This is a genomic window from Paenibacillus litoralis (genome assembly GCF_046244365.1).
Lineage (GTDB): Bacteria > Bacillota > Bacilli > Paenibacillales > NBRC-103111 > Paenibacillus_V.
Genome location: NZ_CP176395.1, coordinates 1,037,711 through 1,095,381 on the forward strand (window position 1 = coordinate 1,037,711; position 57,671 = coordinate 1,095,381).

49 protein-coding genes and 1 riboswitch (2 of these 50 running past the window's edge) are annotated in these 57,671 nt (G+C 55.5%); of the genes, 30 read left to right on the top strand and 19 right to left on the bottom strand.

What is annotated here, in order from left to right; all coding sequences use genetic code 11:
• On the bottom strand, positions 1 to 1,605 hold the 5' portion of the coding sequence (locus ACKGJP_RS04385; protein ID WP_409344470.1) for a beta-galactosidase trimerization domain-containing protein. The gene continues 369 nt to the left of window position 1, outside the view; only the first 1,605 of its 1,974 coding nucleotides appear in the window; the start codon lies at positions 1,603 to 1,605; the stop codon falls past the left edge of the window.
• Between the two features lie 240 nt (positions 1,606 to 1,845).
• Between ACKGJP_RS04385 and ACKGJP_RS04390 the strand changes: the two genes are divergently transcribed.
• Positions 1,846 to 2,712 carry an AraC family transcriptional regulator gene (locus ACKGJP_RS04390; protein WP_409344471.1) on the top strand — a complete coding sequence of 289 codons (867 nt, stop codon included), beginning with the start codon at positions 1,846 to 1,848 and terminating at the stop codon, positions 2,710 to 2,712.
• A gap of 97 nt (positions 2,713 to 2,809) precedes the next feature.
• On the opposite strand, the gene ACKGJP_RS04395 is transcribed toward ACKGJP_RS04390, so the two are convergent.
• Genes ACKGJP_RS04395 through ACKGJP_RS04405 form a run of 3 tightly spaced genes read right to left on the bottom strand, consistent with a single transcriptional unit; the run spans position 2,810 to position 7,671 of the window.
• Complete coding sequence (locus ACKGJP_RS04395) at positions 2,810 to 5,662, bottom strand: ATP-binding protein (RefSeq protein ID WP_409344472.1); 2,853 nt, start codon at positions 5,660 to 5,662, stop codon at positions 2,810 to 2,812.
• Positions 5,655 to 6,020, bottom strand: a complete 366-nt coding sequence (locus tag ACKGJP_RS04400; RefSeq protein WP_409344473.1) for a response regulator transcription factor — start codon at positions 6,018 to 6,020, stop codon at positions 5,655 to 5,657. Before ACKGJP_RS04400 ends, ACKGJP_RS04395 begins: the two co-directional genes overlap by 8 nt.
• A 22-nt stretch (positions 6,021 to 6,042) precedes the next feature.
• Complete coding sequence (locus tag ACKGJP_RS04405; RefSeq protein WP_409344474.1) at positions 6,043 to 7,671, bottom strand: diguanylate cyclase; 1,629 nt, start codon at positions 7,669 to 7,671, stop codon at positions 6,043 to 6,045.
• A 272-nt stretch (positions 7,672 to 7,943) separates the two neighbouring features.
• Here ACKGJP_RS04405 and ACKGJP_RS04410 point away from each other — a divergent pair, with 272 nt between their 5' ends.
• Positions 7,944 to 9,140, top strand: a complete 1,197-nt coding sequence (locus ACKGJP_RS04410; protein WP_409344475.1) for an MFS transporter — start codon at positions 7,944 to 7,946, stop codon at positions 9,138 to 9,140.
• 51 nt (positions 9,141 to 9,191) lie between these two features.
• Here the strand turns inward: ACKGJP_RS04410 and ACKGJP_RS04415 are convergent, their stop codons facing one another.
• The 3 genes from ACKGJP_RS04415 to ACKGJP_RS04425 form a co-directional block, all read right to left on the bottom strand.
• On the bottom strand, positions 9,192 to 10,067 hold the full coding sequence (locus ACKGJP_RS04415) for an SMP-30/gluconolactonase/LRE family protein (RefSeq protein WP_409344476.1): 876 nt from the start codon (positions 10,065 to 10,067) through the stop codon (positions 9,192 to 9,194).
• Positions 10,068 to 10,178: 111 nt separating this feature from the next.
• A complete protein-coding gene (locus ACKGJP_RS04420; RefSeq protein ID WP_409347071.1) occupies positions 10,179 to 10,889 on the bottom strand; it encodes a polysaccharide deacetylase family protein in 711 nt (236 codons plus the stop codon).
• Between the two features lie 78 nt (positions 10,890 to 10,967).
• Positions 10,968 to 12,113 carry a polysaccharide deacetylase family protein gene (locus tag ACKGJP_RS04425; RefSeq protein WP_409344477.1) on the bottom strand — a complete coding sequence of 382 codons (1,146 nt, stop codon included), beginning with the start codon at positions 12,111 to 12,113 and terminating at the stop codon, positions 10,968 to 10,970.
• Between the two features lie 253 nt (positions 12,114 to 12,366).
• On the opposite strand from ACKGJP_RS04425, the gene ACKGJP_RS04430 reads away from it, so the two are divergent.
• The 3 genes from ACKGJP_RS04430 to ACKGJP_RS04440 all read left to right on the top strand — a co-directional run bounded on the left by ACKGJP_RS04430 (position 12,367) and on the right by ACKGJP_RS04440 (position 17,928).
• Positions 12,367 to 13,992, top strand: coding sequence for a glycosyl hydrolase family 18 protein (locus ACKGJP_RS04430; protein WP_409344478.1), 1,626 nt, complete (start codon positions 12,367 to 12,369; stop codon positions 13,990 to 13,992).
• Positions 13,993 to 14,054: 62 nt separating this feature from the next.
• Positions 14,055 to 14,255: riboswitch (cobalamin riboswitch) on the top strand.
• Between the two features lie 248 nt (positions 14,256 to 14,503).
• Positions 14,504 to 17,221, top strand: a complete 2,718-nt coding sequence (locus tag ACKGJP_RS04435) for an S-layer homology domain-containing protein (protein WP_409344479.1) — start codon at positions 14,504 to 14,506, stop codon at positions 17,219 to 17,221.
• 155 nt (positions 17,222 to 17,376) lie between these two features.
• Positions 17,377 to 17,928, top strand: a complete 552-nt coding sequence (locus tag ACKGJP_RS04440; RefSeq protein ID WP_409344480.1) for a superoxide dismutase family protein — start codon at positions 17,377 to 17,379, stop codon at positions 17,926 to 17,928.
• A gap of 43 nt (positions 17,929 to 17,971) precedes the next feature.
• Here the strand turns inward: ACKGJP_RS04440 and ACKGJP_RS04445 are convergent, their stop codons facing one another.
• The 3 genes from ACKGJP_RS04445 to ACKGJP_RS04455 form a co-directional block, all read right to left on the bottom strand.
• Positions 17,972 to 18,346 (bottom strand): hypothetical protein, encoded by a 375-nt coding sequence (locus tag ACKGJP_RS04445; protein ID WP_409344481.1) that lies wholly within the window; start codon positions 18,344 to 18,346, stop codon positions 17,972 to 17,974.
• Between the two features lie 116 nt (positions 18,347 to 18,462).
• The gene (locus tag ACKGJP_RS04450) at positions 18,463 to 18,840 is read right to left on the bottom strand and encodes a PspC domain-containing protein (protein WP_409344482.1); all 378 of its coding nucleotides are present in this window, start codon (positions 18,838 to 18,840) and stop codon (positions 18,463 to 18,465) included.
• A 215-nt stretch (positions 18,841 to 19,055) separates the two neighbouring features.
• Positions 19,056 to 19,472 carry a DUF2621 family protein gene (locus tag ACKGJP_RS04455; protein WP_409347072.1) on the bottom strand — a complete coding sequence of 139 codons (417 nt, stop codon included), beginning with the start codon at positions 19,470 to 19,472 and terminating at the stop codon, positions 19,056 to 19,058.
• A gap of 262 nt (positions 19,473 to 19,734) precedes the next feature.
• On the opposite strand from ACKGJP_RS04455, the gene ACKGJP_RS04460 reads away from it, so the two are divergent.
• Together ACKGJP_RS04460 and purU are read left to right on the top strand one after the other, a co-directional pair.
• Complete coding sequence (locus tag ACKGJP_RS04460) at positions 19,735 to 20,862, top strand: deoxyribonuclease IV (protein WP_409344483.1); 1,128 nt, start codon at positions 19,735 to 19,737, stop codon at positions 20,860 to 20,862.
• 90 nt (positions 20,863 to 20,952) lie between these two features.
• Positions 20,953 to 21,843 (top strand): formyltetrahydrofolate deformylase, encoded by an 891-nt coding sequence (purU, locus tag ACKGJP_RS04465; RefSeq protein ID WP_409344484.1) that lies wholly within the window; start codon positions 20,953 to 20,955, stop codon positions 21,841 to 21,843.
• 154 nt (positions 21,844 to 21,997) lie between these two features.
• Here purU and ACKGJP_RS04470 read toward each other — a convergent pair whose 3' ends face one another.
• A complete protein-coding gene (locus tag ACKGJP_RS04470; RefSeq protein ID WP_409344485.1) occupies positions 21,998 to 22,492 on the bottom strand; it encodes a hypothetical protein in 495 nt (164 codons plus the stop codon).
• A gap of 226 nt (positions 22,493 to 22,718) precedes the next feature.
• Between ACKGJP_RS04470 and tkt the strand changes: the two genes are divergently transcribed.
• Together tkt and ACKGJP_RS04480 are read left to right on the top strand one after the other, a co-directional pair.
• A complete protein-coding gene (gene tkt / locus ACKGJP_RS04475; protein WP_409344486.1) occupies positions 22,719 to 24,740 on the top strand; it encodes a transketolase in 2,022 nt (673 codons plus the stop codon).
• Positions 24,741 to 24,753: 13 nt separating this feature from the next.
• Positions 24,754 to 25,071, top strand: coding sequence for a pyrimidine/purine nucleoside phosphorylase (locus ACKGJP_RS04480; protein ID WP_409344487.1), 318 nt, complete (start codon positions 24,754 to 24,756; stop codon positions 25,069 to 25,071).
• Positions 25,072 to 25,186: 115 nt separating this feature from the next.
• Here the strand turns inward: ACKGJP_RS04480 and ACKGJP_RS04485 are convergent, their stop codons facing one another.
• Entirely contained in the window at positions 25,187 to 26,014 is an 828-nt protein-coding gene (locus ACKGJP_RS04485) for a helix-turn-helix domain-containing protein (RefSeq protein ID WP_409344488.1), read from the bottom strand.
• Positions 26,015 to 26,203: 189 nt separating this feature from the next.
• Between ACKGJP_RS04485 and ACKGJP_RS04490 the strand changes: the two genes are divergently transcribed.
• Positions 26,204 to 27,490, top strand: a complete 1,287-nt coding sequence (locus ACKGJP_RS04490) for a Gfo/Idh/MocA family protein (RefSeq protein WP_409344489.1) — start codon at positions 26,204 to 26,206, stop codon at positions 27,488 to 27,490.
• 99 nt (positions 27,491 to 27,589) lie between these two features.
• Here ACKGJP_RS04490 and ACKGJP_RS04495 read toward each other — a convergent pair whose 3' ends face one another.
• Positions 27,590 to 28,132: a DUF1697 domain-containing protein gene (locus ACKGJP_RS04495; RefSeq protein WP_409344490.1), complete on the bottom strand. Its 543-nt coding sequence runs from the start codon at positions 28,130 to 28,132 to the stop codon at positions 27,590 to 27,592.
• A gap of 171 nt (positions 28,133 to 28,303) precedes the next feature.
• Between ACKGJP_RS04495 and ACKGJP_RS04500 the strand changes: the two genes are divergently transcribed.
• Positions 28,304 to 28,765 carry a GlcG/HbpS family heme-binding protein gene (locus ACKGJP_RS04500; RefSeq protein ID WP_409344491.1) on the top strand — a complete coding sequence of 154 codons (462 nt, stop codon included), beginning with the start codon at positions 28,304 to 28,306 and terminating at the stop codon, positions 28,763 to 28,765.
• A 126-nt stretch (positions 28,766 to 28,891) separates the two neighbouring features.
• Here the strand turns inward: ACKGJP_RS04500 and ACKGJP_RS04505 are convergent, their stop codons facing one another.
• Positions 28,892 to 30,184: an NAD(P)-binding domain-containing protein gene (locus ACKGJP_RS04505; protein WP_409344492.1), complete on the bottom strand. Its 1,293-nt coding sequence runs from the start codon at positions 30,182 to 30,184 to the stop codon at positions 28,892 to 28,894.
• A 156-nt stretch (positions 30,185 to 30,340) separates the two neighbouring features.
• On the opposite strand from ACKGJP_RS04505, the gene ACKGJP_RS04510 reads away from it, so the two are divergent.
• The 7 genes from ACKGJP_RS04510 (at position 30,341) to ACKGJP_RS04540 (ending at position 37,552) form a co-directional block, all read left to right on the top strand.
• The gene (locus tag ACKGJP_RS04510; RefSeq protein WP_409344493.1) at positions 30,341 to 31,696 is read left to right on the top strand and encodes a glucose-6-phosphate isomerase; all 1,356 of its coding nucleotides are present in this window, start codon (positions 30,341 to 30,343) and stop codon (positions 31,694 to 31,696) included.
• A gap of 97 nt (positions 31,697 to 31,793) precedes the next feature.
• Positions 31,794 to 32,435: a YigZ family protein gene (locus ACKGJP_RS04515; RefSeq protein ID WP_409344494.1), complete on the top strand. Its 642-nt coding sequence runs from the start codon at positions 31,794 to 31,796 to the stop codon at positions 32,433 to 32,435.
• 123 nt (positions 32,436 to 32,558) lie between these two features.
• Complete coding sequence (locus ACKGJP_RS04520; RefSeq protein ID WP_409344495.1) at positions 32,559 to 33,152, top strand: TetR/AcrR family transcriptional regulator; 594 nt, start codon at positions 32,559 to 32,561, stop codon at positions 33,150 to 33,152.
• Between the two features lie 139 nt (positions 33,153 to 33,291).
• Positions 33,292 to 33,657 (top strand): DUF4383 domain-containing protein, encoded by a 366-nt coding sequence (locus tag ACKGJP_RS04525; protein WP_409344496.1) that lies wholly within the window; start codon positions 33,292 to 33,294, stop codon positions 33,655 to 33,657.
• A 162-nt stretch (positions 33,658 to 33,819) separates the two neighbouring features.
• A complete protein-coding gene (locus ACKGJP_RS04530; protein WP_409344497.1) occupies positions 33,820 to 34,053 on the top strand; it encodes a DUF1128 domain-containing protein in 234 nt (77 codons plus the stop codon).
• 310 nt (positions 34,054 to 34,363) lie between these two features.
• Entirely contained in the window at positions 34,364 to 35,878 is a 1,515-nt protein-coding gene (locus ACKGJP_RS04535; protein WP_409344498.1) for a PP2C family protein-serine/threonine phosphatase, read from the top strand.
• A 45-nt stretch (positions 35,879 to 35,923) separates the two neighbouring features.
• Positions 35,924 to 37,552 (top strand): PP2C family protein-serine/threonine phosphatase, encoded by a 1,629-nt coding sequence (locus ACKGJP_RS04540; RefSeq protein WP_409344499.1) that lies wholly within the window; start codon positions 35,924 to 35,926, stop codon positions 37,550 to 37,552.
• 95 nt (positions 37,553 to 37,647) lie between these two features.
• On the opposite strand, the gene ACKGJP_RS04545 is transcribed toward ACKGJP_RS04540, so the two are convergent.
• Positions 37,648 to 38,229 (bottom strand): YitT family protein, encoded by a 582-nt coding sequence (locus ACKGJP_RS04545; protein WP_409344500.1) that lies wholly within the window; start codon positions 38,227 to 38,229, stop codon positions 37,648 to 37,650.
• Positions 38,230 to 38,503: 274 nt separating this feature from the next.
• Between ACKGJP_RS04545 and ACKGJP_RS04550 the strand changes: the two genes are divergently transcribed.
• A complete protein-coding gene (locus ACKGJP_RS04550) occupies positions 38,504 to 39,280 on the top strand; it encodes a dioxygenase (RefSeq protein ID WP_409344501.1) in 777 nt (258 codons plus the stop codon).
• Positions 39,281 to 39,424: 144 nt separating this feature from the next.
• Here the strand turns inward: ACKGJP_RS04550 and ACKGJP_RS04555 are convergent, their stop codons facing one another.
• Together ACKGJP_RS04555 and ACKGJP_RS04560 are read right to left on the bottom strand one after the other, a co-directional pair.
• Positions 39,425 to 40,318: an effector binding domain-containing protein gene (locus tag ACKGJP_RS04555; RefSeq protein WP_409344502.1), complete on the bottom strand. Its 894-nt coding sequence runs from the start codon at positions 40,316 to 40,318 to the stop codon at positions 39,425 to 39,427.
• Between the two features lie 167 nt (positions 40,319 to 40,485).
• Positions 40,486 to 41,064 carry a hypothetical protein gene (locus ACKGJP_RS04560; protein ID WP_409344503.1) on the bottom strand — a complete coding sequence of 193 codons (579 nt, stop codon included), beginning with the start codon at positions 41,062 to 41,064 and terminating at the stop codon, positions 40,486 to 40,488.
• Positions 41,065 to 41,230: 166 nt separating this feature from the next.
• On the opposite strand from ACKGJP_RS04560, the gene ACKGJP_RS04565 reads away from it, so the two are divergent.
• The 8 genes from ACKGJP_RS04565 to ACKGJP_RS04600 all read left to right on the top strand — a co-directional run bounded on the left by ACKGJP_RS04565 (position 41,231) and on the right by ACKGJP_RS04600 (position 51,432).
• Entirely contained in the window at positions 41,231 to 41,557 is a 327-nt protein-coding gene (locus tag ACKGJP_RS04565) for an ArsR/SmtB family transcription factor (RefSeq protein WP_409344504.1), read from the top strand.
• A gap of 173 nt (positions 41,558 to 41,730) precedes the next feature.
• Entirely contained in the window at positions 41,731 to 43,443 is a 1,713-nt protein-coding gene (locus tag ACKGJP_RS04570) for a SulP family inorganic anion transporter (protein ID WP_409344505.1), read from the top strand.
• Positions 43,444 to 43,594: 151 nt separating this feature from the next.
• Entirely contained in the window at positions 43,595 to 44,947 is a 1,353-nt protein-coding gene (locus ACKGJP_RS04575; protein ID WP_409347073.1) for an extracellular solute-binding protein, read from the top strand.
• Positions 44,948 to 45,073: 126 nt separating this feature from the next.
• The gene (locus ACKGJP_RS04580; RefSeq protein ID WP_409344506.1) at positions 45,074 to 45,964 is read left to right on the top strand and encodes a carbohydrate ABC transporter permease; all 891 of its coding nucleotides are present in this window, start codon (positions 45,074 to 45,076) and stop codon (positions 45,962 to 45,964) included.
• A gap of 90 nt (positions 45,965 to 46,054) precedes the next feature.
• Complete coding sequence (locus ACKGJP_RS04585; RefSeq protein WP_409347074.1) at positions 46,055 to 46,870, top strand: carbohydrate ABC transporter permease; 816 nt, start codon at positions 46,055 to 46,057, stop codon at positions 46,868 to 46,870.
• Positions 46,871 to 47,805: 935 nt separating this feature from the next.
• The gene (locus tag ACKGJP_RS04590; protein WP_409344507.1) at positions 47,806 to 48,090 is read left to right on the top strand and encodes a hypothetical protein; all 285 of its coding nucleotides are present in this window, start codon (positions 47,806 to 47,808) and stop codon (positions 48,088 to 48,090) included.
• Positions 48,091 to 48,379: 289 nt separating this feature from the next.
• Entirely contained in the window at positions 48,380 to 50,116 is a 1,737-nt protein-coding gene (locus ACKGJP_RS04595; protein WP_409344508.1) for a sensor histidine kinase, read from the top strand.
• Positions 50,117 to 50,259: 143 nt separating this feature from the next.
• Complete coding sequence (locus tag ACKGJP_RS04600) at positions 50,260 to 51,432, top strand: response regulator (RefSeq protein WP_409344509.1); 1,173 nt, start codon at positions 50,260 to 50,262, stop codon at positions 51,430 to 51,432.
• Positions 51,433 to 51,462: 30 nt separating this feature from the next.
• Here the strand turns inward: ACKGJP_RS04600 and ACKGJP_RS04605 are convergent, their stop codons facing one another.
• Entirely contained in the window at positions 51,463 to 53,889 is a 2,427-nt protein-coding gene (locus ACKGJP_RS04605; RefSeq protein ID WP_409344510.1) for an EAL domain-containing protein, read from the bottom strand.
• Positions 53,890 to 54,384: 495 nt separating this feature from the next.
• Between ACKGJP_RS04605 and csaA the strand changes: the two genes are divergently transcribed.
• Positions 54,385 to 54,714 (top strand): chaperone CsaA, encoded by a 330-nt coding sequence (csaA, locus tag ACKGJP_RS04610; protein WP_409344511.1) that lies wholly within the window; start codon positions 54,385 to 54,387, stop codon positions 54,712 to 54,714.
• Between the two features lie 125 nt (positions 54,715 to 54,839).
• Here csaA and ACKGJP_RS04615 read toward each other — a convergent pair whose 3' ends face one another.
• Positions 54,840 to 55,688 (bottom strand): D-alanyl-D-alanine carboxypeptidase family protein, encoded by an 849-nt coding sequence (locus ACKGJP_RS04615; protein WP_409344512.1) that lies wholly within the window; start codon positions 55,686 to 55,688, stop codon positions 54,840 to 54,842.
• 389 nt (positions 55,689 to 56,077) lie between these two features.
• Between ACKGJP_RS04615 and ACKGJP_RS04620 the strand changes: the two genes are divergently transcribed.
• Together ACKGJP_RS04620 and ACKGJP_RS04625 are read left to right on the top strand one after the other, a co-directional pair.
• Complete coding sequence (locus ACKGJP_RS04620) at positions 56,078 to 56,779, top strand: FadR/GntR family transcriptional regulator (protein ID WP_409344513.1); 702 nt, start codon at positions 56,078 to 56,080, stop codon at positions 56,777 to 56,779.
• Positions 56,780 to 56,858: 79 nt separating this feature from the next.
• Positions 56,859 to 57,671, top strand: the 5' portion of a protein-coding gene (locus ACKGJP_RS04625; protein WP_409344514.1) for an MFS transporter. It continues 450 nt past the right edge of the window; 813 of the gene's 1,263 nt are visible here — the first part of the coding sequence; the start codon lies at positions 56,859 to 56,861; its stop codon lies beyond the right edge, outside the window.

Sequence of the window (57,671 nt, forward strand, 5' to 3'; positions counted from 1 at the left end):
CTTTGCGTAATCGGTAAACAGATCCCACGCGATGTAGATACCGGTTGCGGATTCCACCATGCCGGGACCTCCGCTGCGCGCGCTGTTCGGCGTATGCTGATGCGAGCAGAAGGCGAATGCATCCCGGTTAAAGTACGGATCCTCGCGGTAACCAAGGGCTGTACCGCCCGCAAGCTCGATGCGCTGTCCTTGGCCGTACATGATGAACGCGGCCGAACCGAGTGATGGGAGCGCCTCGTTCGGACGGTAATAGTCCGGTTGATACGGATTGTCCGAAAGCTTCCGCACACCGAGGTCGATCGCGAAGGCATCTCCTTCCGGTGTAAGACCGGAGCGGCCGGTAACCAGCAACTTGCCGCCCTGAGCGCCGAAGCTCACCAGCTTCTGTTTGAGCGCTTCGTCTATGGGAATGGCATCCGGCAGAACGACGACTCTATAGCTACTGAAATCGGCTTCCATATCGACGACGTCGAACAGGATGTTTCCTTCGAGCAGCATCCGAACGGCGCCGGCATCCGCCTCGCCCGTTTTGGCATGACCTTGCGCTTCCGGCAACGCGACCGCTTCGACGGATAGCAGTGCTACATCGGCCAGATTTCGAACGCCGACGCACCATGCCTCTTTCTCCGCAACCTCGCGGTAAGCGGCTCCGATCAGCGCGTAGGTCGCTTCGTCCATCAGCCCTTCCGGGTGAAGCTGATCGCCGATCGAGCAGCAAGCCCCGTTCGCGATGCTGAGCGCCGTTTCGTAACGCAGCGCATTCGGATGCTTGTAGCCGCCGAATTCGCCCCATGTCGTATGAAATTTGCCGGTCATGCCGAGAAAATCCATGCCGAGCGATTGGGCATATCGCGCCGATAGCGGAAAGTGGTCGTAGCCCCAGCCGCCGGTTGGCAGCGATTCGAGCTCGAGATGAGTGTTCATATGCGCAAGATCGCGCCGGCCGCGTCGGATATGTCCGCCGTTGTGGAAGATGGGAAGGCCGGGTTTGATCGCTTCGACCGCCTGCTTTACCCGGTTCGTATAATTCGCATAGGTGCGTTCTCCGAGCGCACGGACCGTTTCCGCATCGCGAGGATCGCCGCCTTCGCTGCGGATTTGGGCGATGCACGTATGACAGTAGCATTCGCGAACTCCGACGATGTCCAGGAAGATGCCGTCCGCGTCGTAGTTTGCGGTTACCTCTTCCACCTGCGCGATCAATTGATCCAAGTATGGCGTATTCAAGCAGAACTGATGATAGCCCGGCGTCAGAAAATCGCCCACCCAGTTCGTGCGGTCTTCTTTGCTGCGCATCAGCCACTCGGGATGCTGAACCGCCGTTTTCTCGTCAAGTCCCGCCGATAGGTATACCGGCGTATTGACGCCGATTTCATGCGCAGCTTCGATCATCGCCCCCAGTAAATCGAACGAAAGGCCGGGATGCATGACGTTCGTTTTCGTCGGATGATACGACCAGCCATGATGGCACTTGGAGAATACGGTAATCGAGTCCACGTAACCTAACTTGAGCATGTCTTGAAATTGCTTTTTGTCGAAGTGCGAGCCGATGCCTGGAATTGCTTCCGATGTATGAAAGTCGAGGTGAACTTGTCTGAAACGCATGCATTACCGCTCCTTTGCTTTTGTCGCTGCTCTGCCATCCCGCCGCCCGGACCTCGCGTTATAGCTCCTAAGCACGGTACGAATATCCTTACGGCAGGTCGAAAGCGCTCTTCTTCAAGATAGCTTTTCGGCAAGGAGACGAACAGGCACGAAAACGATATAAAATAGCACGATATCGACTTCCCACCATGTACAATAGAAGTATCGGAAAACAAGAAATCAATGGAGGTGAAGGGAGGAATGGAGTGCTTAGAGCTGCGCATTCCGCCGCTTCCGCAATTCATCACGGTGGGACATGCCGAATGGAAACCGGGGATGCAACATTTTACGCGAACGTTTGACGTATACGATGTGCTCTTTGTAAAAAGCGGTGCGCTGTATATGACGGAGGAAGGACGCGAATTCGCTGTTCAGGCGGGACATATGCTCGTACTGGAGCCGAACCGAACACATTTCGGGCATTTGCCCTCCACGGAAACGACCGAGGTATATTGGGTTCACTTCGTCCATCCGGCTCCTGTACGAAGGCTGCCCGGAGATCGAATCTCATGGCCGTCCGTTCTTCGGAAAGGGACCGATTTCGACGTTAGTCCTTCGGAACAGTTTATGTATATTCCCAAATTCGCCCGCGTCGAGCTCACCCCGATGACGGCGGTGATAGATAAGCTGATCGAGCTCCATCAGTCCTTTGTGCTCGAGCATGCCCTTCAAGTACATGCTTTGCTGACAGAACTGCTGATCCTGCTGCAGGATGCTGTCCATATGCGAGAGGTATCGCGCCCGGAGGTCGTTTGCAAGCTCGCGATGGATTATTTGCTTCAGCTTGGATCACAGCCTTTTCGCGCGAACGAGATGGAGGAGGCGCTCCATTTTCAATTCGACTATATGACGCGCTGTCTAAAGAAATATACCGGGATGACACCGCTGCAATATGTCCATAGGTTGCGTATCGGCAAGGCCAAGTCGCTGCTTGAAAATACGTCGTTGTCCGTTCAGGAAATCGCCGAGCAAACCGGCTTCGACAGTGCGAATTATTTGATCCGGCTGTTCCGAAGGACGACAGGTATGACGCCGGGAAAATACCGGGAGCGGAGGCACTTGCAGTGACGATGCGTAATGCGCCGAAATGCAAGAAACCGCCATCCGACACCCTGCCCAGGGTATCGTACGGCGGTCATGCGTGGCTGCTTTTAGAAGAAGCCGGTTAAGCTTGCTCCTTTTTCTCCCCGCCTCGTATCGTCTGGAAGATCGCTTCCGACAGCAGGTGGGGGTGGTAAGGTTTGATCAAATAGCCTTCTGCGCCGAACTCGGCGCCTTTTTCCTTTTCCTCGAAGGCGCTGGAGATGAAGATCGGGATGCGGCTGTAACGGTCGTCCCGTTTCATTTCGCTTACGATCGTCCAGCCGTCGATGCTGTTCTTGAGAATGATATCCACCACGACGACGTCAGGCCGAATATGTTCCAAATGCTGAAGCGCCTCATCACCGTTCGCGTAGGAAAAGACGCGGAAGCCTTGCTCGACAAGCTCTACCTGAAGCAGTTCGGACAGATGATAGTCGTCTTCGATAATCAGTACGCGAATATCGTCCGGCCGGCTGTCGTCGGCATGCGAATCGGCCGGCTGCTGTGCGGCGGGGAGAGGGAATCGCAGAGAGAAGGTGCTGCCTTTCCCATACTCGGATGCAACGGCGATTTCGCCTTGATGCGCAAGCATAATTTCCTTGACGATCGCAAGCCCCAGCCCGGTCCCCCCGATCTCGCGGCGGTCGCTGTTGTCTATCCGGTAAAACTTGCTGAAGAGCTTGGACACGGCTTCATCCGGAATCCCGAGCCCTTCGTCCGAGAGGCTGATTACAAGATCGTTGCCGGACTGCTTGCAAACGATTTGGATAAGACCACCGTTCGGCGAGTATTTAACCGCATTCCCGAGCAGATTCATGAATACTTGTTTGATTTTGTCAGGGTCTCCCCATACGACGGAGTGTTCGGCTTGCCATTCGATTGCAAAGCGGTGAAGCGAAGCATCCACATGCTGAAGCTCGATGACGCTTTCGATAATCGGAGGCAGTTCGACCGACTGAAAGGCATAATTTTGCTTGCCTGATTCCATACGCTGCAAATCGAGGAAATCGTTGATGAGTCCGGTTAACCGCTGTGCTTCCTGATGAATGGTCGTCAAATATTTGCGCTGTCTTTCCGGCTTCAGCTCTTTATGCAACAGCAGCTCCGTAAACCCGAGCACGCTGGCGAGCGGCGTCCGCAGCTCATGGCTTACCGTGCTTACGAATTCGGATTTCATCTGATCCACTTCGTACTCGCTTGTAATGTCGCGGTGCACGAACAGCGTGCCGAATCGTTCCGTTCCGCTGTATAGCGGCTCATGGTAGACCCGAATGATTCGGGGAGCCGGCCCCTCTATTTCATAGATCATGCTTTTGGCGGATGAGCTGCCGCGGTCGTGAATCCGGTCCTGGACGAAACGAAGAAGGGCGACGCTGTCCTTTACGCGTTCGGCAAGCTTGGCCTCGACAATTTCGAAAGCGGCTCCGTGCAGCCCGCCGTCGCTTGACAATCCCCAGATGTCGGCCATCATGCGGTTGATTTGCACCGTATTGCCTTGGCGGTCGACCAGATGAACGCCTTCCTGGATCGTGTTCAGCATGTTTTGGTTAAGCAGCCTCTGCTTCTCGGTTTCTTCGAACATGTCCAGCTTTTCGAACGCAAGCGACATTTGTCTTGCCATGCCCGCCATCTCGGCTTCTTCCTGCTTCGTAAAGGCTCTTCCGATGCGCGTCAGCATCATGCAAGCGACAGGGATGTCTTGACCGTTCAATATAGGAACGAGGATGTCGTAAGACCGGCAAGCCTCCGTATGATAGCTCTGCTCGGCGGGAGTGCTGGTACGCGCAAGCACATACGTTTGCTTCGTTTCGAGCACCCGGACGATCGGACCGTCCTCAAGCTGTTCGACGCTCTGCTTCGCCATTCGTTCCGAAATGCCGAACGATGCGAAATCCCGTTCGTTGTTCAGCAGGATGATGAGTCCTTTATCCGCTTCCGCCACTTCCACGGTCGTTCTGATGATGCTGGACAGCAGCTCCTGCTTGTCCAGCGTATTGGAGAGCGAGAGGATAAGCCGGTTTCTGCGCTCCAGATACCGCTCGTTCTCCTCCATTTTGACTATGGCGTGCTGGAGCTCGTCCTGCTGCATTTGAAGCTCCGCCTGCTGGGCTTGCAGCTCCTCGTTTTGCGCCAGCAGCTCCTCTTCCTTGCTGTTGATTTGAACCACCATATATTGAAAAGAGCGGGATAAACGGCCGATTTCGTCTTTGCGGGACAGCGGCTCAATATCGATGAACTCCCCTTGGGCGATCCGGTCTGCGGCATCCGTCAGTTTGCTTAACGGGGTTCCTACGTCCTTGGCCATGCGCTGCAGAGCGGCGAGGGCAATCAGCAGTACGCCGCCGATAAAAGCAAAAAAAACGACGGCCTGCGAGGACAAGCTGCTCATCAACTGCTTGTTTAGCCGTTTATGCGCCGCGTTGCCTTCGAGCCTGTACCGTTCGGCATAATCCAGCATGCGTTCGACTTCGGTGATAACGCCGTTCGACTGATACGTGCGAAGCGCGGCATAATCGTTCTTCTCCGCGAGAGCGGCCGCTCTCGGGAACGATTCGCTGAAATACGTCTGATAGAAACTGGTGATCGAATCGCCCAGTTCCTTTTCCTCGCCGCTCAGCGGGAGCTGCTTGAAGCTTGCCAGCGATTGCTCGAGTAGAAGCTTTTCCTTGAAAAGCTCGTCGTACTCTTTGGAGCTCAGGAATACGTAATAGGCGCGCGCGCGAAAAATAATTTGATTGGCGTGTTTCGCAATCGCATCCACCAGCTCCTGCTTCTGATCGGAGGCCTCGATGTCCGCTTGATACTGGCTGACCGTCCCGTAGAACGACCAGGATACGACTCCGCCTCCGATGAATACAAGGGCAAGAAAAATGAGCATCATGGCCGTAATTCGGCGGTTGAAGCTTTGGCTGATGCGTTTGAATACGCTAAGCATTCAGCAGCTCCCCCACTCTGCGCGCAAGCTCCATGGGGCTGAACGGCTTCGGCATGAAGTCGTCGGCGCCAGCAGCCATGACGCGATCCTGCTCCGCTTGCTGCGTTTTGGCGGAAAGCATCAAGATTTTGGCGTGCTTGCGGTCCGGCATCCCGCGCACATGCGGGATGACTTCGAGTCCGGTCATCTTCGGCATCATGTAGTCGAGGATAAGAAGACGATAGTCGTTCTTCTGAATCAGGGCAAGCGCTTCTTGGCCGTCGCATGCGACGTCGATTTCATAGCCCTCGTCTTCCAGCGTATCGGTAATCAGCATGCGCAGGACGGCTTCGTCCTCCGCCAGTAGTATAGTAGCCATTGTGGTCTCCTCTTGGGTAACGTTAAATCGTTCTTCGTACAAGCCGGTCGATGCGAACCTCAAGCTCGCGGAAGCTGAACGGCTTGGTGACATAATCGTCCGCGCCGAGCTGCAGAGCTTTGGCGACATTCTGCTCGCCCTTGCGGCCCGTCAGCATGATGATCATGTATCTTTCATTGTGCGGAAGAGTCCGGAGCCGCTGCAAGACGTCAATGCCGTCCATCCCGGGCATGATGCCGTCCAGAATGACGAGGACAGGCTCGGCGCAGAGATGCCATTCGTCTTCCAGGAAGGTTTCCCCGTCCCGGAACGTGCGGATATCGACATCGAGCTCCGGCTCGAAGTGCGTGGTCAAATATTCGGCCACCATTTCGCGGACGATCGCGTCGTCGTCGACGACGGCCGCCTTCAATTTCTTCTTGGCGTTCGCTTGCGCCGTTTCGTCGGCAAGCTCGATTCGCGAGCGCCCGTTATGCTTGGCATGGTATAACGCCTGATCAGCCTGCTTGACCCAAGCTTCGAGCGGTTCGTTTCCATGGACGACTTGCACGACCCCGCCGGAGAAGGTAACCGAGAATGAGCCCAGGTGACTGTCGAACCGGTGCTGCGCAAATTGGCTCAGCATGCGTTCCAGCAGCAGCTTCGCGTCTTCGGCGCAGGTGTTCGGCAGCAGCAGCACGAATTCCTCGCCGCCATACCGGACGAGAATATCGGAAGGGCGTTTCTTCCCGCGGATAAATGCGGCAAAGCCGGCGAGTACCGCATCCCCGACCAAGTGCCCGTAGCGGTCGTTTACGTGTTTGAAATAATCGAGATCGAGGACGGCCAGCGAGAAGGAGTCCCGGCCGCGGTTAAGCTCGGACACCAGCCTCCCGAACGCGTCAAGCATATACTTCCGGTTGTATGCGCCGGTCAGCTCGTCTACGAACAATACGTTGTCGAGCCATTTCTTGCGGTCAAGCTGCCTGCGGATTCGAATGACGAGCTCCTCCAGATCGAGCGGCTTGTTCATGAAGTCGTCCGCGCCCATCCGGTACACCTTGAGACGGGTTTCCCGATCGGTATCGACGCTGATCACCGTCGTCGGGATCAGCTGCTTGCGGATTTTTTCCAGCAGCGTTTCGATGATATGAAGTCCGTTCGTCTCCGGAAAATGCAGATCGGTAATGAAGCAGTCGGGAAACTGTTCATGGATATAGGTGACCGCCTTTTTCGGATCGACCGTGGCGAGCACAATCCAACCCTGCTTCTCCAGTTCGTCCTTCAGCAGCATAAGCAGCGTAGGATCGTCGTCCAGAATGACGATAAGCGGACGGATGGCGGAAGCATCGTACTCGGCGGCGGCGGCGGGAGGATCGATATCGGACTGGCCGTGTTCGTCCGGCGCCGGGCTGCTGATCGTCACGGCCAGTTCATAAAGCAGGCCGCGAAGCTCAGTTTTGTCCCAGGCAACCCGTTCGTCCTTCTCCACCAAGTCAAGCAGAATCGCGGAGACCCCGTGAAGCTCGTTCAAGCCGATCGTAGCCGACGTTCCTTTGATCGAATGAACGAAGCGGTACACATGCTCCCGCGGAACGGGTACTTCGCCGTCCAGCCATTCATCCAGTTGGCTGCGAACGGATTGCAGCAGATGCTCTTGATATTTTTTCATTGGTAAGTTCACCTCAAAAACTCGAAAATCGCCTGATTGTGTCGGAAAATGGCAGAATCGTGCAGGATAAGTATCTCACCCGTCCAACAGGCTGTCCATAGCTTTCGAGGAAAATTGCTTCTATTCTTTTTCTTTGCGTAAGAGCGCAAATTCCAAAGCTTCGCATAGACGAAATTCGGGCGTCCGCTTACAATATTTATGGATAAACGCGCAGGGCTAGGCAAGCCGAAGCGCAAAATCGAATGACGCCGTCTAAAAAGGAGTTTGTGCCGGTGAGCGTAACAGCCGATTTTAAAGCTTTCGTTTCCATTAAAGGAGCCTGGGTGCTCGTGCTGACCATGTTCTTGTACGGAATCGGGACGGGCGTTCTGGCGCCGATGAACGCCGTTTATTTGCAGGACGGCATCGGTCTCGGCAAAGGGCAGATCGCCTCGATCTTCGCCGTTTCGCTCCTGCTCAACATGGTGCTGACGATTTCGGTCGGGCTCGTGAGCGACAGGCTGCGGACGAAGAAAACGATTCCGCTCGTCGCAGCCGTCCTCTGCATGGCCGGCCTTCTCCTTTATATGCAGGCGGAGTCATACGTTCAGGCCTTGCTCGGGATGGCGCTGGCGACGGCGCCCTCAGGGATGATCATGGGCCAAATGTTCGCGATGGCGCGGAACCATTTCTCCAAACTGGCTCCGCCGGGAATCGTTGAGATTTCCCAGCTTTGGCTGCGTTCGACGTACAGCGTCGGATTTTTCACGGGGCTTCTGGTAGGCGCGAACCTGTTTCTATGGACGACGTTTAAGGGGGTCTTGTGGGGAAATCTTGCGGGCTACGCGTCACTGTTTCTTTTGCTGCTCGTATACCGCGAATACGCTGCGGAGCCGGGCAAGGCGGCAGCCAAAGGGGGCGAGCCGTTCTCGTTGGCCATGCTGATCGCGCTGCTGCTGCTTGCATGCGCGGATGCGATACGCGGCTTGTATTTGCCCTTGGTCGTGAACGCGCGGTTCGGCAGTCCGGAGCTGATGTCGTACATTTGGAGCACGCAGGCCGTCTTCGAGCTGCTGTTCATGACGATTGCCGGCTATTGGGCCGCCAAATACGGCAGCAAGCGGATCATCCTGCTGGGAAGCGTGTTTGCGCTGGCGACGTATATGGTTTATGCAGCGGGAGGAGGCATCGTTTCTTTTTTTGTCGTCCAGCCGCTCTATTCGTTCTTCGTGTCCATTCTGTACGGGGTTGCCATGGGTTACGTACAGCGGATGTTCCTTCATAAAACGGGATTCGGCGCGAGCCTGTACGTATTCATTTCGCAAACGGCATCACTGATCGGATACGGGCTGCCGCTGCTGATCAAAGGCATAACACCGGACATATTCTATATTCCGTCACTTCTGATCGTCGTCTCGCTGTGCATGATGGTGTGGGTACTCCTGGCCGATGCAAGGCGGGGGGGAAGAGCGGTCGGATTGACGAAATAAGCGTAAAAAAGAGGCATCCTGCGCCTGCTGGCGTTTGGATGCCTCTTGCCGTTAACCGCCGTATGCGTAAGTCGGCGATCCTTGAATATCCGTCTTGACGCGGAAAAGTCCGCCTGCCAGCGGCTGCTTCGCAAGGCCTTCTTCGTCGATGCCGGTACGGGCCGACGTAATGTACAGCTCGTTCAGCTTGTCGCCGGTGAAGACGCAGGAGGTCACCTTTTCAGCCGGAACGTCAATTCTCGCAAGCTGCTCGCCGGTCTCCGGGTTGTAGCGCGATACGCGCCAGCCGCCCCATACCGCTACCCAAAGCATGCCTTCCGAATCGGACGTCATGCCGTCCGGTACGCCGTCTTCGTCCGCAAGCTGAACGACAACGCGAGGATTGCTGATGCCGCCCGTCGCCAAATCGTAATCGTGAGCGACAACCTGCCGCGTCGGCGAGTCGATGTAATACATGACCGTGTTGTCCGGATTCCAGGCGATCCCGTTCGAGCAGGTCACCCCGTCGATTACCTTGCGGATGCTGCCGTCGGTTTCCAGACAGTAGAGCGCACCCTGCTTAGGCGAATCGTTGAGGCTCATCGTACCGGCCCAAAACCGTCCCGCTGCGTCGCATTTGCCGTCGTTGAAACGGGTATGCGCTTTGTCGGCCTCAGGATCGCCGATCGGCGTCAGCTGCTTCGTTTCGAAATCGTATGTATGAAAACCGTTCTGCAGCGCCATCACAACGCCTCCGGACTGGCGAGGCACGACGGCCCCGATCAATTGTCCGACATCGACCGTGTCGTCGCTGCCGGTTGCCGGGTCATAAATATGCAGCTGCCGTCCGAGAATATCCACCCAATACAAACGATTGCTGCCCGGCTCCCAGCTTGGCCCTTCGCCGAGCGTTACTTTTGCGTCCAAAACCACTTGCAACGGCCCCATCGATATTCATTCCCCTTCCCATTTCTGGTTCGCATGTATTCTGCTTGTATTATACAAGAAAATAGGGAATGGGTATATCGGATCTTGCAAGCCGCACCGGGATTCCGGACGTTATCGCAACGGAGCGGAAGCCTTGCGCCGGTATTCCAGCAGCTCGGATACCGTAACGAAGGTGTAGCCCCGTTTTTGAAGCTCCGGCATGATTCGCTCCAGCGCCTCTACCGTCTGCGTCCTGCCTTCGACGAAATCGTGGAAGAGCACGATATCGCCGCTGCGAGCATTGTTCAGCACTTTGTTGACGATTTTGCCGACGCCCGGCCTGTTCCAGTCCACCGTATCCTGATGCCACGACCACAGAACGATCAAATAGCCGAGCTCCTTGGTTGCGTTCACCATCGATTGGCTGTAGTAGCCGCCTGGCGGCCGGAATAAGCGCGGCGTAGCGCCCGTAGCCTTCCAGATCGCATCCTGCGTGGTTTTGATTTCCTTTTGCAGCCTTTCCGCGGATACTTTTCCCTGGAAGTACGGATGAGAGTACGTATGATTGGCCAGCTCGTGTCCTTCGGCCAGCTCTCGGCGCACGATGTCGGGAAACCGGTCGACTCTTTTGCCTACGACGAAGAAGGTGGCTTTCGCGTCGTACCGTTTGAGAATATCGAGAATTTTCGGCGTCTGCTCGGCATCGGGACCGTCATCGAACGTAAGGGCGATCCGTTTATCGGCCCCAGGCACCTCCCAAACGATCTCGCCTCTCGATTCGTAATAGCTTCTTCCGTTCTCCGGCCCTTGCCATAATAAGGAGGAGGCCAAACACCCTACGATAGCGCTCCATTGAAACAATAGCAACCCAAACACCCCCGGTATGGATAAGATGCCGAATGTAAAACGAATCGGCGGCGGTCAATTTTCTTTCGGTATGTCGAGCAGCTCGGGAACGGTGACGAGAGAAAATCCGTACGTGCGGAGCTTCTGGATAATGCCGGGAAGCGCCTTGACCGTGCCGGATAAATCTTGGCCGACCCCTCCGCCGGAATGCTGAAGCACAATCGCGCCGGGCCCGACATGCGTTAAAATGTTCGCGGAAACATGGTCGGCGTCGAGCTGCTTCCAGTCGAGCGAGTCGACGTTCCAGTTGACGATCATCATGTGCCGGGCGGCCGCCCATTCCAGCTGTTCCTGCTTGATTTCCCCGTAAGGGGGACGAATAAGCCGCGGATTATACCCGATGAGCGGCTTTAATATGTTTTGCGTTTGTTCGATTTGCTGCGTGAAGCTTTCCAGCGAGAGCTTGGCGAAGTTCGGGTGGTTGTACGAATGGTTGCCGATCGCATGACCTTCCCGCACCATGCGTCTGACAAGATCCGGGTGCAAATTAGCCCTATGGCCGACAAGGAAAAAAGTCGCCTTCACCTTATGCGCCTTCAGCACGTCCAGTACCTGCGGCGTGTATTTGGCGTCTGGGGCATCGTCGAACGTGAGCGCGATTTCCCGTTTATGGGCGGGACCGTACCGTTTGAACGTGTCCGGATACATCCTCGCAAGCTCGCTCAGCGACAAGCTGCGCGAAGCCGGCCTCGTCGTCGGCGCAGCCTGCTTGGCCGCGGCGGACGGACGCTTGGCCCGTTCCGCCGTTCTGGGCGGTTCCGCCTTGCGCTGAGCCGAAGGCGCGGCTTGCTTGCCGGCGCTTGCGCTCGGCGGCGGTTCGGGCTTCGCGGCTGGAGCGGGCGCAGACGGCGCGGGTGCCGCTTGCTGCGCGCTGCCGCCCGGCGGGGAAGCCTTCGCCGCGTCCCCCGGCGCCGCATCCTCGCGTGCCGGCGTCCTCTGCGCCGGACCCGGTGCAGGCGGGCTTACCCGCAGCCCTTGCTTAGCCGCGCCGCGTTCAGCGGTTACCGGCGGCGGCGATGTTTCAGCCGCTTCGTAACTGCCCGCCCGGTCCGGCGAAGTCTCTTCGGGAAAGCTGCGTCTGCCGTCGTCGTTTGCGCCGCCGCTGCAGCCGCCGGCCGCCAAGAGGGCGATGATCGCCCCTATCGTCATTATTTTGTTCATGCTGCGATATCTCCTTCCGCGGGCCGCCGCCCGTCCGGTGAACCGACAAAACAAAGGCAATTGAACGTTCGTATACGTTTAATATGGAGACGCCGGCAGATTGCTATTCATCAAAAGCCTCCGTTTGGCCAAATTAGCAAATTTTACGCATTGTGTTCGTCCGCTTCCATTCTGCACAATGAAAGGAACGGCTTCCTGCCTGCTGCGCTTGCGAGGGGAAGCCGAACTTTACTTTATTGAAGGGAACGAAACGATGCTTAGACGATTTCAAAAGATGACGGCAGCCGGCCTTGCGGCCGTTTCGCTTCTCGCTGCCGGTACGGCATATGCCGAAGCGGGCAAATTGAACATGTCCTATTTGTATTTTGGGAGCACGCAATCTTACGTACAGTACGTTGACCGGAGCAACGGCGCTCTGCAGACCGTATCTCCGAGCTTTTTCGATTTGACGGACGATGGCCGTTTACAGCTATCCGATAAGCTGGACGCCGGATTCGTGGAACAGATGCATGCGCGCGGCGTGAAGGTCGTTCCGTTTCTAAGCAATCACTGGAACCGGGCCCAAGGGAAGAGCGCTTTGCAGAACCGCGCCGCGCTGGTCGATCAAATCGCAGAGGCGGTCGCCAAGTACGGCTTGGACGGCATTAATGTCGATATCGAGAACGTGACGGAAACGGAACGGGACGCCTATACCGATCTGGTCAAAAGACTGCGCGCCAAGCTTACGGCGGGCAAAGAAGTTTCGGTCGCCGTCGCGGCCAACCCGAAGGGGTGGACGGCGGGCTGGCAGGCTTCGTACGATTATGCGGAACTGGCCGAAGCAAGCGATTACTTAATGATTATGGCGTATGACGAGACATACGAAGGAGTGCCGGAAGCCGGGCCCGTCGCAAGCCTTTCGTTCGTTGAGGAATCCATCCGGTATGCGCTTACCCAGGCTCCGGCGGACAAGCTGGTGCTGGGCATTCCGTTCTACGGACGGTACTGGCTGGCGGGCAGCTCCACGAGCGGAACCGGCATATCGAACGAACAAGTGGAAGAAGCGATCGCCCGGTTCGGCGGGACGACGCATTACGACGAGAAAGCGCAATCTCCATGGGCTGCTTTTACCGTTCCGGCGGGAGATGCTCCCTTCGAGGTCAACTATGCGCCGCTGGCCCCCGGCAGCTATACGGTGTGGTATGAGAATGACCGTTCCATTCAGCAAAAGCTGCGCCTTGTTCAAAAATACGGGCTCAAGGGAGCTGGAAGCTGGAGCCTGCACCAGGAAACGAAGGCGACGTGGGATTACTTCTCGATGTGGTTGAACGGCGTCTATTTTACCGATATGATCGGTCACTGGGCGCAAAAGGATGTCATGGCCATGCTGGATCAAAAGTGGATGGTCGGCGTTGCCGACGACCGTTTTGCGCCGGAAGCGCCGCTCACGCGCGCTCAGGCCGCGGCGATCCTCGTTAGAGCGAAGGGCCTCGCTTCGGCGAAGCCTGCGGCGGCGAACCCGTTTGCGGATGTACCCGCAGGCCACTGGGCGGCCAAAGATATTGCGGTAGCGAAAGAAAACGGGCTGATCGAAGGGACGGGAGCGCGGACGTTTGCGCCGGATCAGCCGATTACGAGAGAAGAGATGGCGGCCATGCTGGCGCGGGTAGCCGGCGTTTCGTCTTCCGCTGCGGCGAAGAGCCGGTTCAGCGACGTTTCCAGCGGGCTATGGTCGTATTCCGCGATTAACGCGATGACGGAGCAGCATATTCTCGAAGGCTTCCCGGACGGCACGTTCCGTCCCAAAGCGCAAATGACGCGCTCGCAAATGGCGGCTCTTATGAACAGGGCGGCCGTCTGGTTTCGGAAACTAGCGGAGGCCCGGTTAAAGGCAATATAGCGGATCCAAAATAGTAATGGACAAATGGCGACAGGAATACTATAGTATTAGCTTGGCAATTAAATACGATGCACGGAAAAGGTGCAAGTCAGTCGAACGACGGGCTTGCTTAATAGGGAAGACCGGTTAAAAGCCGGCGCGGTCCCGCCACTGTAAATGAAGAGCGACTCTTTAACAAGCCACTGGCCTTGAGCAAGGCCGGGAAGGCGAAGAGAAGCGATGACGCATGAGCCAGGAGACCTGCCTTTTTCTGTATGTTTCTAATTCTTCGGGGGGTGGGAATAAGGAAACGATTGCGAGCGTGTGCTGCCAATGCTTTATTTGGCGCTGCATGTCTTCTTTTTCGCGTATGTACGATCTACGGCCACCCTTATGCGAGGGCGGCCTTTTTTGCTGTCTTTTATGCGCTGTCCGCAATGAATGGGCTGAAATTATGGGAATAACGCCTTCAAAGTCCGATAAGCTCATGAAACTATCGTTATGATTCCATTAAGGAAAGAGGATTACATTGATGAGTTATCGTTATGTGCACAAAAAAGCTTTCGCCCTTATGATGTCCTTCCTGCTTGTATTGTCGGTGATCGGCACGTCGCTTGTTCCCGCTGCGAAGGCCGGAGCCGCTCCTGCGGCAGATCCCGTTCCGGCGGTAAGCGTCACTCAGGCTATCTATGAAGCGGCAAACCAGATCGTCAGCGGCGGCGTTGATTCGGATTGGGAAGCGGTTGGACTCGCTAAGGCGGGAAGAACGATTCCCTCCGGTTACATAGCCGACTTGGAGCAGCGGGTAAAGGACATTTATCCGATCGTTACCGAGTACGAAAGGATTTCTTTAGCTATTGCCGCGGTTGGCGGCGATGCGACTTCGTTTGGCGGTACGAATCTCATTGAACACATATACAACGACAGCATGCAGCAGGGCGTGAACGCTTTGCTTTTCGGCTTGCTGGCTTTGGATTCCCGGCAATACGACATTCCGGATGACGCGACTTGGAGCCGGGATAAGCTAGTGAGCGAAATCCTGTCGAAACAGAAAGCGGACGGCGGCTTCGCGTTCTTCGGTTCGACGAGCGATCCCGATCTTACCGCCATGGCGCTTACGGCGCTCGCACCTTATACGAACAAACCCGAGGTAAAGACGGCCGGCGAGAAAATAACCGAGTGGCTTTCCCTTAATCAAGAGCCTCATGGAGGCTATAATTTATGGGGAACGGATAGCAGCGAAAGCGTGGCTCAAGCCATTATCGCGCTTACGGCGAACGGCATCGACCCGACGGGCGAACGGTTTACGAAGCAAGGCGTCGATCTGCTCGATAAGCTGATGACGTTCCGTAACGCGGACGGAGGCTTCTCGCACGCGCTGCCGGGCAGCTCGGACGGCATGGCGACGGAGCAAGCCCTGCAGGCGCTCGTCGCTTACGATACCTTCACGAAGGGCGCCGGGCGTCTTTACAGCTTCGCGCCGTTAACGAACGTAAGCCTTCAGGTAGAAGGACCGCAAAGCGCGATCGCCGAGGGCGACCAAAAAGCGGTTACGGCGCTGCAGGCTTTGGAGAAGCTGGCCAAAGAGCGGAATATTCCGATCGCCGTTACGGATTCCTCGTTCGGTAAATATGTGTCCGCCATCGCCGGCGTAACGGCAGCGACCTACGGCGGCTATGACGGCTGGCTGTACGCCGTTCAGCGCGGCGGCAACTGGGATTATCCGATGGTCGGCATGGCGGATTACGGCTTGAAGCCGTCCGATCGAATCGTCGTCTATTACGGGGACGGCGATACGCAGCTGGTCAAAGCGGTTTCGGTGCAGCCGGAGCAGCCGAAGGCAGGCGATCGGTTTACGGTATCGGTTACGAAAACGTCCTTGGATTGGATGTCCAACCAGGAAGTGGTCGTGCCTGCTGCAGGCGTGCAAGTAGCGATCGGCAGCAAACATGCAACGACGAATGAGCAGGGAATCGCGACGTTCGAGAACGGTGTGCCGGCTGGCGCCTATACGGCTGTCATTACCGGTTACCGCGACAACAAGACACCGCTTATCGTCCGCAGCACACAAGCGCTGACGGTCGCCGTGAAGCCTGTCGATCCCGGCAATAATTCCGGTAGCGGCACGTCTTCTCCAAGCGCTGCGCTTCCGCCTGCAGAAGCCGTCGACGACTTTGCCAAGATCGCTTTGCCGGCGGACAATACGAAGCCGGTCGATCCGGCAGGTATAACGACGTTCATTAAAAACGCTGCCGATAAAATGAGCGCGGAGCAAGCCGAGCAGCTTCGCAAGCTGCTTGCGGACAATAAAGTGCAGCTTAGCCGTGCGGCGGCATCCGATGCCGAAACGGTAATTAGCGACGCCAAGGAAGAAGTGCGGCTTGTCGTGCCTGCCTCCGCTTTGTCTCAAAGCGTAACGATCGGCATTGCAGAACTGCCGTCGGACCGCCCCGAGCTCGTTTCGGGCTTGTACGATTTCACGCCGGACGGTACGACATTCGCCAAGCCGGTCTACCTTTCCATTAAGATTTCTTACCTGACGGATAAGCCGGAAAACTTGGCGTTCGTCTGGCTGGACGAAAAGACGGGACGCTGGATCCCGGTTCCTGCGGTATTCGATGCCAGAACAGGCGTGATTACGGGAAAAACAACGCATTTTACGAAATATGCCGTCATCGATAAAAGCAAACTGGCGAATGTGTCGGTTGCCGAGGAGCGTTTTGCGGACGAAGAGCTGATTTCCTCTTGGGCTTCCGCAGCCGTCCATAAGGCTTACAAGCTGAAGCTGATGACGGGGATGAGCGATACGGAGCTGAGGTTCGCCCCAAATCTGGAGCTTACGAGAGCGCAATTCGCGGCGATTTTGCTGCGTATGCTGAACGAAGCGCCGGCGGCGGACGCGAAGCCTGTGTTCAAGGACGTCGAGGCGGATACCTGGTATTTCGGATATGTGATGAAAGCGAAGGAAAAGGGAATCGTCGACGGCGCCGCACCGGATGCATTCCTGCCGGAGAAAGCCGTTACCCGCGAGGAAATGGCGGTCATGCTTGCAAGGGCGTATGGCCTTACCGCTTCGTCTTCGTCGCAAACGTTTGAGGACCAAGCCGAAATCGCGGACTATGCGCTTCCTTTCGTAAGGGCCGTTTATGAGAGAGGCATAATGGTCGGGGACAACGGTTATTTCCGTCCAGGCTCGAAGGTTACGAGAGAAATGGCTGCCGTAGTGGCGGTGAACGCCGTTCAAGACTAAAAGGATGGAACGAAGAGGGCGGAAGCTCCTTCGTTCCTTTTCTTTTGTGTTGAGGGGAACGGTACTATGCCGAATTTCTCATGTTTACCTTCCCGGTAAATTGCCAATCCTGTAAGAAGTGCGGAGAGGCATTTTTGCATACGGAGGGTGTCTATATGAATAAACGGAATGCGGCGGCCGGTTTTCTGCTGCTTTGCGGAGCTATGTTATCCGGTTGCGGAGCGGCGAAGGAAACGTCCGCCCAGATGGATTCGGGCAACGGCATGGTGCATGTCGGCATCATGAATACGAAAGGCGAGTCGATCGGATCGGCGATGCTGAGCGAGAAAGCGGACGGCGTGCACATCTTAATCGAGGCGTCCAAGCTGAAACCGGGTTTACATGGGTTTCACATTCACGAAACGGGCAAATGCGATCCGCCGGAATTTACAACAGCGGGCGCGCATCTGAATCCGGAGGGCAAGCAGCACGGTTTCGAGAATCCGAAAGGGCCGCATGACGGGGATCTGCTGAATTTGGAAGTAGGGTCGGACGGCACGGTGAAAGCGGAGCTTGTCGACAAGCGCGTGACGCTCGTCAAGGACAAGCCGAACTCGCTGCTGAAAGCTGGAGGCACGTCGCTGATCATCCATGAAGGTCCGGACGATTACAAAACCGATCCGGCAGGGAACTCGGGCGCGCGCGTGGCGTGCGGAGTCATTAAATAGGACAATACGCCAAAAAGGGACGGCGGCAGCCGTCCCTTTTTTCTTACTTTATGCGCCGAAGCTCCGCGATATCGGCTTCTTGAGATACGGAGCGAATGGATAGACGCTCCAAAATTTTTTGCTGCTCCTGCTGGATGGACAGCATGATTCGCTGGCCTTCCTTAAGCTCCGTTATATCGCTCTGCATGGCAAACTGTCCGTCTTTGAGCGAGGTTATGTCGCCATGCATGCGGTGAACATCCATAGCCATCGCATCGAGCTTGGCGTCCGATTCGTCTTGCCGTTCGCGAAGCGCACGGTAGATTTGGTATAGTTCCGACTGCCCGGCTAGCAGGGAGTTAACGTCCGTTTTCAATACTTCTACGTCATTCTGGATGCGGTCGACTTTGTGAAGAATCAGGTCAAGCTTGTCGCCCATTTTGTTTCGCTCCTTAACGTATACTCTCTTTCAAGTATAATACTTTTCGGGTGCGAAACAAAGATAATATTTTCCATATTCCGACAAAAAGATATTTATGAATATCTTTTTGTGTATTATTCAGTCCTTGCGCCGGCGTTTTCGTATTTGGCGAGCTTGGCGCGCATGTGATTGATCTTTGCGCGAACGGCAAGCTGCTCTTCTTCGGTCATCCAAACGTCTTTTGCCGCTTTGACATCGGGTTGACGGTCATAACGGTAAGCATCGGAGGCGAACGCGGCATCGTGCTGCGTGAACCCGGCAGAACTTACCGGCGCCTTAGGAACTAGAACAGCGGCTGCAAGATAGAGGAAAAGGAACCCGCCTCCCGAAAACAATACCGCTGCGACCGTGCCCAGCCTTACCAAAGTAGGATCTACGTTGTAGCGTTCGCCGATTCCTCCGCATACACCCGCTATTTTCACATTGTTATTGGACCGGTAAAGTTTATTCATCGTTTCCATCACCTTTCGTTCTTGTCTATGTTCACATTGTATACGGATTTCGTATCAGGCAAAACGGACCGGCGGCGGTTTCGCGGACTGGACTTTAGTCGTAGACGCATACGGCTTATGGTCGCATTTCTTCCTTGGTTGCCGGCGGATCGGCGCAACAAAAAAAGCCCCTCCTTTGCAGCGGAAGGGCTTGCCGTTAAAGCGTTAAGGGAACCTTATTTTGCTCCCAGCAAATCTTTGAACTGGCTGTAATCGATCTTTTCCTTGTCGAGGAACGACACGAGGCTTTTGTAATCCCGCCGCGGCGTTGCCAAAATATAGCCCTCGACGCAATGATCGCGGGTCACTTCGGGCGCGTTTTTCTCAAGGGCGACCTGCCCGATTCTTGCTGCGATCGAATGCTTGGCGATATCGCGGAACGGTCCGGGCACCGGCGCGACAAGCTGGTCGAGAAACGCTTTGGAGTCGTCCGTCCATAGATGGCGGGACGCTTCCACATAATGATTTTGCCAATCCAGCTTGGATTTGCCGTCCTCTTTCGGCAGCACCTTCATAAACTTGCGGAACATGAAATAGCCGCCGATCGACATAAAGACTAGCAGCACGAATCCCCAAAATACGAGAAGCTGCATAAACGTTGAATTGACTTCGCTGCCTGCTAAATACACGGTGCTTCACCTCGAACTTTTTTGCATGGACCAAAGCTCCCCGGCCGTTATGCGGCCCGGATATGGAAATTATACCGCATTTCTAGATTTAATTCGAGTTTGCGAGTAAAATAAGAAAGAGTGACATCCGGTTTAACCTGCGTAAACACTGGCGGCTGCGATCGTAATTGTTGCAACCGGCTGAGGTAGAATAGGCTTTATTAGTATATAAGGAGGTTATTATTCGATGTTGAAAATAGGTTCGCACGTGTCGTTCTCCGACAAGGGGCTGCTTAACGCAGCGGAAGAAGCCGTAACGTACGGCTCCAGCACGTTCATGATATATACGGGAGCTCCGCAAAATACGCGGCGCAAGCCGATCGAAGACCAGTTCGTCGAAGAAGGCAAAGCGGTGATGGACAAGCACGGAATGGGCGATATCGTCGTGCACGCTCCTTATATCATTAATCTCGGCTCTTATAAGGAAGATACTTTTGAGCTTGCGGTTCGCTTCCTTCAGGAAGAAATTCGGCGGACGAATTATTTGGGCGTCAAAAATATCGTGCTTCACCCGGGCGCTTACACGGATAAGGATGCGGAATACGGCATCGCCCGTATCGCGGAAGGGCTCAATGAAGTGCTGAGCGGCGTGAAAGACACCGACGTGAACATCGCGCTCGAGACGATGGCCGGCAAAGGAACGGAAATCGGCCGCAGCTTCGAGGAAATCGCCGCGATCATGGACAAGGTCGAAGACAATCGCAGGCTGACGGTATGTATGGATACTTGCCATATTCACGACGCCGGCTACGATATCGTGAACGATTTCGACGGCGTGATCGACCAGTTCGACCGGATCGTCGGCCTGGACCGTCTTGCGGTCGTCCACCTGAACGACAGCAAGAACGTCCGCGGCGCCGGCAAGGACCGCCATGCCCCATTAGGAGCGGGATTGATCGGCTTCGACGCGATGAAATATATCGTGCACCACGATAAGATCCGCCACCTGCCGCTTATTCTCGAAACGCCGTGGATCGGTAAAGTAGACGGCAAGGAACGTCCGATGTACGAAACGGAAATCGCTCTGCTTCGCGGGGATGTGGAAAGCCGGCTCGGCAGCGACTTCCTTGACCACGTCGAGCGGCTGGAATTCTTTTTCCGCAAGCGGGAGATCGACCAACGCGGGTTTGTCGTAGGCACGTGGGAGCTGCTCAAGAACGACGCCAAAGCCAAAAAGGCGGACGGCCGCGAGCCGATGGAACGACTGTACGACATGATCGAGGAAGAAAGGCTGTTCGAGGATTTGAGCGAAGAGCAGATCAATCACCGGTTGACCGCCTGGTTCGCCGGCAAGCACGTGCTGCAGTCCGTATAACGGACGCCTTGGGCCGCCGCACGCGGCGGAACCGGGAATCGGCAGCTTACAAAGAGAAGGCATCGCGGGATGAGACGGGGGAGTTGTCAGATGGTTGGGGTTAAACGTAAGCAAGCGGAAGTGAATGAAAAGCGTGCACGCATGCTGATCTCTTGTCCGGATCAGCCGGGGATCGTGGCTGCGGTTTCGCGTTTTTTGCACGAGCATGGCGCGAATATCGTACAGTCGGATCAATATACGATGGATCCGGAAGGCGGCATGTTCTTCATCAGAATCGAATTCGATCTGAACGAGCTGGATCGCCGCCTGGAGCCGCTCGAGCTTGATTTTGCGGAAGTGGTGGCGGACAAATTCAACATGCAGTGGAGTATTTCCCGCGCCGGTTATAAGAAGAAGCTTGCGGTATTCGTGTCGAAGGAAGACCACTGTTTGCTGGAGCTTCTCTGGCAATGGCAGGCGGGCGACCTGAACGCTGATATCGCGATGGTCGTAAGCAATCATAACGATATGCGGGAGACGGTCGAATCGTTCGGTATTCCGTACCATCACATTCCGGTAACGGCCGACACGAAGCAGGAAGCGGAAGCGAAGCAGCTGGAGCTCGTCGACGGCCATGTGGATGCGATCGTGCTTGCGCGTTATATGCAGATCGTATCGCCGAGATTTATCGAGCATTATCCGAACCGCATCATAAACATTCATCATTCGTTCCTTCCGGCCTTCGTCGGCGGAAAGCCTTACGCGCAAGCCTACAGCCGCGGCGTGAAAATCATCGGCGCCACCGCCCATTACGTCACGGAAGAGTTGGACGGCGGCCCGATCATCGAGCAGGACGTGCAGCGGGTAAGCCATCGCGACAACACCGAGGATTTGAAGCGCATCGGCCGCCATATCGAACGGATCGTATTGGCCCGTGCCGTTTCGTGGCATGTCGAGGACCGCATTCTGGTGCATCAGAACAAGACGGTCGTGTTCAACTGATTGCCCGGAAGATTACCGTTCCAAACAAACAAGCCCGCTGCTTCGTGCCGCGGGCTTGTTTGTTTGAACGGCTTGTACGCGAAGGGACATACGGATCTGAGCGTTCATTCGATCCATATCCAGTCCCGAAAGGGGGCGCAGCCTTCTGCCGGGGCTATCCGGGATACGATTTGCCCCAGCGGATGGTCAGTTCCAGCTTGCAGCAATTTCCTTCCTCGTAGGAGGGGATGTCGAAATGAATGCCGTCGGGCGTATAGCCGGTATGAATCGCCGTTTTGACTCCGGTCGTTTTGATCAGTCTGTCGACCTCGGCATGATTGCCGTTCTGGGCTGCCGTCATCAGCTGTTTGGCAAAGGGCGGCGAGGAGGCCACATGGCCGACAAGCTTTCCAGCTTCCCCGAGAAGCCTTTGCGTTACGGCTGCGGACCGCTGAAACTGCGACGGATCGACCGGAGGCAAGGCTGCGGGCCGGTCCCACCAGGGAACGGGCTGCCAGGAGCCGTTTGCCGGCCATTGCCGATACGCGAAAGGGGAAGCGGCGGGGGACGGCCAACCTTCGGAATTTCGATAATAATGCGGTTCGTAGCTGCCTGCCGCAGCTATTGCTGAAGGATCGTACATAGACTGTGCTAGCCGATAGGTGTTCAAACGGAGAAGCCTCCTTGAAATCTGCTCTTGTTATCCTATGTTCGACTGCTTTTCCGAGGTGCCTATGGCGGTTCGGCAGGCATTGCGATATCCAATATGCGGAAGACGGGACGGGCGACTTTTTAGCAAAGCAAAGTGGCAAAGCGCGAAGGCACATGATACAATGGTGAGAATGAAATGTCAGCAGCAATCCGTTAGGCAACGTTAGATTTAGGGGGAATGAACAATGGCAGTATCCAACAAATCCATTGAACAATTAGCGGTCAACACGATCCGTACGCTTTCGATCGACGCGATCGAGAAAGCGAAATCCGGACATCCGGGCATGCCGATGGGAGCGGCTCCGATGGGGTATTCGCTGTTTGCGCAGCAAATGAAGCACAGCCCGTCCAACCCGACTTGGTTCAACCGCGACCGTTTTGTCCTATCCGCAGGGCACGGCTCGATGTTTCTGTACAGCTTGCTGCATCTATGCGGCTACGACCTGCCGCTGGACGAGCTCAAAAATTTCCGTCAATGGGGCAGCAAAACGCCGGGTCATCCGGAAGTCGGCCACACGGCGGGCGTTGACGCCACGACGGGTCCGCTCGGACAAGGATTTGCAATGGCTGTCGGCATGGCCATGGCTGAAGCGCATCTCGGCGCAAGCTACAACAAGGACAATTTCAACGTCGTCGATCATCACACCTACGTCGTTTGCGGCGACGGGGACCTGATGGAAGGCGTTTCCGGCGAAGCGGCTTCGCTGGCCGGCCATCTCAAGCTGGGCAAGCTGGTGGTGCTTTACGATTCGAACGATATTTCGCTTGACGGCGAATTGAACCTCTCTTTCTCGGAAAATATCAAATCGCGCTTTGAAGGCTACGGCTGGCAATACCTGCGCATTGACGATCAGCACGACGTGTCGGCTATTTCCGCCGCGATCGACGAAGCTAAGGCGGATGCGAAGCGTCCGACTCTGATCGAGGTCAAAACGACGATCGGCTTCGGCAGCCCGAACGCGGCAGGCAAAGGCGGCCACGAAGGCGTGCACGGCAGACCGCTCGGCGGCGACGAAACGAAGCTGACGAAGGAAGCCCTTGGCTGGCCGCTTGAGCCCGATTTCTTCATTCCAGAGGAAGTAAAAGCGCATTTTGCGCAAGTGAAGCAGCGCGGCGATCAGGCCGGCGAAGCTTGGAACGCATTGTTCGCGGCCTATAAAGCGGCGCATCCGGAGCTGGCGAAGCAGCTGGAGCAAGCGATTGCCGGCGAGCTGCCGGAAGGCTGGGACGCCGATTTGCCTGTGTACTCCACGAGCGACAAAGCCATTGCAACGCGGAACGCTTCGCAAGCGGCGCTTAATGCGCTCGCTAAACGCGTGCCGGCGATCTTCGGCGGCTCGGCTGACCTGGAGTCGTCGACGATGACGCACATGAAGGGCATCGGCAAGTTCACGCCGAACGACTACAGCGGCCGCAACGTGTACTTCGGCGTTCGCGAGTTCGCCATGGCGGCGGCCGTTAACGGCATGATGCTGCACGGCGGCGTGAAGGCATTCGGCGGCACGTTCTTCGTGTTCTGCGACTACCTGCGTCCGGCCGTGCGCCTCGGATCGATCATGAATGTGCCGTCCGTATTCGTCCTGACGCACGACAGCATCGCGGTCGGCGAAGACGGACCGACGCATGAGCCGATCGAGCAATTGCCGGCTATGCGCGTCATTCCGGGCATTACGGTTCTGCGCCCTGCGGATGCTATCGAAACGAACGAAGCCTGGAAGTTTGCCGTTCAGCACAAGGGTGGACCGGTATGTCTCGTGCTGACGCGGCAAAACCTGCCGATTCTCGAAGGTACGGCCGAGCTGGCGCCAAAATCCTTCAGCCGCGGCGCTTATGTATTGTCCGAGGCTAAGAACGGCAAGCCGCAGGCTCAAATTATTGCGACCGGCTCCGAAGTGCAGCTCGCGGTCGACGCTCAGAAGAAGCTGGCAGAGGAAGGCATCGACGTTCGCGTCATCAGCATGCCGAGCTGGGAGCAGTTCGAGAAGCAATCGCAGGAATACAAGGATTCCGTCATTCTGCCGGACGTTAAAGCCCGTTTGGCCGTGGAAATGGCGTATCCGATGGGCTGGGAGCGTTACGTCGGAAGCGAGGGCGACGTGCTCGGCATCGACCGCTTCGGCGCTTCCGCGCCGGGACCGACCGTTATCCGCGAGTACGGCTTCACGATCGAGAACGTCGTTGCGCGCGTAAAAGCGTTGTTGAAATAGGAGGAGTGTTCCCATGTCCCAGTTCGATCAAGTTAGCGTCGTAAAGAAAGCGAATATTTATTTTGACGGCAAGGTAACGAGCCGCACCGTTCTGTTTGCGGACGGCACCAAAAAAACGCTGGGCATCATGCTGCCTGGCGAATACGAATTCGGCACCGACGTCAAGGAGATCATGGAAATTTTGGCCGGCGATCTGAAGGTGCTGCTTCCCGGAGAAACCGAGTGGAAGCACATTAGCGGAACCGGCGAATTCACCGTGCCTGCAGGCCAGAAGTTCAAGCTCGAGGTAGCTTCGGCTACCGACTACTGCTGCTCGTACATTGCCGAGTAATTGCTGCATCGATAAGGAAGAAGCCCCCTGCAAGCTAGAGCTGCAGAAAGGGCTTCTTTTTTTGGCATCGTTCGAAGGCGAAGGATCGCGCAGGCTAGCAATCACTGGCTAAACGTCATTCCGGTCTCCGGCTTTCTTTTCGAAAGGCCGTCGGCGAACAGCGGGCGATCTGCTTGAACACGCGCCCGAAATGGGCGATGCTGTCGAAGCCGGAGCGCTCCGCAACGCGAATGACGGGCTCGCCGGATTCGCGGAGCAGACGCCGCGCTTCCATGACCCGCACGTTGTTGACGTATTCGATGAACGTAAAGCCGGTTATATCGCGAAACAGCCGGCTGAAATGATAGGGCGAGATGAAGAAGGTTCGGGAGATGTGCTGCAGGCTGAGCGGACGGTCGAAATGGTTATTGATGTACGCGACGATTTCGCCGATCTTCCGTTCCTGCGGACCGGTCCGTTCGACCGACTCGATGCCGGTGGAGGGCATAAGCCTCGCGCAAAAGACGAGCAATTGCGTAAGCAGCGCTTGAACGAACAGCTCGGCTCCCTGCTTGCGGGCCTGCCATTCCTTTTCGATGCCGAGCAGAAGCTCCAGGGCGATTCGCCGGTCCGCCTCTTCAAGGCGAAGCACGTTGCTGGTTCCATGGAAGGGAAGCTGCAGGCTTTTGCTTTCGTGCTCCCAATTCGGCATCAGGAAGCGGTCATGGAAATTGATTAGCAGCCGCTCATGCACGGGCCGGTACGCTTCCGTCGTCTTGTGCAGCTCATTCTTGCCGATGAAGACGATGTCCCCGGCTTTGACGTGGTACGTTCTGTTTTTTATGAAATAGTAGCGTTCGCCCGAACATAAATAATAGACCTCGTAGGTGTCATGAAAATGATTCGCCGTCATGCTGACGGCTTCCGTTACTTTGCGGCGGTCGTAAGCGAAATCGTCGGTCATTGTGCAATCCCCTTTTTTCCGGGCTGTACAACCATTGTAGCAAAATATAGAAAGATGCGGTAGCAAGATATGCAAGGTTCGTGGCGAAAAACGGCAATATTCGTGTAGTTTATATGCCTATATTGCGCTAAGCTGAGGGTACATCCAGGAAGCAACAGCAATTCGAAAAAGCTGGCGGAGGTGCCGAATATGGCTAAGAAAAGATACGCGCTCGTCGGGACGGGCGGACGCTCGCATATGTTCATCAATGCGATTGCGCGCAATTATAAGGAAACGTCGGAGCTGGTCGCGTTCTGCGACGTCAATCAAACGCGTATGGACTACGCGAACAGGCTGCTGGAGAGGGAGCATGGACTCGATCCGATTCCTACCTATAAAGAAGACCGGTTCGATGAAATGATCCGGACGGAAAAGCCCGACGTCGTCATCGTCACAACCGTCGACCGTACGCATCACACATACATTATCCGCGCGATGGAGCTCGGCTGCGACGCGATTTCCGAGAAGCCGATGACGGTCGACGAAGAGAAATGCCAGGCGATTCTGGATACGACGCGCCGGACGGGGCGGAGCTTGCGGGTCACCTTCAATTACCGTTATGCCCCTCACAATACGAAGATCCGCGAGCTGATCATGGATGGGGCGATCGGGGATGTCTTCTCGGTGCATTTCGAGTGGCTGCTCAACACGCGCCACGGGGCGGACTATTTCCGCAGATGGCATCGCGATAAGGCCAACAGCGGCGGGCTGCTCGTACATAAGTCGACGCATCACTTCGATCTCGTCAATTTTTGGCTGGGCTCGCAGCCGAAGTCGGTATTCGCCATGGGCGGGCTTAACTTTTACGGGCGCGAGAATGCGGAGAAGCGCGGGGTCACGCAGTTCTACGAGCGGGCGCACGGAAGCGAGGCGGCTAAAGACGACCATTTTGCCATCCATCTCGAGAAGAACGATAAGCTGAAGGAGCTTTACCTGGACGCGGAGCACGAGGACGGCTATATCCGGGATCAAAGCGTATTCGGCGAAGGCATCACGATCGAGGATACGCTCGGCGTCATGGTTCGTTACCGGAGCAATGCGATATTGACTTACTCGCTTAATGCGTACTTGCCTTGGGAGGGCTACCGCGTCGTGTTTAACGGCAGCAAGGGAAGAATGGAGGTCAACATCGTCGAAGCCTCGCATATCATTGCAGCAGGACGAAGCGAGGACGACGGCAAAGTGAAGGATAAATCGATTACGGTGTATCCGATGTTCGAGGCGCCGTATGAGGTCGACATCCCCGAAGGCGTCGGCGGCCACGGCGGCGGCGACAGGGTAATGCTGAATGATATTTTTGGAGTGCCCGGGGAAGACCGGTTTCATCGCGCCGCATCGCATGTGGACGGGGCGATGTCGATTTTGACGGGCGTGGCCGGCAACATTTCGATACGTACGGGGCAGCCGGTTAACGTTGACGAGCTGGTGAAGTTCTAGCCGGAAGGTAAGCTTGCGCAGAGACGGCATTTCGCCGTCTCTTTTTCTATGCGGGACTTGTGCGGCAACCAACGATCTCTGCGCAGTACCTTCTTCAAGCTAGCCCTCCATCGCTTTAGCCAGTGCGGCCAGCTTGACGATCGTATTCCAGTTGCGCGATGTCGCGGTATCGCCCAGCTTTTGCAAATTGGCCGCCAGCTTGGAATCCAGAACGCTTTGACGGAACAGGAAGTAGATTTCTTGCCCGTGGACATGGTACTCGTCGTGTCCGCGCTCGCTGGTCGAGAGCAGATCAACGGTTTTCTGCGAAGCCGTCTCGGTCATCAGGGTAACGTGGATGCTCTGTCCTTCCGTCAAGGAGTCTGCCGCAAACGGACAGTTTGCGATCAAGCGGTTCAGCTCCTCGGCCGTTCTCAGGATGACGGTAACCGTCATGCCGAAAGCCGTGTGGATTTCCCGCTCGATACGGCGGCGAAGCGGCTCCGCCTCTTCCTCCGATTCAAACAGCGCATTGCCGCTCTGAATATACGTTTGCACCCGTCCCAAGCCCATAGCTTGAAGCGAGCTCTTTAATTCCGCCATCTTGATCTTCTTGTTGCCGCCAACGTTAATGCCGCGTATCAAGGCGATATAAATCGTCATCGTATCCCAGCTTTCCGTCTTGTTCTCCTGAATAACTTCGGTGAAAGCTGCCGATTATCCTTCAGGGTGCATGAATCTAGTCGGGGAACGGTTCAGTAAGGGACTTTCAATCACGAATCTGGGGAGATGACCATACAATACAGAAGCTACAGGGTAAGGAGAGGATAGGTTTTGAACAGAGTGACATTGGACGCAGCCAAAGTGTTGATTGCGGCCGCGGAACGGAAGGGCAAGGAGCTCGGTCTTGCCTGCGATATCGCGATAGTCGACGAAGGGGCGAATCTAGTCGCTTTTCACCGTATGGATAACGCTCGGATCGCCGGGATTGAAATCGCCCAGAACAAAGCATGGACGAGCGTCGCCATGAGAATGCCTACCTCCAACTTGGCGCAGTCCGCTCTTCCCGGCGGGCCGACATTCGGCATCAATACGACGAATAACGGAAGATTGGTGATTCTGGGAGGCGGAATCCCGTTTGTAAGGGACGGCAGGATCGTCGGGGGCATAGGGGTGAGCGGAGGAACGAGCGCTCAAGACATCGAAGTGGCCACAGCGGCCGTTCAAGTGTTTGAAGGCATGCGCGAGCTTGGCGGCGGACAGATCGGAACGGTGCGTATCGGATCGCAGGCTTAGCTCGTACGAAGGGATGAAAGCCCAACAGGCTGCCGGCTTCATGCCGGCAGCCTGTTCGTTTCCCGGAATGCGGGATGCGGACAGCCTGTTTAGGGAAAGGTCTCTAGGGCAGGCTGCCCGTTCGTGCTAGTTCAGTTCCTCCAGGTGCTGGCGGATGTAATCCTCCAGCTTGATCCGGATGTACGGCGGTAAGCCGGACATCATGCAGCCGTAGCGGAATTCGTTGTTCTTGGCTTCGATCCGGATGATTTTGCCGGTGATAGGCGGCAAATCGGCTTCCTTCGGAAAGTGAATGACGATAAACATATCCCGCGCAAGCGGGAACTGGGAGACGATCTGCAGGCCGCTCTCGGACAAATCGATCAGATGGCCTTCGATGTTCTGGCCGGAGAAGGAGCCTTCCTGCTCCCACTGGTAGACGGAAAGCTGCAGCTTGATGTTCATGTTGATCCGCGTACTGCGGCGGCGGTCCTTGGTGTCGGCGGCGGCGGCAGCCAGCTCGTCCTTCGCTTGGGACGATTGCCCGGTGCCTTTAGGTGCGATCTGCTGCTGCATCCAGTCCTCGTAGCACTGCACGACCGAGCACAAATCCTGCGGGCCGAGGCCCTTGGACAATCCCATTTGGAACAAGGACGCGGCGCTGTGCAGCATAGGCGCCGGAAGCTGGAACTGCTGCGTCAATTGCGAAGCAAGCAGCAGGTCTTTCAGCATCAGCTGCAGCGAAAATTGATTGGAGAAGTCGCGGCCGATGATTTTGCCGCCTTTCAATTCCGCCTGCCTGCTGTTTGCGCCGCCCGCGAGCACGATCTCCAAGAACGTTTCGGGATCGAGGCCCGATTTGACCGCGATCGACAAGCCCTCGGCCAATCCGGCCGCGTTGATGCCGACCATCGTATTGTGGGCAAGCTTCGCGGAGGAGCCGGAGCCGGACGGTCCCATGTACAGCATCTTGCTGCCGAGCGTGTCGAACAAGTCGCGGTGCTCCTCGAATACTTCCTCGCTGCCGCCGACCATAAAGACGAGCGTACCGGCTTCCGCAGCCGGCTTGCTGCCGGTAACGGGAGCATCGAGAAAATCTACCAGGTGAGAGGCCAATTCGTCGTGAATGCGTCTGCTTGTTTGGGGGGCGACCGTACTGCAGTCGATGACCGTCAGTCCGGGATGCGTGCCTTCCATGACGCCCGACGCGCCATAAATGACCTCTAGCAAAGCCTGATCGTTGCTTACGTTCGTGAACAGCACTTCCACCGTGCGCGCGAGGGCGGCCGGAGAGGAGGAAGTTTCGGCTCCGAGCAGAGCCAGCTCGTCCATTTTCTCGGGAGAGCGATTGTAGACGGTCACATTGTAACCGTTCTTCAACAGGTTGACGGCCATCGGTTTTCCCATCGTTCCGAGACCGATAAATCCGATCGTTTTCATGGTATCACCTCGGTATCATTTTACCATGACGGACGTATGGAGGAAACTTGCATTTCAGTAGGGAAGACATTATGCTTGTTGGTATGTAGACGGCCAGTAAGGCCATACGGATGATAGGATAAACCATACATTATTACGCGTAAGGGGTGCTTATTCATGGGGAACAAAGTAAGCTTCGATTATAGCAAGGCTCTCGGCTTCATCGGGCAGCATGAGGTCGATTATTTAACGGCCGCCGTACATACCGCACACGATCAGCTGCATGGTCAAACGGGAGCCGGCTCGGATTATTTGGGCTGGGTCGATTTGCCTGTCGCTTACGATAAAGAGGAATTTGCCCGGATCGAAGAAGCCGCGAAGCGGATTCAAGCGGATTCGGACGCGCTGGTGGTCATCGGCATAGGCGGCTCGTATTTGGGCGCGCGGGCGGCGATCGAAATGCTGTCGCATTCGTTCTATAACCTTCTTCCGAAGGATAAGCGCAAGACGCCGGAAATTTATTTTGTCGGCAACAATATCAGTTCGACGTATGTCACCCACCTGCTGCAGCTGCTGGAAGGCAAAGACTTCTCGGTCAACGTCATCTCCAAGTCGGGTACGACGACCGAGCCTGCGATCGCGTTCCGGATTTTCCGCGAGGTGCTTGAGAACAAATACGGCAAAGAAGCGGCGCGCAAACGCATATACGCCACGACGGACAGTGCCAAAGGCGCGCTGAAGCAGCTTTCTGCGGCGGAGGGCTACGAATCGTTCGTCATTCCGGACGACGTGGGCGGACGCTATTCCGTATTGACTGCGGTCGGCTTGCTGCCGATAGCCGTTGCGGGCATTAACATCGGGGAGATGATGCAGGGCGCGGCGGATGCCCGTGAACGGTATGCGAACCCTGCCCTGAGCGAGAACGAATGCTACCAATACGCAGCCGTGCGCAACGCGCTGTACCGCAAAGGCAAAACGACGGAAATTTTGGTCAATTACGAGCCGGCGCTTCATTTTGTGTCCGAATGGTGGAAGCAGTTGTACGGCGAGAGCGAAGGCAAGGATTATAAAGGCATTTTCCCGGCGGCTGTGGATTTCTCGACGGATCTCCACTCTATGGGGCAGTTTATCCAAGAAGGCAACCGCAACCTGTTCGAGACGGTCATTCAAGTGAGTAAGGTGCAGGAAGAGATCGTCATCGGCGAGGATGCGGACAATTTGGACGGCCTCAATTTCCTCAGCGGACGGACGATGGATTTCGTCAACAAAAAAGCGTTCGAGGGCACGATGCTCGCCCATACGGACGGAGGCGTGCCGAATCTGATCGTGACGCTGCCCGACATGACGCCGTATACGTTCGGCTACATGGTGTATTTCTTCGAAAAGGCGTGCGGCATCAGCGGCTATCTGCTCGGCGTCAACCCGTTCGATCAGCCGGGCGTTGAGGCGTACAAGAAGAACATGTTCGCGCTGCTCGGCAAGCCGGGCTTCGAGAAAGAGAAGGCGGAGCTGGAAGCGCGTTTGACGAAGTAAGCGAATGGAACCGGACAAGGCGGCACATCGCAAGATGAGCCGCTCTTGCCTGTGGAATGGCAAGTATTGCTGCTGTAAAGGCGAGGTGTTGCGACGGATGCTTACGAGCTACAAGACGGTCAAACGATACGGAATCGCGGAAATCGTCATCAAAAAATCGCGGTTTATCGGTCATGCGAAACCTGTTGCATCCGAAGAAGAAGCGATCGCTTTTATCGAAACGATCAAGAAGGAGCATTGGAACGCCACGCATAACTGCTCCGCCTATATGATCGGTGAGCGCGACGAGTGCCAGAAGCAATCGGACGACGGGGAACCCAGCGGCACGGCGGGCAAGCCGATCTTGGAAGTTATCAAGCATCAAGGGCTCAAAAATGTCGCGGTGGTGGTCACCCGTTATTTCGGAGGCATTATGCTCGGTGCAGGCGGGTTGATTCGCGCGTATACCGACGGTGCCGTTGTGGGTCTCGAGGCTGCGGGGCCCGTCTACCGGGTGCTGCATCGCGAGGTGTTGGTTGCCATCGAGTATACGTGGCTAGGCAAAGCGGAGAACGAGCTGCGCCAGCGGGACATGCTGATGGGGGAAACCTCGTTTACCGACAAGGTGACGCTCTCTTGCTTGCCGCTCGAAACGGAGGCGGAGCGGTTCATCGCGTGGATGACCGATCTGACGCAGGGACAGGCGGACATCGTGAAGGGCGAAGCCCGATATATCGAGCACGAAAAGCTTCCTGGCTGAACGATAGCGTGAGGCTTGCGGCGTTGCGTTGGGCGGAAAAGGCTTAACGATCGTGCTGCAAGGCTCACGGAGCCAGGCTGTCACAGGGCGGAATTTCATGGAATCAGGGTGAGGGGGCAGGCCATGTCACCAAGAAGAAGCGTAGAGCAGGAGCTTAGCAGGGAACGTATTCTCGAGGAAGCCGCCGTGCTTTTTGCCAAGCATGGATATCGGGATTTGACGATGCGCAGCATTGCCAAAGAAATGGGCTACAGTCACGGGGCGCTATATTATCATTTTAAGGATAAAGCGGAGCTGTTCTATGCGCTGGTGAAGGAAGACTTCTCCTTAATTCTTGAGAAGCAGCGGGACTTGCTGAAGGGGAGCAGAGCCGGCGACATCGCTCAGTTGAAACGGTTGATGACGGAGTTTATCAAATTCGGCATCGAAAACCCGCATCATTACGAAATCATGTTTTTGATTAACGATGCCGACCTTCGGGAGCATTCGCGCAGCGAGCAGGCCCAGTGTCTCGATCTGTTCGCGTCCGTCGTTCGGGGCATTATCGGCGGCCGTAAAGACGCCATGCACAAGATGTACACGCTTCCTTGGAGCTTGTTCATGTCCATGCACGGCTTCATTACGTATACGATTCATTACGGGCAGACCTACAATGAAGTCAAGAAGATGGCGGATGATCATATCAACAACTTATGCGAGGGGATTTACAACGGCTGAGGCGGGCTGGAGCGGATGCAATTTATCATTATTTTACAGGGTATGGAGTCATGTTTGAACGAGGCCTCCTCATATGCTTGTATTAGGATCGAACCGCGGAACATGCGGAGATTCAAGACAAGCGAAGGAGGTTTTTATTTTGGAACGGATTTATGCGCGCTGGATCGGCATCGTTTTCACGGTAATTGGCGTTCTCGGTTTTTTCGTTCACGACTTGTTCGGCATCCTTCACCTGCACACGGCGCATAACGTGTTTCATCTGCTCATCGGGATTACGGGCATCGCCGCTTCGGTGCTTCCCGGCTGGGCTTTGCGCTACACGCAGATCAGCGGGGTGGCGTATTTGCTGCTTGGAGCCGTCGGATTTTTCGCGCCGGACTTGTTCGGGCTCATGCAACTGGCGCTCTCCGATAATATCGTGCACCTCTTGTTCGGCGCTATCGGTACATATATCGGGTTCGTTCTGAACACGAATCAGCTTGTCGTACAAAAGAAAACGGCTTAACCGGTTGCATGACGGCGCTTAGGCAAGAAATGCAGCCTCCCTTCCGTTTGCGACGGCGAGGGGGGCTTCGTTTTGGCTTCCGTGCGGCGGGACATACGGGTTATTTTCGAACAAACATGATACAATGGGAAAAGCGAACGGATGGAAAGGATGATACGACGAATGGACTTGTCCCAAAAAACGATCGAAAACGCAGCCTACATGATCGAGGCGATCAAAACAAAGCTGCGTGTCGCCACAGGCGCTGCGATTAAACCGGATCATTTTGACTTCGAGATGTATGAGGATCTGAAGGATATTTACGACCATGTGAACAGCAAGAATACGTTCAGCGTCAGCGAAATGGATGCGATCGTGCTTGAACTCGGACGGCTGCGCAAGGCAGAAGTCAAGTAAGCGGACGATTCGAAACAGCGTTAAGAGGGATGTTCCCGTATGCCATGCAAATGGCCGGGGCAGCCCTTTTTGCGTTTGTTAAACGTTTAAGGCATAAGCTTGGGGCCGCAGCCTGTTGGGGCTGAGCCAAAGCATGCCGGCGTTCTCGAAGTGTCTTTTTTCCCGCTACTCCGATCGGGGAGATCCTGTTATAGTAGGGAGATAAGGACTTTAGACGGAACGTAGAGGCTCATGCGTTCGAGAACGGCAGGGAAAGCGGAGCGGATAGGAGGAGACCCTGATTCGAGCGGACTATAGGCTGATGCGAACATTGTCGTATCTATTTGTAAGCGTTGCCGCGGCTGCGGCGGGAGGTACGCTGCTGTCGAACGCGTACGTATCGAGGTTTTCTTACGATGAGGCGCTGTTCAGTATGTGGGCGGCTTTCATCGGCTACGGATTGCTGCTCGTACTTTTGTTCGCATTCGCCTATACAAGGCTTGGCGGGGTACGCCGCTGGCTGGCCGTTGGGCGGACGGATAACCCGGAGGCGATATGGCGGCGCTTGAACCGTTTTCCGGCAGAGGTGACGGGGATGGTTGCCGGCTACGGATTGGCTGTTACGCAGCTGACGCAGATTGTCAGAGTCAGCACGACAACGGACGGTGCCCCGGGCGGATTCTGGATCGATTATGGCAAAAGTACGCTGTTCAACCTTTCCACCGTACTGATGCTGGCGCTGGCGTACTATTGCTTGCTTCAGCTTGCGCTGCGCCGCTATGCTGTTGAGCTTAAGATAACGGAACTGCCCACAGGGCGCAGCTCCACCTTCGTCCTGCCGATTGCCGTTTCATTCGGCGGAATCATGGCGTTCATCGGTACCCGGGTCATTTGGTATGCTTACGATCGCTCCTCGTCGGCTTTGCCCGTTGCGGTTAGCGGCATGCTGCTCGTGACGCTCGCAACGGTAGGGCTAGGCTCCTTGTTGTTCGTGACCGTGACGAAAGTGTTTTTCAATGATGTCAACGGAATCGTCGGGGAGCTTCGCCGGTTGCTGCGCAAACCGCGCGGGGAGCTGCATCGCAGCATTCCGATTGCGGCCGAAGACGAAACGGGCAAGCTGGCGCTGGCGTTCAACGCTCTGCAGGCACGGCTGAACCGGGAATATGAGCAGATGGAGAAAGATGTGCGGCTGGCGGAAGGCGTGCTCCGTCAGCTTCTGCCGCAGCGCGAGCTGCAACTTCCGTCGCTTGCGGTAACTTTCGGCGTACCGCCGGCTTCGGTTGTGACGGGCGACCTGTACGACGCGATCTCGGTAGACGAGCATAGAACGGCGCTTGTAATCGGACGCGTCGCGGGCTCGGGAATGCCGGCTGCGCTCATCATTTCGGCCATGCTCGTGCTTGTGCGCGCAGAGGTCAGCAACGGCGGGCGTGTCGGCGACGTACTGGATCGACTCCGCAGCCATTTGTCGGACGCGCTTCCCGAAGGGATGCCAGCGGCATTCGGCATATGCATAGTGGATACGGGCGCCTTCGAAGCGGAAGCCGGAGCGATCGGCTCCTTCGCACTGTCGGTCGGCGGGGAGCCGCAGCAGGAGCCCGTGGAAACGGCGCAATGGTGCAGTACGCCGTTCCGGGAGACGGACGTCATTCCTGTGGCGAAAATGGCGCTGATGCCGGGTTGGCGAATCGTTTTCGGACATAACGGGAAAGGGGCGGACGCGCCGAATTCCGCGCCTGCAGCAGATTGGCTTACAGACGGGGGAATATCGGTTACGGTGAAGCTGTGTCAACGCAGCCAAGCAGCGGGGCCGGAGAGCCCTCGAACAGCGTCCATTTCGTAATTAGGGGAACGGCTATTCAGAGATGGAAGGGGGAGCGGGAAGCGCATGAAGGAGAAGGAAAGAGGCGGCTCCTTAATGGGACGATTTTTGGGAATGTATATGGTTTCGGCGGGGGCCGGAATAGGGATAATCATGTTTATGAATGTGTACGGGCTGCAGCTTGGCCTAGAGGAGCTGCTTTACGACACGATCCCCATTCTGCTTGTTTTCCTCCTTCTCTTCGTGCTGCTTCTGCTTGGATTTACCCGGTACCGGCTGCGCGGAGTGATCGCCTATATGAACGGTAAAAGGCCGGATATGTCCGCTTCGGAAGCGTTTCAACGCATGCTTCGTTTTCCTGTGGAGATATTTTGGACCGTGATGGGGGTCGCGGCGGTTTTTACGCTGCTCTTCCATTTATACGATTACGGAGCCGAAGGGATCGCGCTTTTGCTCCGGTCTTCCGCGGATCGTTGGTACCTGATCTTTTTGATGATGTACGAGCTCAGTCTATCGCAAATGCTTGCCGTTCTGCTGTTCAGCGGCAGCCGCGCGAGTTTGAGACCTTTTTTGCTGCGCATGAATGCCTTCAGCCTGCCGAATTTGCCGGGCAACTCGTTTCACCGCTCCTTGCTCCTAATGTTTGTCTCCGGCGTTCTCTTGTCTGTCATTTCGCTCGTGCAAACGATCATAAGCAAAACGTTCAACGAAGAGGCGCTCAGCTTCAGCCAATTGCTCGTTATGGCCGCCGTTACCTCCGCATTCGGTTTATGCACGCTGATGCTACCTCTGCTTCAATTCCGCCGCGAGATTCGTTTGCTGACGGCCCGCTTATTTGCTCTTCAGGCTGAGAAGCGCGGCGTGCCGCATCAGATGCCGATCGTCTCGATGGACGAAATCGGCCGGCTGGCGGGAGCGTTTAACGAGCTGCAGGCATATACGGCAAAAGCTTACGAGGAAGTGTCGAAGGAGCTTCGGCTTGCCGCCGTCGTCCAGCAAAAGCTGCTGCCGCCGCCCCTGACGGCGAACGAGTCGTATGCCTGCTTCGCGATTTGCGAGCAAAGTCTGGAAACGGGGGGCGATTTCTACGATTGGATGGAGCTGGACGATCGGCGGCTGGCTGTTCTTGTCGGGGATGTCATGGGCAAAGGGATGCCGGCCGCGCTCATCATGTCATCGGTGCTGGCGCTGTTCCGGCTGGAGGTAAGGAAAGGCGGGACGGCTGGAGATGTGCTTACCCGTCTTAACCGGCGAATCGTGGAGACGCTGCAGGGAGAAATGATGGTCACCGCGGGTCTTGCCTTGATCGAGCTCGACAGCGGACGGCTTGCTTACGCGAGCGCAGGACATCTTGCGCCCTATATCGTAAGCGCAGGCGGGGACGTGCGAGAGCTTCCCGTTGCTTCCATACCGCTTGGCGTAGATGATGAAGAAAGCTACTCGCAAGGGGAATACGAAATCGCGCCCGGCGATCGGCTGATTCTGTACTCCGACGGGGTTGTAGAGGCGCAGCACGCGGACGGTGCGATTTACGGATTTGACGAATGGGAGCGGGAGCTTTCGGAAACGGATAGCGGCAAGCCTCTGGCTGAGCAGCTTCGCATGCTGATGGACAAGCTGCCCCGCAGTGCGGGAGCGGAACCGTTGGATGACAGGACGGTCGTTTGCGTACGCTGGGAGGGCAGGATAGCTTAAAGCGGCGCGCTTATCGCCAGGGAAGAGGGATGAAGGGTTATCCGTTAAGCGGGGAATGCTGCTTGGCGGATAGCTTTTTTGCCGTTCCCGCCCGTTTATTTGCCGAAAGCCGGACGGTTGGAGAAATAATACGTAAATACGGCGACGAAAAAAATCGTAATCATGGAGTACAGCGTACGCTCGGCCCCGATCACGGTAATGCCCGTAAGGAGGACGGTAAAATCGATAACGAAAATGAGCACGGCGGTCGGAATGCCGCTGCGCATCGAGAGCATCATGGCGAGCAGGTCGGTGCCCCCCGTATTAATGCCGTACGCCAGCATCAAGCCGATACCGGTTCCGATAAGCGCGCCTCCGTAAACGGCGTGCAGCATCACGGGCAGCTCAAGCAGCGTGCTTAGGGGGCTGAGCACGTCGATCAAATAGGAGGAGACGAGAAAGCCGGCGACGCTGCGCAGAAACAGCGATTTCTGGTTTAGAAAAGCGAACAGGAAAATCGGCAGACTGGCGAAAATAATGCTCGTCCCCGGTCTGAAGCCGAAATAGTATTTGAGCAGAAGCCCGATTCCGATCATCCCGCCGTCAAGGAGCTTGTACGGAACGAGAAACAGGTCGACACCGATTGCAACGGCCATGCTTCCGCCGATCACCGCCAGCGCCTTCGGCAACAGCGACATTTGGATTCCTCCCGCATTTGCGCTTTGCGCGCTTGTCCGCGCAGCGCATACTTGTCCTTGCATTATATGCGTATGGTTTCGGATACCATGTCAAAAGCTAAAGAAAGGACAGCGAAGCAGCCGTTCATTTGTTCGACCGAAGGGAAGCACCGGCGGCTGAAACCGGTAGTTGACACGCTAAGCTGCGTATGGTAAGTTTAAAGTATTCCTTAACTATATATTAGTAAGCTAGTTACGATAATATACTTCATAACCTTTGGAGGTGCCTTTTACGATGATGCCATCCCTCTTTATCGCGCACGGCGCGCCGACACTTGCGATCGAATCGAACGCATACACTGCATTTTTGCAGGAGCTTGCGGGGAAAATACAGAAGCCTAAGGCGATTGTTCTTTTTTCCGCGCACTGGGAAAGCGGGGTTCAAGCGGTCGGCGGAGCCGAGCAGTACGAAACGATTTATGATTTCGGCGGATTTCCCGATGAAATGTATCAGATCAAATATCCGGCTCGCGGGGATATGGAGATAGCGCGCGAGGTTGCTTCGCTGTTTGCGGCGAAGGGCATCCCGTCTCGAATCGACGAGAATCGCGGCCTGGATCACGGCTCATGGGTCGTTCTTCGTCTTCTGTATCCGCAAGCCGAAATCCCGGTTATCGCGCTATCCGTCAACCGGCAGCTTACGAACGAGCAGCAGTACCGGATCGGCAGTGCGCTGGCCTCGCTGCGCGAGCAAGATATTCTGATCGTCGGCAGCGGCGGCACCGTGCATAACTTGCGTAGAGTGTCATGGGGCGCCGAAAAAGCGGACGATTGGGCGCTCCGGTTCGACGATTGGCTGAAGGAAAAGCTGGAGGCTTGGGATACGGAGGCGCTGTTCCAGTACGAAACGCAGGCGCCTTTCGCTCAAGAAGCGGTTCCGCCTTACGGGAACGAGCATTTCGTACCGCTTCTGCTGGCTATGGGGGCGGCGGACGCGACGCGTAAAGCGTCGCTGCTGTACCGCAGCTTCCAGTACGGGAGCTTAAGCTTGAGCTGCTGGCAGTTTGATTGATATCGTGAACGTCGTCCGGGACAGCAGCGTAACCCATACGAGGCTATCCCGGTAGGGAACATGAATAGGGTGAAAGTCCCGGCATTCAAGCGAAGAAGCCGCCAAAACCACGGTTAGAAGTGGGGATGGCGGCTTCTTTCCTTATTAAGACGAACACTCGCGAACCATTAATTTATTACCGTCCGGGTCCAGAAAGACAAACCAGTGCGCATCCATAATCTCTGTAAGAAGCTCAACACCTTGTTCTTTCATGAACCGGTAGGCTTCGTTAATGTCATGTGTCGGCAAAATAACGGCAGGCGTCTGATAAGCGGGAGGCCCTCCAGGCTCCCGTCCTCCCCATAACGGCATTTCATCCAAGATCAAATCGGGTCCGTCAACAGGTAACACATAAAGATGTCCATTCACGGCCTGACCGGAATCCGGTAAGCCCAAAATGCTCGAGTACCAGCTTTTGGCTGCTTGAATGTTGCGTACCGGAATGAAGACACCTTGAATCTCCCGCCGAATAGGGCTGACCGGTTGAACGACCGCCGCCTCTTGCGACGGCCGGACGGGAATATGGATAGCCAACTCGGAATCGGGATGATCCGGTCCCAAAAAGCGCGAATCGTAAACTTGCACATCGTACCGGCTCGCGTATTTGTACCCGGAAGCAGGCAGCCATGTAGAGTGAAAGTATCCGTATGAATCGGCTAAAGATTTGATGCTCCCTTTATGCGTAACTACGGCGTATTGGTGGGCCGGAAACGTTCGAGCCGTCATGCCTTCCGGAATTTCATCTGCAGCGTTTACTAGATAACCGGCAATAAATTCATAATTTTGAAACCCGGAAAAGTCCTCTGGGTAGATGCTGACTCCGTGCATATGGCGGCTGACGGGGTTGCGAAGCTCGGCGGAACGATTGGCGAAGGAAGAGAAGAGCTTGCCGATCGTGTTGTTTTTGCGGGCGTTGGCTTTAGAGGTTACGCACGATAAGCCGATGACGGTGAACGAATCCTTCGATACGAGCTTGATTGACGGAACGGCTTTAGTCATGCAGACAGACATCTCCTTATCAAATGGTGAGTTCTAACCACTCGCCCCTACAATTGTACGATGTGGATAATATACCCAATAGTATGGCGTACAAACGTTCGGTTTGGAAAGGGGGGGCTGTAAAGATTGCTGTGCATGTACCCCCTAGATGATATCGGTAGTTACGATCAAAGCTGTTTTACCGCCAGATTGAAATGCCGGAAGTCCTTCGTTGCGTAGTGCAGCTTTTTCTCGATTTTTCTTTTGATTTCGGGGTCTTGGTATTGCGTGAGCATGTCGACGTACCGGTCCACCATCGCTTTGATTTCGAGAATCCAGAGCGAATGATTGAGCGGGATCAGCTCCTTCAGATCCTCGGCGAAAGCCTCGGATAAGAACCGGATTTTCGGCGGCTGAAGCAAGCTGGTAACGCCAAAGGTGGGGGGCGTGGCGTCCTCCCGAAACAGCTGCCCGGGCACCTGCTCCCAAAAGCTTTCCCATTCCGTTATCAAGCCCGCCTCGTAGAAAATAAACTTTTGAAAGCCGCATAGCCAAGCTGTGCAGCTCGTATTTCGGCGCTGACAGCCGACGCCGTTATTTAGAAAGTCGCACCCTATGCAGCAGGAACCGCCGTTCGGAATGCAAACGCTGCAGATGTGGTCCGCTCCGGCACCGTGGAGGTAGTCAAGGCCGGCTTCGATTGCTTTCTGTCTCGTTGTAACCCGCAAAAGCTCCTCGGGCTGTGAGGGTTTCAGGAAACCTGCCATGCCGTCGCTCCTTTCTTGGACCCATGACTCCGCATGTGTATCGAAATATTTGATTATTTGAATATGGGTAATTATACGCATACAGCGGTTTGTTTTACAACAGGCTAGTTAGATATGGTATGATGTTTTATATATTCAGATTTTCAGATTTTAAGGGGCTTGGTACATGAATCGTGAAATTCAGCAGTTCAAATCGGAGTTTTTTAAGGCTTTGGCTCACCCGATGCGCATTCGCATTCTTGAGGTGCTGTGCGAAGGGGACAAAACCGTCAACGAGCTTCAGGCCATTCTGGGCAGCGAAGGCTCTGCCGTATCGCAGCAATTGGCCGTGCTTCGGAACAAAAACGTAGTCAGCGGGACGAAAGAGGGAACATCCGTCATCTATTCGCTTCGCGATCCTCTCATCAAGGATTTGCTGGAGGTAGCTCGGCGAATTTTCGACAATCATCTGGTTGACGCCATCTCGCTATTGGAAAACATGAGAAATGAATAACACGATCAATAACAAGGATATCTTGAGATTGCACAAGATAAACCTTGTTTTTATTTATTAATGGGCCTTTTTTGAACGAAAGGGCGGTGATCCGTTCATTGACAAGGACAAAATATCGGGCGTATATTCTTCATATATTCAAATAATCAAATATTTATAAAGAAGGGTTTCAAATGAAACTGTCGGGAAGATTTGAAGGCTATAACGCCGGCTATTTTCGCCGAGACCTGTTATCCGGCCTAATCGTAGCCATAATCGCGATTCCGCTTGGAATGGCTTTTGCCATTGCGGCAGGCGTCAAACCGCAGTACGGGATTTACACGACCGTTATCGCGGGCTTTCTTATCTCGCTGTTAGGCGGCTCGAAGGTTCAAATCGGCGGTCCGACGGGGGCGTTCGTGCCCGTTTTGCTTGCGATCGTGATCCAGTACGGGTATGAGAATCTATTGATCGCGGGATTGATGGCAGGCGTGCTGCTGGTTCTGATGGGCGTTTTCAGGCTGGGTACGCTAATCCAATTCATCCCGCGTCCGGTCACCGTCGGTTTTACCGCAGGGATTGCGGTTATTATTTTTTCCGGACAAATCGCCAGCTTTATCGGCCTTTCGGATATTCCCAAGCATGAAACGTTTATCCCCAACATGAAAGAGCTAGCGGCGCATCTTACGGGGATTAACCCGTACAGCGTGATCACCGCATCGATTTGTTTGGCCATGATTCTGGTTACGCCTAAGGTTTTTCCGAAAATTCCGGGCTCGCTCATCGGTCTTGTCGTATCGAGCGCGGTTGCGGTATGGCTTTTTGACGGCAAGCTGGCAACGATCGGATCGACATACGGCGTCATTCCGAGCACGCTACCGGGTTTTCATGTACCCGAAATAACACTGGACCGAATCAGGGAGCTCATCCAGCCTGCCTTCGTGATCGCGATGCTTGGGGGGATAGAGTCGCTCTTGTCCGCGGTAGTCGCCGACGGCATGACCGGGTATCGCCACAACAGCAACCGGGAGCTGATCGGACAAGGGATCGCCAACATCGTAACGCCTTTGTTCGGAGGGATTCCCGCTACCGGCGCGATCGCCCGGACGGCTACGAACGTTAAAAGCGGCGCGGCGAGTCCCGTCTCGGGGATGGTTCACGGCATCGTTGTTTTGCTCGTCCTGCTTCTGTTCGCTCCTTATGCTTCGGCCATTCCGTTAGCGGGCATGGCGCCGATCCTGATGGTCGTCGCCTGGAATATGAGCGAACGGAAAACATTCCTTCATGTTTTGAAGACGAAAACGGGTGATTCCCTGGTCTTGCTCCTTACGTTTCTGCTGACGGTGCTTACGGATTTAACGACGGCGGTGGAAGCGGGGCTGCTGTTGGCGGCGATACTCTTCGTCAAACGGATGAGCGGGATGCTTACGGTCGCCAAGGTGCTGCCCGACCCTTCCACGAAGCATGCGAAGGTAACGCCGCATGTGGTGAACGACCGGCATGATTGTCCGCAGATCGCCATTTTTACGGTGGATGGCGCTCTGTTCTTCGGCGCGGCAGCGCTGTTCGAACAAACGGTTATGCGCACGATTGCCTACCGGCCCGCTATCCTGCTTCTCAGAATGGGAAGGGTTCCGTTTATGGATACGACCGGGGAAGCGTATTTGTCCAGCGTGATCAAGGACTTTGCAAAGCATGGCGGAATCGTCCTCCTCTCCGGCCTCCAAGCCCAGCCCAAAGAAGTGCTGCAGCGAACGGGTCTGTACGAACGGATCGGAGAGGAGCACCTCTTCGCTCATACGGGAGAGGCGATCGATTGCGCGCTAACGAAGCTGGATCGTCACAAATGCCTGGGCTGCAAGCATTTGGCGTTTCGCGAATGCGGGGTTTTATCGAATCCGGACTAATGGTCGGGATTCTTTTTTTTGTTCTGCGGGAAGGGATCGGCGCACAACCTGAAAAAAACAAACATGACTTCCTAAGTTCGCGCATTGTTGAAAATCCGGACGTGACCGATAATGAAGCTATCTTAGGAAATAAGGGGGATTCACAATGAAGATGAGTACGCCTCGCAAGTTGATGACGACGGCATTGGCCGGCGCCTTGACCGTCAGTCTCGCGGCATGCGGCGGAGGAAGCGGCACCGATGCCAAAACGGCGAGCGGCGCGAGCCCTGCTGCGGCAACCGGCGGGAAAGAGTCGCCGAAGCAGGAAAACATGACGATCACCTTCCAGAACATTTATCCCGACCCGACGACCCCTAAATATAAAGTCATGAAAAAAATTGTAGACGATTACACGAAGGCGCATCCGAACATCAAAATCGAGCTCGATTCGCTCAACACGGACCAGCAAAAAATCAAGCTCAAAACGCAAGCGGCCTCCAAGGAAGTTCCGGACATTACGATTGTGAATCCGGCTGCGCAAATGAAGCCTTTCGTCGATGCCAACCTGCTCGCCCCGCTCAACGATATGCTTGACCAGAACGGGTTGAAGGGAACGTTCCAGTCCGGCATTCTCGATTACTACAGCTTTAACAATAACGTGTATGCGCTTCCGGACGGGAACAACATTGCAGTCGTGTACTACAACAAGGACCTGTTCGCGCAGGGCGGCGTAGAAGTGCCCAAAACGTTCGAGGAAATGGTCGACGCGGTCAAAAAGCTGAAGGCAAAGGGCATCCAGCCTATGGTGATCGGCGAGAAGGATACGTGGACCGGCTCCTTCCTCTTCATGAACGTGCTGCTGCGGACGAACAGCGGGCCCGGCTTCCTGAAAGACGTCGTCGACAAGAAGAAAACGTTCAACGATCCCGCGTTCGAAGAAGCCGTCAACAAGTTTCAGGATCTCGTTCAGGCGGGCGCGTTCCAGGAAGGGGCGACTTCGTTCGACTATAACGCAGGCGAGAACTTGTTCAAGACGGGCAAAGCCGCCATGTATTTCATGGGCAGCTGGGCGACGGGCGCCATCGACGATTCTTCGGTCAAAGGGAAAGTCGGCGCGTTCAAGTTCCCGACGGTGAGCGGCAAGGGCAACGTAGACCAATATATGCTGGCGCCCGGAAGCGCCTTCGCCATTTCGGCCAACAGCAAGCATTTGAAGGAAACGAAGGACTTCCTGAATTACTTCATGACTAACTATCCGAAGGTATCGTTCGAATTCAAGGATGCCGTCGGCGTCGCGCAAAAGGTGGAGGGCGACTTCAAAGCGGCCGGATATACGCAGCTCGCGATGGATATTCTCGACATGTTCAAAAACGTGAAAGGCGGCGACCTCGCCTTCGACAATACGATGAATCCGGGAACGGCGCAAGCGCATTTGACCAGCATTCAGAACGTGTTCGTGACGAAGGTGGACAGCAAAGCGGTCGCCAAAGAGCATCAGTCGGCCTATGAGGCGAACAACAAGTAGCAGCAGCCGGGTTCGATGCGCGCGGAAGCCGGAGCGGCGCCCGCGCGCATTCCCTTTTTTTGAAGTATGCGGTAAACGCCGGGCGATGAGAGGGCCCGCAGGCGGTTATAAGGAGATGTTATACCGATGAATGTACTCAAAGTACCCGCTCGTACGATCGCCGTTTTCGTGCTGCCCTGTTTGCTGCTATACGTCTGCTTGGTATTCGCGCCGATCCTGGTTTCGTTTTACAGCGGATTACTGGACTGGAACGGCATCGGGACGGCCAAGTTCGTCGGGCTGGATAATTTTGCGACGCTGTTTACGAAGGATGCTTATTTCTGGCCTTCCGTCAAAAGAACGCTTATGTTCGCCGTGTTTTCGATGGCTGAAATTCCTGTAGCGCTATTCATAGCCATGCTGCTCAACCGTTACGTGAAGCGGCCGAATTTTCTCGTTTCGAGCTATTTTATGCCGGTTATCCTATCCGTCGTCATTATCGGCCAGCTGTGGAAAACGATCTATAACCCGGCCTCCCTCGGCGGGATGCTGAATCAGGTGCTCGCCGCCCTCGAATTAAGCTCGTGGACGAAGGCTTGGCTGACCGATCCGGGCGTCGCCATGTACGCGCTCTATTTCGTTGCGCTGTGGCAGTATTTGGGCTATCACGTTCTGATCCAGTTTACGGGCATTCAGAACATTCCCTCGGAAATTTATGAGGCTGCGCGCATCGACGGGGCGGAAGGCTTCAAAGCGGACCGCTATATTACGCTCCCGATGGTGGTGCCGATTTTTAAAATATCGATCGTTCTCGCGTTCATCGGTTCGCTTCAGGCGTTCGACATGATTATGGTCATGACCGGCGGCGGACCGGCACATGCGACGGATGTCATTTCGACGCATATGTACAACATGTCGTTCTTGTCGATGAAGTACGGATACGGCAGCGCGATCGCTTCCTTCCTCGTCGTTATGTGCCTCATCGCGACGGTGATCATCAATGCGGTGTTCCGCCGCCTGGAACAGCGCTTTATGTAACGACGGGAGTTGGCGGGAAGAGGAGTGGATACTGTGGAGCTTTCTGTAGCAAAGCCGCTCGACCGGACCCCGAGAACCGTTTGGTTCTCGCTGAAAAAGGGAATCGTGCTGCTGGGGTTGTCGATCTTGTTCGTTACGCAAATATACCCGCTTTTTTGGCTGCTGACGTACTCGCTGAAGACGAATGAAGAAATATTGAGCGGCAGCTTTTTCGCCCTTCCGAAGTCGCCGCAATGGAGCAATTATGCCGGCGCGTTTCATTCGGGCAATTATTTGCAGCTGCTGTTTAACAGCTTCTTCGTCACTGCGGTGACGATGGCGGCAGTCATCGTGCTCAGCTCGATGGTCGCCTATGCGATCAGCCGGTTCCGGTGGCGCTACGGGCAGGCCGTCATGCTCGTGTTTCTGGTCGGCATGATGATTCCGCTGCAGGCTACGCTTTTGCCGCTGATGGTCATTTTTAAGCATCTGGGCATTTTGAATACGCATTTGTCGCTTATTTTGCCGTATATCGCGTTCTCAACGCCGATCTCCGTGTTCATATTGAGCGGGTTTATGAAGACGCTCCCTCAAGAGATGGAGGAATCGGCCGTGATCGATGGCGCCGGCGTATACCGGACGTTCTGGAGCATCATCCTGCCGATGTCCGTGCCGCCGATCATGACGGTATGCATATTGACGTTTATTTCGATCTGGAACGAGTACATTTTGGCTGCGACGTTCCTTTCCTCCGCCAAGCTCAAAACGCTCCCGTTCGGCGTCTACAGCTTCGTCAGCCAGTATTCGGTCAACTACGGCAACATCGGCGCGTTCCTCGTGATGGGCGCTGCGCCGGTTATTCTGATTTATTTTGCGCTGTCGGAGAAAATTACGAAAGGGATGGCAGCGGGGGCAGTGAAGGGGTAAGATGGAGGGAGAAGGCGGTTGCATGAGAAATGGGTGGCTAATTGAATGCAGGTAAGGCGGCTAAGTTCAATCGAATGCAGGTAAGTTCAATCGAATGCAGGCTATTTCAAGGGCGGGTATCTCCCTCCGGTCACTCTTGTACTCAGGAAATTCGATCCCATTCCGCCCAGCGGATATTTCCCGAGTACAAAGGCGAACGCTTACGCTCCTCCAAGAGACACCCACCCTCCTCATAGCTCACATTCTCAAACACCAACCCCATTCCCAGCCCCCGCCAATAAGGCGGGTAAAAAAGCCCCACGCCCCCAAATCTCAGGGCGTGATAGGAACAATCCGCCGACTTTGGTTTTGCATCGGCCAGAGCAGCTCTGCAGCTGCTTCCTTGCACGTTGTAAACTCCGAACAACGATAATCCCCGCAGCACTGCTGCTAAGACACAGCCTACCGCTCTTCGGGACGCCAGGGTATGCAGGATACAAGAACGCAGAACGCAGAACGCAGAACGCCGAACGCCGAACGCCGAACGCCGAACGCAGAACGCAGAACGCAGAACGCAGAACGCAGAACGCAGAACGCAGAACGCAGAACGCAGAACGCAGAACACCGAACGCCGAACGCCTATCCATTAACTAAGCTGACTAAATGGAAAAGTTCCAGTTCATAGATCTCAAATAGCGTTTCCTAGCAACTAACTGGAATTTGTCCATCTAATTTGAGGTTAGTTTAGCTAACGGCCGTATTTTGATTGAAACAACTGGAGGATTTCCAGTTAACTTGCTACCAGAGGGCCATGTTGGCGATTTTAACTGGAGCTTTTCCATCTAGTTAGATAGCTCATGCAGGAATTTGATCACAAAAGTAAAATGATGGTAATCTGTAAGGCGGTATGTTGAAATGGAGCGGCAGTTACGAGCATCGAACTGGAGCTTCGCGGCATGGTACCGCGATGCGGTTCTCGGCAGGTTGTTGTGCTGGCAGGGGCGACGAACGGGAGCTTCGCGCCACAGCTTCGAAGCGGTTCTCGGCAAGTTGTTGTGCTGGCTGGAACGGCGAACGGGAGCTTCGCGGCACGGCTGCGATGCTGTTCGCGGCAGGTTGTTGCGCTAGAAGGAGCGACGAACGGGAGCTTTGCGGCTTGGTGCCGCGATGCGGTTCTCGGCAGGTTGTGGTGGGGTAGAAGCAGGAGAGTGGCGGACAGCTCCATGGGCAGAAAGTGGTAGGAGGGTGCAGGCGTGGAGCGTGTCCGATTGAGAAGGGTCGATTCCGGTTAAGGGAATCGGCCCTTTGAGGACGAAAGCGGTCTTAGCGGGAAGCTGCATCGAAGACGGCCCCGTTGCGGATACGGAACTATTACGGGGTCCCGGGGCGTCGCGCCTGGGGGTCCTCCCCTTGAGACAAGGGGAGGATTTAGGAGGGGATCGACGGCTTTTAGGAGGGGAAATCGACGGCTTTTAGGAGGGGATAGAAATAAAAATTCACAATCGTCTGTTCCTGCTGTTTTTCACTTTTATGCTGAGTTTGCTGCTTGTTCTTAGCGTGCTCTACTACAAACGGACGACGGACGATTTTCACGATAAAATCGGGCAAATCGCCCAAAAGAACGTATATCAGACGGTGGAACTGTTCGATTTGCTGCTCAAAGGGTATGACAGCTTGACGAAATCGATCACCGGCAACTTCGATCTGAAAAGGCTGCTGGCCGAGCCGCTGCCGAAGGATTCGGCCGTACAAGTCATAAACGAACGCACGATTACGAACCTCCTCGGCTCCGTTTTCTTATCGCGGGAAGATCTGATCGACATTCATGTATTCTCTAATACCGGGAAAATATACAGCTATGAAAATGCGATGAGCACGATCGACCCCGAGTACGCCAGCCGGGATTGGTTCCGGCAAATCAAGCAATCCAGCGGAGAGATGGTTTGGCTCGGCGTCCGCGGCAGCTCGCTGATCGACCCGGTCGGGAAGAGGCCGGTTTTTGCATTTGGCCGGCAGCTATACGACCTCTATGAGCATAAGCCGATCGGGATCGTTCTGATCGAGACGGAGCCTTCCCCGATCTTAACGGCGCTTGCCAATCTGCGGCTGAGTCCGCACAGTGAGGTATATGTGGTGTCGAGCGAGGACCGGATTATGGCATCCACGGTACAGCAGGCGGATACGGTTCCATCGCTGCGAGAACCTCCCCGACCTGCCGGCGAAGGCGATGCGGTCGTCGACGAATCGTCGGACCGTTTCGTGGTGTCGGCTAAGCCGACGATGGCGGACTGGACGATCGTCAGCATGACGCCGGACAAAGATTTGAACGTCGAGCTTAACCGGACGAAACGTTTTCTCGTCATGGTCGTGTCCGTGCTTGTCGTCGTTTCGGCGGTGCTGGCGACCGTTGTGTCGCGCTCCATCTCGAAGCCCCTGAAGCGGCTGATTCAAGAAATGAGGCAGGTCGAGCGAGGCAATTTCCGGGGGATGGTCAATGTGAAGTCGTATCAGGAGATCAACATTCTCGTCGCCTCCTTCAATCAGATGGTGAATCGAATGGATGACTTGATCGAGCGGATCAAGCTATCGTCCATCAGCGAGAAAAACGCCCAGCTCCAGGCGCTGCAGACACAAGTGAATCCGCATTTCCTATATAACACGCTGGATATGATTTATTGGATGCTGGACGAACGGGAGAACGACAGACTGGGGAAAGTGGTCCTTTCCTTATCGCAAATGTTCCGCTACAGCAGCCACTGGGATGAATCGACGGCGGTAACGCTGCGGGAGGAGCTCCTGCAAATCACGCATTATTTAACGATTATCGGCATTCGGCTGGAGGGACGTCTCACGACCGAAATCCAAGTCGATGAACGGTGGCTCGACGCCCGCATTCCCAAAATGACGCTGCAGCCGATTATTGAGAACGCTGTCAAGCACGGACTGGAGCCGCTTGAACGGCATGGAATCCTCCGCGTATATACGACGGCGTCGGAACGCGCGCTGCACATGGTCATAGAAGATAACGGCACGGGCATGGACGCCGAAACGATCCGCGTCTGGGAGAAGTCGCTCGCAGGAACAAGGATGACGGCGAACGGCAACGGAGATTCCGACCCAATAACGAGCATGCGGACGAAGCGGGGCATCGGCCTGATCAATCTGCACCGGCGTATCCAGCTCATGTTCGGAGACGCCTATGGCGTAAGCGTAGCCAGCAAAGCGAACGAAGGCACGACGGTCACCGTTTCGATACCGATCCCGTGACTTTGCGCGACGGATAAATCGGCGTTTCTATCTGTGCAGGATGAGTCGCTTTAGGACTCTAACACTTGGCGAATACTGGCCTGACGGTTATTTGGAAGCTAATGAAGCGCGTTTCCCGCGGAAACGCCGGAGGAGGTACTCGGATGAACATCCTGATCGTCGACGACGAGCAAGTTATTCTTGGCGGAATCAAACGTACGATCGAGCGGGAGTTTCCGGACTGCCGCGTATACAAGGCGGCTTCGCCCGACGAGGCGATCGGGGTGCTGAGGGCGCATCATATCGATATCGTGCTGACCGATATTTTGATGCCGGGCATGACGGGACTCGAGCTGATGAACCTTTTTCGCAAAAGGCTGCCGTTCGTCAAATGGGTCGTCATCTCCGCGCATTCCGAGTTTGCGTACGCGCAGGAGGCGGTTCGCCTCGGGGCGAAGGACTACCTGCTCAAGCCGATCGGCAAGGATCGGCTGAGGGAGCTCATCGAGACGCTCCATGAGGAGCTGAAGCAGGAAACGGAGGTGTCGGCGGAGACCCAGCTGATGCGCGCCAACCAGAAGTATTTGCGCGAAGCCGTTTTCCAGCGCTGGGCGCTTGGGCTCGATATCGGCCGGTTCGATATGAAGTCGTTCATTCAGAGCTACCCTTGCTTTTATTTGGTCATGGTCAATATGGACAGCGACAAGAAGGTGCATTTGGAGCATTTTATGATCGACAATGTGCTGTCGGAGCTGATCGGCATGCACGGCAAGGGCTTCGTCGTCAGCTTCGACCGCCAAAGCCTTTTGGGTCTCGCGGCGCCGGATGCCGAATCGGATTTGACCGCGCTTCTGGATACGCTGAGACAGCATTTGAAAAAGTACTTGAAGGTCCGTTTTCAAGTGATGCACTCGCCGGCTATCGACGATTTCCGTACGGTGCCCGAGCACGTGCAGCGCATTCGGCAGGCATCCGAGACACAGGCTTACGAGCAGTACGAGCGGGGCAGCGATAAGGCAATCGAGGTAGCGCTTCACTATATCAAAACGCATTTTCACGAGGATTTGTCGCTGGAGAAGGTCGCTTCGTTCGTCTTTCTGAACCCGGTCTACTTCAGCCAGCTGTTTAAACAGAAGGTCGGCCAGGGCTATAAGGAATACGTGATTCAGCTCCGTATGGAGCACGCGAAGAAGCTGCTGCAAAATCCGCACATCAAGCTGTCCGATATCGCCGAGCGGATCGGCTACCAGGACATGAGGCATTTTACCCAAGTGTTCCGCAAAAAGTTTATGGTCACGCCGTCCGAATTCCGCCAAAAGGCGGCGCAGGACGAATAAAGCTGCCGGCCCGCCGGCAGCTTTCCTTATTCAATCGAGCCAGCGGACGCGGCTTTCGAGAAGCTCCCGAATGCCGTCTGCGGAAACCGGCCTGCTGAACCGATAGCCCTGCAATTCGTCGCAGGAGAACGATTTGAGCCACCGGCTCTGCTCTTCCGTCTCTACCCCTTCGGCAACGACATGGAGCTGCAGATTGTGAGCCAGCGCGATGATCGTCGAGACGATCGCCCGGTCGCTAGGATTGACGAGCAGCTCGCGGATGAACGATTGGTCGATTTTCAACCGGTCGATCGGGAAGTTTTTGATGTAGCTGAGCGAGCTGTAGCCGGTTCCGAAATCGTCGATGGCGATGCCCACGCCCAGCGACTTAAGCTGCCGAAGAATGGCCAGGGAACGCTCCACGTCCATTGTCATCGTCTCCGTAATTTCCAGCTCCAGCAGCGCCGGGGAATGTCCCGTGTCCTTAAGCGTCTGAGCGATCGTTTCGACCAGGTCGTACTTCAGGAATTGGCGCGTCGACAGGTTGACCGACATACGCAAAGCGGGCAGCCCTTCGGCTTGCCAGACCTTGTTCTGCATGCACGCGGTTCTGAGTACCCACTCGCCGATCGGCACGATCATGCCCGTTTCTTCGGCTAGCGGAATAAATTGCCCGGGGGGAATCATCCCTTTCTCCGCATGCTGCCACCTGACAAGCGCCTCCACGCCGATTAACGCGCCGCTCTGCGCATCGATCTGCGGCTGATACAGCAAGAAAAATTCGTTTCGTTCCAGCGCCTTGCGCAGCTCGGCCTCGAGCAGAACCCTCTCGTAAACTTCGCCGTTCATGGAGGGGGCGTACAGCTTATAGTTGTTTTTGCCGTGCTCTTTGGCGTCGTACATGGCAGTGTCCGCATTCTTCATAAGCGATACGATCGATACCCCGTCCTCGGGATACACCGCGATGCCGATGCTGGTCGTGATGTAGAGCTCGTGCTTGTTCAAATGAAACGGCTTTTCGATCGCGGCGATCATGCGGCCTGCAATGACGCAGGCCTGTCCTTTCGACCGGTTCGGCAGAAGCACCGTAAACTCGTCCCCGCCGCGCCGCGCCACGGTATCGGACTCGCCGAGCAAGCCGCTCAGCCGCTCGGCGACCGCTTGCAGCAGCAAATCGCCGAATGCATGGCCAAGCGAATCGTTGACGATCTTAAACCGGTCCATGTCCAAAAACATGACGGCGACCGTTTCTTCTCGCTGATCGGCCGCCTCGATCGACGCAGCAAGCCGTTCTTCGAACAAACGACGGTTCGGAAGGCCCGTCAGCCCGTCGTGATAAGCCATTTGATTCATTCGCAGCTCCGTTTGCTTACGGTCGGTGATGTCCCGGACGATGACGTAGACGCCGACTTTATGATGCTCGACCTCGATCGGCACGTAGGTCGTATTCACTTCTACGCGATGTCCGGCTTTATTGAGGATCGCGAGATCGGCGTTTTGGGACGTTCCGCCGACCGCATCCATAAACTGGCGGTTGGTGTCCTCCAAATATTCGGGAACGATGAATGCGGACAAATCCGCAGCCGTAAGCTCCTCCAGCGAATAGCCGGTCAATCGCAAGGCGGCCGGATTGCAGTCATGCAGCTTGCCGCTTAAGGAAAAGGCAAAGACCGCGTCCTGGCTATGCTGGAAGAGCGATTCAAAGCGCTGATCGCTTTCCTGCTTTTTTTGGCTGTGGGTGACCCATTTCCGTTCGATAAACGCGCTCAGGATGGCGATGCCAAGCATGAAAATCGTCGCTAGACCGACTGCATAGGCAAGAGGCTCGGCATCCACGAGCAGCATGTCCGTCCTAAAGGCGTGACCGTCGGTGTTGAATGTGGCGGCGAGCATTCCCGTATAATGCATGCCCGTGATTGCGGCTCCCATGAAGAGGCCGCTAAGCGCTTTCTTAAAGAAGCCGGGCAAACCGAATTGGCTGCGCAGCCGGAAGGTAAACCGAAGTGCGATCATGGATACGAGAATCGCGACGATAACCGAAACCACAAGGAAATACGGGTCATAGTGGATATGCGCGTCCATCGTCATGGCGCTCATTCCGGTATAGTGCATGGCGGCTATGCCGAAGCCCATCAGAATACCGCCGGACAAGAAGCTGCGCCATGTAAGCGTGCGCCTGCTTACGATGTAAAGCGCAACCGCCGAAGCCATAACGGCGACAAGGACGGAAGCGGCTACAAGCGGGACGTCGTAGGAAACGGGAACCGAGAGGTTAAGCGCAAGCATAGCGACAAAATGCATCGACCAAATGCCGGTGCCCATCGCAAAGGCGCCGCTCATCAGCCAGGCCGCCCGCGCCCGCCCTTTGGCCTCCGTCACTCTGCCGCCCATATCCAGCGCGGTATACGAAGCGATTGCCGCAATGGCGTAGGAAAGGATGACAAGCGTCATATTATAGGCTTGCGCCAATTCGTTCATGGTGACCACCTTCATGCTGTTCTGGCGGCATACGAACTGCCAGCTAGCAAGTCTCGTTGTACGTCGATTGTATCGCGGATCGTGCGGGAAGGAAATATGTAAAATAGCATAGGTCCGTATGCAACCCGATCTTACCGACGAGGGAAGGTGGTAGTTGGCATTTTCAAACAAGCGGAGACTGCCCCTGCTAAAAGGCAGCGCCAAATACATTTGGCTAGTCTAAACGGAATGAACGGGAGTGCGTTGCGCGAATGCCGCCGGCCCCGCCAACAGGATCGGTACCGACTGAAGCGCCGTTCACTCTCTTGTAATCGGTCGGCTGGACGCAGGCTCCCGATCTGAATCTAAGCAATGGGGACGGACTGCCGGCTAGCCCGTTTCATACATCGGATCTGTGGAATCGATAAGGGGGTTATCGCTCGCGTCCTTGCTTGACCGGCTTCCCGTCAGGTATCATAGCGGAAAGGATAACTTGTTTACAGGGGGCTAGAAAAAATGGCGACGATAGAAGATTTCATGAAGCTCGATATAAGGATAGGTACCATCGTAAAGGCCGAGCCGTTCCCGGAGGCGAGAATACCGGCGATCAAGCTCGAAATCGACTTCGGCGAGCTTGGGATCAAGAGGTCGAGCGCGCAAATTACGGCGAGGTATGTGCCGGAATCGCTCGTCGGACGGCAGGTGGCCGCCGTCGTGAATTTTCCGCCGCGCCGTATAGCGGGTTTTATGTCCGAGGTACTGGTGCTGGGCGGCGTGCCGGGCGAAGGAGACGTCGTTCTGCTTCGTCCGGACGAGGCGGTGGCGAACGGAACGCCGATCGCTTGACGGACAAGCCGGCGCAGCTGGCCGGAGGAAGTCCGGGAAGCCGTTATGCCGAATAAGGAAGGTCAGCCGCGACAGACAATAAAAAGCATCCGGAACCGCTGCAGGCTCCGAATGCTTTTTCGTGTTTACTTGGATACGGGTACTGCGTTGAGATATTCTTCCAGCGTGCTGCCTTTATCGGCGATTTCTTTCGCGATTTTGGTCCCTACGTAGCGGATATGCCAAGGCTCGTACTGGTAGCCGGTGATCGCTTCTTTTCCTTTGGGATAGCGGATGATAAAGCCGTACTCGTGAGCGTGCTTGGCAAGCCAAGCCGCTTCCTTCGTCCCGCCGAAGCAGTCCTGTGCGGCGCATTTGCCATCGCTGCCGCTTACGTCAATGGCCAAGCCCGTTTCGTGCTCGCTCGTGCCCGGGACGGCGCTATAGGTTTTCGCCTTTTCTTCGCCGTCTTTTTTGACGTAGCTGTCAAACAGAGCCTTCTGCGTCGCGTGGGAGCGGTAAGCCGAAACGCCTGCCAGGCTGATGCCGTCCTTGCCGGCGCCCGCGACCAATTTTTCGATGGCTTCCGCGGCTTCTTTGCGCATTTTGCGCTTCTCGTTCTTCTCTTTGAACGTAAAAGGAATATCCGGATAGACGAGATCGTCCGGATTGTATTTGTCGGGCAGCATGTTCTGCTTATTGACAAGCGCCGATATGCTTTCCGGCTGACTGACGACTTGAATCGATCCGTTCTTTCCGGGGGAGGTGCTGGCCTTAGCGCTTGGCGACGCGGACGGAGACGGAGATGCGGAGCCTGCCGTCGGTGTCGGCGAAGCTGTCGCTGCCGGGGAATTCGACGGCGATACGGACGAACTCGCGGATGGAGCGGACGAGCCCGGGGTTGCCGAAGGGGCGGTGCTGTTGTCTTTGCCGCAGGCGCTGAGCAGGCTGACGGATAAGAGAAGCGCCAGAGCGGTAATTGTTCCTTTTTTCATAAGAAGGTCCTCCAGGTTTCTGTCAAATCGTATGGTCATTCATCTTCATATAGGGTGAATCGAAAAGCCTTGCACTCCGCAATTGTAAATCGGTGAAGCACGGCTGTCAAAAGGGAAGGAAAGTAAATAATGGAAGCCATGCATAATCGGCATGCGCAATGGAGATGCCACGAATACATAGACTGCCGCATCCGGCAAAAGGTTTCACCTTCCGGGCAACAATTGCCGGTTCGGGGGATCCGCAGGAAGACTGCTAAGCGGACAGCCTGTACGCGAGATGATCGTTTCCGGGAACTGCCGGATGGCCCAAAAAAGCTGCCCGAATGTAAATTTTAGGGTGGAAACCTGCGGATACATGTGCTACAATTCGACAAACAGGAGATGATCTGATGAGTTCGAAAGTAAGCTTCGCTTCCGTTCACCGCAAGCCGCTCGTCGACGAAGTGGTGCAGCAGCTGCAGAAAAAAATTTCGTCCGGCGATATCGCCCCGGGGGACAAAATTCCGACGGAGCCCGAGCTGATGGAGCAGTTCCATGTCGGACGCTCGACGATCCGCGAAGCGGTGCGCGTGCTCGTTCACGCGGGCCTGCTCGAGAAAAAGCAAGGCTTCGGCACGTTTCTGAGGCCCGGCGCGACGATTCAGGAGCCGCTTGACAATCGGCTTCGGCGGGCGGAGATCATGGAGGTATACGAAGTCCGTCAAATGATGGAGCTGGAAATCGCGAGGCTGGCCGCCGAACGCCGGGACGACGACGATCTCCGCAGAATCAAGGAGCATCTGGACACGCGCAACCAAGCGCTGAAGGATAAAAACCTGCAGGTCTATATCGATGCGGATATCCGCTTTCATATTGCGGTGTCGTTAGCCAGCAAGAATGCGGTCGTGACCGATTTGTACAAATCGTTCTCCGTATTCGTGCAGGAGACGCTGACCAAAATATTTGCGAATCCCGATGGCCACAATCCCCAAACGGAAGCGCACATTAAGCTGTACGAAAGCATTCGCGACCGCGATGCGGCCGGAGCGGTGGCATGGACGTCGCGCTACTTGAAGGGCACGATCGACGAGCTGTTCCACGAATCGAGCTGACCTCTTCTCCGAGGTTTGTCTTTAAACGTCAGATGATATGATGTTATACCCAATACCAAACAGAAGGATGATGATGTGTATGAGCTCCATATCCGCTAGCGCAGGGCAGCAAGCCCGGCATATGACCGTATTTTCCGTCTTGTTCATGATCAGCTCGGTGCATTTGCTGAACGATGCGATCCAATCCGTCGTGCCCGCGATGTTTCCGATTTTACACGAAACGCTGCAATTATCCTTCTCGCAAATCGGCTTGATCGGCTTTGCCTTGAATATCACCGCATCGATCTTGCAGCCGCTGATCGGGCTGTATACCGATGCGAAGCCGAAGCCTTACCTGCTGCCGATCGGCATCTTGTTTACGCTCGCAGGCGTGGTCGGACTGGCGTTCGCGCCTTCGTTCGCCTATATTATGCTCGCCGTCATTCTGATCGGGATCGGCTCCTCCGTGCTTCATCCGGAGTCGTCGCGCGTCGCTTATTTGGCTGCCGGGGATAGACGGGGCCTTGCGCAATCGATCTTTCAGGTCGGCGGCAATATGGGTCAAGCGCTGGCTCCGGTCATGACGGCGCTCATTTTCGTTCCGCTCGGACAAAAGGGAATCATTTGGTTCGCCATTGCGGCGATCGTCGCCTTGATCATTCAAACGAAGGTGGCCCGCTGGTATCAGGCGAATCTCGTCGCCCGTCCGAAAGCGCCCAAGGGAGCGGGAGCGGCTAAAGCCCAGCCGGCGGGAGCGAGAGGGTGGATTGTCGGCGCATCGCTTGGCATATTGCTTATGCTGCTGTTTTCCAAATTCGTTTACGTCGCCAGTATGACGGGCTTTTACTCGTTCTATGCCATCGATAAATTCGGCATTTCGGTCGACCAGGCGCAGCTGATCCTGTTCGCCCTG

Coding starts and splice junctions, on each gene's coding strand:
- ACKGJP_RS04390 (WP_409344471.1), top strand. CDS start 1,846: ATGGAGTGCTTAGAGCTGCGCATTCCGCCGCTTCCGCAATTCATCACG.
- ACKGJP_RS04395 (WP_409344472.1), bottom strand. CDS start 5,662: ATGCTTAGCGTATTCAAACGCATCAGCCAAAGCTTCAACCGCCGAATT.
- ACKGJP_RS04400 (WP_409344473.1), bottom strand. CDS start 6,020: ATGGCTACTATACTACTGGCGGAGGACGAAGCCGTCCTGCGCATGCTG.
- ACKGJP_RS04405 (WP_409344474.1), bottom strand. CDS start 7,671: ATGAAAAAATATCAAGAGCATCTGCTGCAATCCGTTCGCAGCCAACTG.
- ACKGJP_RS04415 (WP_409344476.1), bottom strand. CDS start 10,067: ATGGGGCCGTTGCAAGTGGTTTTGGACGCAAAAGTAACGCTCGGCGAA.
- ACKGJP_RS04425 (WP_409344477.1), bottom strand. CDS start 12,113: ATGAACAAAATAATGACGATAGGGGCGATCATCGCCCTCTTGGCGGCC.
- ACKGJP_RS04430 (WP_409344478.1), top strand. CDS start 12,367: ATGCTTAGACGATTTCAAAAGATGACGGCAGCCGGCCTTGCGGCCGTT.
- ACKGJP_RS04435 (WP_409344479.1), top strand. CDS start 14,504: ATGAGTTATCGTTATGTGCACAAAAAAGCTTTCGCCCTTATGATGTCC.
- ACKGJP_RS04440 (WP_409344480.1), top strand. CDS start 17,377: ATGAATAAACGGAATGCGGCGGCCGGTTTTCTGCTGCTTTGCGGAGCT.
- ACKGJP_RS04445 (WP_409344481.1), bottom strand. CDS start 18,346: ATGGGCGACAAGCTTGACCTGATTCTTCACAAAGTCGACCGCATCCAG.
- ACKGJP_RS04450 (WP_409344482.1), bottom strand. CDS start 18,840: ATGAATAAACTTTACCGGTCCAATAACAATGTGAAAATAGCGGGTGTA.
- ACKGJP_RS04455 (WP_409347072.1), bottom strand. CDS start 19,472: ATGCAGCTTCTCGTATTTTGGGGATTCGTGCTGCTAGTCTTTATGTCG.
- ACKGJP_RS04460 (WP_409344483.1), top strand. CDS start 19,735: ATGTTGAAAATAGGTTCGCACGTGTCGTTCTCCGACAAGGGGCTGCTT.
- purU (WP_409344484.1), top strand. CDS start 20,953: ATGGTTGGGGTTAAACGTAAGCAAGCGGAAGTGAATGAAAAGCGTGCA.
- tkt (WP_409344486.1), top strand. CDS start 22,719: ATGGCAGTATCCAACAAATCCATTGAACAATTAGCGGTCAACACGATC.
- ACKGJP_RS04480 (WP_409344487.1), top strand. CDS start 24,754: ATGTCCCAGTTCGATCAAGTTAGCGTCGTAAAGAAAGCGAATATTTAT.
- ACKGJP_RS04485 (WP_409344488.1), bottom strand. CDS start 26,014: ATGACCGACGATTTCGCTTACGACCGCCGCAAAGTAACGGAAGCCGTC.
- ACKGJP_RS04490 (WP_409344489.1), top strand. CDS start 26,204: ATGGCTAAGAAAAGATACGCGCTCGTCGGGACGGGCGGACGCTCGCAT.
- ACKGJP_RS04495 (WP_409344490.1), bottom strand. CDS start 28,132: ATGACGATTTATATCGCCTTGATACGCGGCATTAACGTTGGCGGCAAC.
- ACKGJP_RS04505 (WP_409344492.1), bottom strand. CDS start 30,184: ATGAAAACGATCGGATTTATCGGTCTCGGAACGATGGGAAAACCGATG.
- ACKGJP_RS04510 (WP_409344493.1), top strand. CDS start 30,341: ATGGGGAACAAAGTAAGCTTCGATTATAGCAAGGCTCTCGGCTTCATC.
- ACKGJP_RS04515 (WP_409344494.1), top strand. CDS start 31,794: ATGCTTACGAGCTACAAGACGGTCAAACGATACGGAATCGCGGAAATC.
- ACKGJP_RS04520 (WP_409344495.1), top strand. CDS start 32,559: ATGTCACCAAGAAGAAGCGTAGAGCAGGAGCTTAGCAGGGAACGTATT.
- ACKGJP_RS04530 (WP_409344497.1), top strand. CDS start 33,820: ATGGACTTGTCCCAAAAAACGATCGAAAACGCAGCCTACATGATCGAG.
- ACKGJP_RS04540 (WP_409344499.1), top strand. CDS start 35,924: ATGAAGGAGAAGGAAAGAGGCGGCTCCTTAATGGGACGATTTTTGGGA.
- ACKGJP_RS04545 (WP_409344500.1), bottom strand. CDS start 38,229: ATGTCGCTGTTGCCGAAGGCGCTGGCGGTGATCGGCGGAAGCATGGCC.
- ACKGJP_RS04550 (WP_409344501.1), top strand. CDS start 38,504: ATGATGCCATCCCTCTTTATCGCGCACGGCGCGCCGACACTTGCGATC.
- ACKGJP_RS04555 (WP_409344502.1), bottom strand. CDS start 40,318: ATGACTAAAGCCGTTCCGTCAATCAAGCTCGTATCGAAGGATTCGTTC.
- ACKGJP_RS04560 (WP_409344503.1), bottom strand. CDS start 41,064: ATGGCAGGTTTCCTGAAACCCTCACAGCCCGAGGAGCTTTTGCGGGTT.
- ACKGJP_RS04565 (WP_409344504.1), top strand. CDS start 41,231: ATGAATCGTGAAATTCAGCAGTTCAAATCGGAGTTTTTTAAGGCTTTG.
- ACKGJP_RS04570 (WP_409344505.1), top strand. CDS start 41,731: ATGAAACTGTCGGGAAGATTTGAAGGCTATAACGCCGGCTATTTTCGC.
- ACKGJP_RS04575 (WP_409347073.1), top strand. CDS start 43,595: ATGAGTACGCCTCGCAAGTTGATGACGACGGCATTGGCCGGCGCCTTG.
- ACKGJP_RS04580 (WP_409344506.1), top strand. CDS start 45,074: ATGAATGTACTCAAAGTACCCGCTCGTACGATCGCCGTTTTCGTGCTG.
- ACKGJP_RS04590 (WP_409344507.1), top strand. CDS start 47,806: ATGGTACCGCGATGCGGTTCTCGGCAGGTTGTTGTGCTGGCAGGGGCG.
- ACKGJP_RS04595 (WP_409344508.1), top strand. CDS start 48,380: ATGCTGAGTTTGCTGCTTGTTCTTAGCGTGCTCTACTACAAACGGACG.
- ACKGJP_RS04600 (WP_409344509.1), top strand. CDS start 50,260: ATGAACATCCTGATCGTCGACGACGAGCAAGTTATTCTTGGCGGAATC.
- ACKGJP_RS04605 (WP_409344510.1), bottom strand. CDS start 53,889: ATGAACGAATTGGCGCAAGCCTATAATATGACGCTTGTCATCCTTTCC.
- csaA (WP_409344511.1), top strand. CDS start 54,385: ATGGCGACGATAGAAGATTTCATGAAGCTCGATATAAGGATAGGTACC.
- ACKGJP_RS04615 (WP_409344512.1), bottom strand. CDS start 55,688: ATGAAAAAAGGAACAATTACCGCTCTGGCGCTTCTCTTATCCGTCAGC.
- ACKGJP_RS04620 (WP_409344513.1), top strand. CDS start 56,078: ATGAGTTCGAAAGTAAGCTTCGCTTCCGTTCACCGCAAGCCGCTCGTC.